This window comes from Pseudomonas sp. P7758, assembly GCF_013386485.1.
Classification (GTDB): domain Bacteria; phylum Pseudomonadota; class Gammaproteobacteria; order Pseudomonadales; family Pseudomonadaceae; genus Aquipseudomonas.
This window is the reverse complement of record NZ_JACARS010000008.1, coordinates 1-47,749: the sequence shown is the minus strand read 5'-3', so window position 1 is coordinate 47,749 and position 47,749 is coordinate 1. Positions and strand designations below refer to the sequence as shown.

The window sequence follows — 47,749 nt, the reverse complement described above, 5'->3', positions numbered from 1 at the left end:
GAACAGCAACAGGCTGACGGCAATCAACCGGCGCTCACCCAGCAGCGCCGCCAGCCAAACGCTCAGGGGAATCACCACGGTCAGGCCGAGCATGTAGGCGTTGCCGATCCATGCCAGTTGCGTGACCGAGGCGTGCAACTCGCGGGCGATGTCCGGGTAAGCGATGGTGGCGACAAACATGTTCACCAGGTCGAGGGCGAAGCCCAGTAGAAAGATCCAGGTGACTTTCGAGCGGTAGGTCATTGCGCGGTTCCTGCTGTGGATGGCGGCAGGGTAGGCGGGTGCGGGCACTTGGGAAACAGCGGTTTGACTGTTAGTTTGTCAAAAATATTTTGACAAAGGAGGGCGTGGCATATGGTCAGCCTGGATCGTTTCGACACCTTCAAGGCCGTGGTCGAGGCCGGTTCGTTGACGGCAGCCGCTGATGTCCTCGGGCAGACGCGAGCAGTGGTGAGCTTCAACCTCAAGCGCCTGGAAGCCGAGCTGGGCGTGACCCTGCTGACCCGCAGTACTCGGCAACTGGCACTGACCGATGCGGGCGAACGCTTTTACCTGCGCTGCACGCGCATGCTGGAAGAAGCGCGCCTGGCGGTGGAAGAGGCCCGTTCGGAGCACAGCCAGCTCAAGGGCACATTGCGGATCACCACCACCGTCGAATACGGATTGGCGGTGGTGGTGCCGGCAGTGGAAACCTTTCGCGGCCTGCACCCGGAATTGAACATCCAGTTATCCACCTCCTCCAGCCACGCCGACCTGATCTCCGAGCGCTTCGATGTGGCTATTCGATTGGGGCGGATGCTCGACTCCAATCATCGGGCGGTGCAGCTGTCGAGCTACGAAATCCTCGCCGTGGCTGCACCGGGGTTTGCCGGGGTCGCCACGCTGGAAGAGCTGGAGCAACTGCCCAAGCTGGGGCACGGGCGGCTGACGGAGTTGACGGTGCTCGACCCGGCCGGCCATGAGCACCTGTACCGTCCAGGCCCCGGCAAGGCTTCACTGGTTGCCGACAGTGCCGCCATTCTCCAGGCGTTTGCCGTGCGCGGGCATGGCGTGGCGATCCTGCCCCTGTGGCTGGTGCAGGAAGACCTGGATGCGGGGCGTTTGGTGCGGTTGCTGCCGGGGTATCGATTTGCGCCGCAGGGGGTGTACGCGTTGTACCCGGATACCCGGCATTTGCCCCTGAAAGTGCGGGCCTTCATTGATTTCATGAAAGGCTGATCAGCCGAGAAACCGTGTGGCGAGGGAGNNCAAGCTCCCTCGCCACGGGGAGGCGGGGGCTCTTAGAGCTGGCCGCTCAGGCCAAAGCGTTTTTTCAAGACGGTCTCCAGCAAACCCTTGGGCAGCAACGCCGCCATCAATGGCAGTGCCCGGCAACCATTACCCGAGCGCAACAGGCGCGGCGGCGTGGTCTGTTGCACGGCCTTGAGCACGTCTGCCGCAAACTGGCTGGCGGGCGTAGGCCGATCCTGGGAGGCCTTGGCCCGGGCGCGGATGCTTTCGCGCAGTGGCCACCAGGGCGACTTTTCATTGATCAACAGTTCGGCCTGGGTGCCGGCGTTTTTTGCAAAACTTGTATCGATGGCGCCTGGCTGCACTTCCATCACCCGCACGCCGAACGGTGCGAGCTCCATGCGCAACGCATCACTCAAGGCATGCACTGCGGCTTTCGAGGCGCAATACGCACCGGCGAACGGTGTGACCAACACGCCGGACACGCTGCCGATATTCACCACCAACCCTATACGGCGACGCAGGGCCGGGAACAGCGCCTGAGTCACGCCGACCACTGAGAATACGTTGGTCTCGAATTGCTGCTGCATCGCCTGGGTGCCGCCGTCGAGCAACGGGCCCATGGCGCCGTAGCCGGCGTTGTTGATCAGCACATCCAGCTCGCCGACCTGCCCGGCCAACTGCGCCAGTGCAGCGCTGTCGTTGACGTCCAGTTGCACCGCGTTAAAGCCGGCGCTGGCGAGTGCCGCCACATCCTCGCTGCGCCGGGCGCTGGCCCACACGTCAAAGCCGGCTTGCTTGAAGGCGTCCGCCAGGGCACGGCCAATGCCACTGGAGCACCCGGTGATCAGTACGTTGGGCATGGATCAGTCCTTTGTCGTTATCAGTCAGAGAAGCTGCCTTGCAAATGCTCGGCACGAAATTCCAGGGTTTGCGGGCGGTAGCCGGGGCGCAGCGGCGGCACTGGCAGGCAGTCTTCCCAGGTTGCGCCGGCCTGCAGTTCGCCGGGGCCGCGATAGCGCGGGGCAGCGTACACGTTGTCTGCCAGGTTGACCGTATCGCCCGGCGCATACGCGGCGATGCGCCAACGCAGTTCGGTCAGCGGTACGTTGTTGCCGTTGTTCAAGGTGAGCTTGAGCGGGCGGTCTGCCGGGCATTCTTTCGGCGCGTAGACGGTACGCAGTTCCAGGCGTGCCAATTGCTGGGCCTCGCGGTTGTCCAGCCACACCACCCATACCGCCACCAGGCCCAGGCCGACGGCGGCCGCGAGGGAAACCGGCAACGCCCTGGCGGGGTAGCGCAGCAAGAGGATCAGCCAGGTGATAATCAGCAAGACACCAAAGAACATGGCAACAACCTCGAAAACGGAACGGGCATCCTAACCAAGCGTAGGTGGAGTTGACCATCTTCGGGTTCCCCGGCCCCAAAGAAAAAGCCCCCGGCCCACCGGCTGCGGATAGGGGACGCAGTCGGTGGGGCGGGGGCTTGTTGTGCTGCTCTGTTTACTGCGCGATGGTTTTTACCGACACGCCACGCTCGATTGGCGTGGATCGACCGTAGATATCTTCAAAGCGTTCGATATCGTCTTCACCCAGGTAGCTGCCGGACTGCACCTCGATAATCTCCAATGGAATCTTGCCCGGGTTACGCAAACGGTGCACCGAGGCAATCGGGATGTAGGTGGACTGGTTTTCGGTGAGCAGGAACACGTTCTCGTCACAGGTGACTTCGGCGGTGCCGCTGACCACGATCCAGTGTTCGGCGCGGTGGTGGTGCATCTGCAACGACAGGCACGCGCCCGGTTTCACCGAGATGTGCTTGACCTGGAAGCGCCCGCCCATATCCACCGAGTCGTACGAGCCCCATGGACGGTACACCTCGCAGTGGTTCTGGGTTTCGCTGCGGCCCTGCTCGTTGAGGGTGTTGACCATCTGCTTGACGCCCTGGACCTTGTCCTTGTGGGCAATCATCATCGCGTCCTTGGTTTCCACCACCACGATGTTTTCCAGGCCAATCACCGACACCAGCTTGCCGTTGCCGTGGATCATGCAGTTCTTGCTGTCCTGGATCACCACGTCGCCCTTGCTGACGTTACCGTTGGCGTCTTTTTCATTCACGTCCCACAGCGATGCCCAGCAACCCACGTCGCTCCAGCCGGCAGTCAACGGCACCACGCAGGCCAGTTGGGTTTTTTCCATCACGGCGTAGTCGATGGAATTGTCCGGGCAGCAGGCGAAGGTGGATTCGTCGATGTCGATGGTGTCGGCGGTTTGGTTGCTGCGTTCCAGGGTCAGCAGGCAGGTGTCGTAGATGTCCGGGTCGTGTTTTTTCAGCTCTTCGAGGAAGCGGCTGGCACGGAACAGGAACATGCCGCTGTTCCAGAAATAACCACCGCTCTTGACGAATTCGGCGGCGCGTTTTTCATCGGGTTTTTCCACGAACTGTTGCACGCGGCTGACGCCTTCGGGCAGCAGCGAATCGTTGGTCGACTTGATATAGCCGTAGCCGGTCTCCGGACGGGTGGCCGGCACACCGAACAGCACCATTTCGCCACGCTCAGCCGCCACAGTGGCCAGGGCCAGGGCGCGTTGCAGGGCTTTCTGGTCATCCAGCACATGGTCGGCGGGCAGCACCAGCATCAGCTCGTCGCGGCCTTCGTTGACCAGCATCATCGCCGTCAGGGCCACGGCCGGCGCGGTATTGCGGCCGAACGGCTCCATCAGGATGCGCTGGGTTTCCAGTTTGCGGGCAGCCAGTTGCTCGTTGACGATAAAGCGGTGGTCCTTGTTGCAAACCACGATGGGCGCGTCCATGCCGTCGAACACCAGGCGCTCCAGGGTTTGCTGGAACAAGGTGTGCTCGCCGGTCAGGGCCAGGAACTGCTTGGGAAACTGTTTACGCGAAAGCGGCCAAAGACGTGAGCCGCTACCACCGGAAAGGATTACTGGGATCATGGTGTTTCTCCTTGAATCAAATTTGGTTAGAGCCTGTGGGAGCCGGGCTTGCCCGCGATGGCATCACCTCGGTGTACCTGATACACCGAGTTGTCCGCATCGCAGGCAAGCCAGCTCCCACAGGGGGCAGCGTCAATCTGAAAATCTAATCAGCGGGTCGACACAGGGCGTTTCACCCACACTGGCGACAGGTTGGCGCCGGTGCCGGTGACGTACAGCACTGCGGCCTCACCGCGTTCCAGAGCTACCGGCTTCACGTCGCCGACTTTTTTATCGCCTTCATACAGCGCCAGGCTGACCTTCACCGGGTTGATCTCGCGCTCGCCACGGCCCTTGGCGGCCACGGCCTGGACCACGTCGGTCTTGCCATCGGCGGTTTTCAGGGTCAGCGACTTGTCACTGAGGTTCTGCACGCGCACCAGGGATTTCTGCTTGTTCTTGAACGGCGGTTCTTCGATCAGTTGCGGTTGGCCGCTGCCGCTGCTGACCAGGGTGTAGTAGTGGTCGGCGGCGAGCTTGACCGGCAGGGTCTGGCTGCCGACCTTGGCGCTGTAGTCACCGCCCGGCATGAAGCTGAAGTCACTGCTGGCCAGCGGTGCAACCTCGTTGAGGTTGGTGCTGCCGACGGTGGCGCTGACTTCCTGGTTGCTGGCGTTGTACACCCGCACAAAGCTCGAGCCTTTTGGCGCGACGGGACCGTAGAGGGCGGCGTCGCCACCGGCGAAGGCGGACATCGAAACAACGCTCATGCCGGCGACGAGGGCAAAAGTTTTTGCGAGGTTAGTAGTGAAAGTCATGTGAGTTACCTCTCTTTCAGTTTTGCGCCCGGTCGGGCGTCTCGGAGTTCATGTTTTTAACGGTGGGGGTGTTGATAGCCATGTTCTGTTGGCGCATACCGGCTTGTTTGAGCTGCGCAACCCACTGCGGGTCGGCATCGCCGATTTCGTTGTTCACAGGCAGATAACGTTCGGGAAACTCCCAGATCAGCACCTGTGGCGGGCTGTTCTTGAAGTCGTCGCTTTTCAGGTAGCTGAGCATCGGCAGGATCGGGCCGTGGCCGTCTTCGGAGTAGTTGATGACGTCGCTGCCCAGGGCTTGCTTCAGCGCGCCGACAAAGTTCCAGTTCGGGTTGGCGCTGTAACTGGTGCCCACCAGGGCCACCGGGGTTTCACTGTCGGTGAACAGCGCATCGTCGCCTTTGGTTTCAGCCAGGTGCGTCACGCGTTTTTGCAGTGGCTCCTTGGGCGGCATCAGGTTTTCGAACAGCGGGTCCAGCGGCAGGAACAGGCGCAGGTCGCCCTTGTGTGGCTCGGTCTTCTCGGCTTCGGTGACAAAGCGTTGAGGCTCGCCGCTCAGGGGCGTTTTGTTGGCAATTGTCTTGGCCAATTCTTTGGCCGCCACTTCAGCGCCGTCCGGGGTCCAGTGGGTGTCGGTGCGCAGGAACACTTGTTGGCCGTGCAGCTTGGCCTGTTGCAGCGGACCCATCAGGTCAGGGGCGACGATCTTGTCGGCGGCCATGCGGGCATGGAAGTCCTGGTACAGACCGGCGTGGATGCTCGCCGGCTGCACTTCACCCAGGTGTTCCGGGTACAGCCGCACCTTGGCCGGCACGATCGCCATCACCAGTTGGATACCCTGGGCCTTGAGCTTCTGGCGCACGCCTTCCACCAAGGCATAGTTGCCTTGCAGGTTCTGGTCTTCGTTGACGATGGGGTTGAATTCCTCGTCGCTGTACAACCAGTGGTCGCGGCCAATCACCACGCCAGGGCGGCCTTCGTTGAACAGCTTGTAGTCCAGCGCTGCCCAGAGGTTGGTGCCCAGGCGCTTGATCGGGAACTGGTCGTCGTAGTGGGTCTCGACGGCCTTGGTCCAGCGGCCGTTGAGCACGGTGGCGTCGGCGTTGGTGCTGAAGCCGAAGAAACTGCGCATCGACCAGGCGCCCAACGCCAGCAGCACGGCGAGGAACAAGGCGATGTAGAGGACGCGTAATGAACGGGTCATGGTCGGCTCCCTCAGAACTGGAAGTAAAGGAACGGCGAGAAGCTCTGCGCCGAAAGTTTGAGAATCGACGCCACGAACAGCAGCAGTACTGCGGCGCGCATGGCGTAGCGTGGCCAGGTGGCGCTCCAGTAGGCCGGTTGCACGGTGGCCTCGGTGCCCACGGTGTAGCCGGGCTCATGGATGCTGCCCGGGTTGTCGCCCGGTACGGCCTTGATCAAGCCCGGTTGCGCAGTCGCCGGGCCATCGGCCTGGGTGTTCACCGCAGGCTTGGTTTTTTCCGGTGGGCGGTTGCTGTAGAAGTCCCGCAGGCCGAAGAACGCCAGGGTTGCGTACGCCACCACCAGGGTTGCCACTTGCAGGCCGGTGAGGCTGGCGCGGTTGAGTTCCGACAGCGACCACTCGCCGAAGCTGAACATCGCGCCGTACATACGGCCGGCTACGTGCAGGTTTTCCGAGCGGAAGATCACCCAGCCCATCACCACCAGCAGGAAGGTGAAGGCCCAGCGCACAACGTTGAAACTGCGCGGTGCGGTGTTGAGGCCGATGGCTTTTTCAATCGCCAGCCACATGCCGTGCCAGGCGCCCCACACGATGTAGGTGATGTTCGCACCGTGCCACAGGCCACCGAGGAGCATGGTCAGGAACAGGTTGCGGTAGGTGGTCAGCGTGCCTTTACGGTTGCCGCCCAGGGTGATGTACAGGTAGTCACGCAGCCAGGTGGACAGGCTGATGTGCCAGCGCCGCCAGAACTCGGTGATCGACTGGCTGATGTACGGCTGCTTGAAGTTTTCCATGAAGCGGAAACCCATCATCAAGCCCAGGCCGATGGCCATGTCGCTGTAGCCGGAGAAGTCGAAGTACAGCTGCGCGGTGTACGCCAGTGCGCCGAGCCAGGCGTCACCCGTCGTAGGGTTTTGCAGGGCGAAGCAATGATCGGCGACCACCGCCAGGGTGTCGGCGATAAACACCTTCTTGATGAAACCCTGCATGAACCGCGTGCAGCCCTCGGAGAATTTATCGAGGGTGTGGGTGCGGTTGTTGAACTGGTCGGCCAGGTCGCGAAAGCGCAACACCGGGCCGGCAATCAGATGCGGGAAGATCGCCACGAACGCCGCAAAGTCGATCAGGTTGCGGGTGGCCGGGGTGTCGCCGCGGTACACGTCGATGATGTAGCTGATGGACTCGAAGATGTAGAACGAGATCCCGATCGGCAACAGCACGTGGGTGAGGATGAAGGGTTCCAGGCCCGCCGACTTCATCATCAGGTTGATGCTGTCGACACCGAAGTTGGCGTACTTGAAGTAGCCGAGGATGCACAGATCGACCGCCACGCCCAGCAGCAGCCAGCGCTGGGCGGGCTTGGTGCGCACGCCTGCCGCACCGACCTTGAGGCCGATCCAGTAGTTCCACAGCGTCACGGCGGCGAACAGCGCCAGGAAGTCCACTCGCCACCAGGCGTAGAACACATAACTGGCAACCAGCAGCAGCAGATTGCGATAGCGTTGCCCGCTCAGGTAGTACAAGCCGAGGAAGATCGGCAAGAACAGGAACAGGAACACATTGGACGAGAAAACCATCCCGATCTCTCCATGTTTAACCAACAGTCAAGGGCCAACGGCCCCCCCAAACCCCCCACCGAAATGAGAGGGCTATGTGATCGTTCCCACGCTCTGCGTGGGAATGCCTCACTGGACGCTCTGCGTCCGCTTTTGGGACGCGGAGCGTCCCTGGCTGCATTCCCACGCGGAGCGTGGGAACGATCAGCGACTAGCTGCCTTTGTTGCCTTTCTCATGCGCCGGGTCGAAGACCTTGGTCAGGTCACCCCCCAGGCGGAACGTCTTGAACGGCTGCATCCCGTGCTTGCGCTCGATCACATCCGGGGCGCAGGTGTAGAGGGTGCAGAAGGGCTCAAGCCAGGCAAATTTCATGTCTTCCTTGAGGTCCTTCATGTCCTGTTCCTTGCCGTTCTTCTGCTCGAAGATCTCCGGGTCTTTCACCCCGGCCAGCACCTTGTCACCCAAACGTTTCAACGCGCCGTTGTTTTCCTGGCGCAGGTCCACACCGTTCACCAAGGCAAAACTGGCGATCATCGCCAGCGGCGGCAGGGCGTAGTTGTGGTACGACAGGGCTCGTTGCTGACGCTTCAATTCGTTGGGCAGGAAGCCTTGGGCATCCACCTGGTTGGCGCCGACCTTGTATTCCTTCACGGCCCAGTCAAACAGGTCGCGGCGGTTCACGGCGACGGAGGTCGCCATCACCGACCAGGCAGCCCAGTAGGAGTGGTTGTTGGTTTTATCCAGCGGCAGGTTGTCCCAGTCGCTCACCACCTGGTCGGCCATTTTGCTGAACCAGGCTTCGATCAACTGCGACTCCTGCTGGTGGTTGGCCAGCGGATGAGAGTCGGAGAACTTCAGGCGCACATAGGCCGACGCCATGCTGCCCAGTGCCCATTTGCGCATGGACTTGCCGGTGTGGTTGAAGTCCTTGGACATCAATGCATCGGCCTTGGCCCAGCTCGTGAGCCAGTTCAGCGTGCATTCCAACTGCTCCGGCCTGCCGTCACGCATGAATTGCATCACGCGCTTGCTGGTGTCTTTTTCCAGCTTGGTGATGTCGGCGGTGCTGTCGCGAAAGGCTTTTTCGGACTGCACATTCAGGGTGGAACGAGCCTTGTCCGAACCTTCGTACTTGCTGCGAAATTGCAGCGAGCCGGTGTACGGCGCCGGCATGGCGTCGCAGTCATTCTTGAAGTCGCCGGTCTTGAATGCTTCCACCGGGGCGAAATAACCCTGGGGCGGACGCAGTGGTGCGGCGGCGTTGACTTGGCCGGCAAACATCGCCAGGCCCAGCAGCGTTGGAATCAATAACTTCTGCATAAGTAACCTCATTGCCCCGTTGAAGCAGTCTGTTGACCAGCGGCGGGGAATACGTTGCGTGTGCAAATTTTCGCTTCGACTTTCTGCGCGGCCTGGCCCGCTTCAGGGCCCTGCACTTCCACGGCCAGCAGGTTTTGCGTGGCCCAGTCTTCATCGGTGCGCAGTTCAAAGGCGAAACGCCCGTCTGTATCGGATGTTTCGGGTTTCTCGATCTTGATGTCCTCGTGGCGCCCGTTCATGTACCAGAGGGTGGCTTGCAGGGTTTTCACCGATGGGTCGGCGAAGCGGATGTCGACCTGGTGACTGCTGTTGCGCAGGTCTTTGTTCGAACTGTTCACCAGCAATTCGTTCTTGCCGGGTTTCAGCGTGGTGCTGGCGCTCATCTGGGCGGTCTTGCCTTCACAGCCGTTGTCCAGCAGCGACATCATCTGGCGGTAGATGGTCTCCTGGTCCAGGCGATACAGCGGCGAGAATTCCCAGATCAGGATCTTCGGCGGGGTCTTCTGGAATTCTTCGCTGCCCAGGTACTGGATCATCGAGCCTTCCAGGCCACCACCGGGGAAGGCGACGTTGAGGATGTCGGCACCGATTTCCTGTTCCAGGAAGCCGGCGAAATTGTAGTTCTTGCCACTGTGGCTGGTACCCACGAGGGTGATCTGCGGGTTGCCGGAATCACCGAACAGGTCGCCGTCCGCCGCTTCGCCCTTGGGCTCGGTGGTGAACTGGTCCATGTACTGGATCGCGTAGCTGGTGCCGCACAGTTGCCCGGCCATGTTGTGCAGGGTGCCGGTCTTGCCCATGCGTCCGGAGCGTTTGGTCTCGAATTCGCGCTGCGGGATACCGGCAAATTCAGGCATCGCCCGCACTTTCGCGCCGACGATTTTGGCGGTGCGCTGGGCGCCGTATGGCGTCCAGTGTTGGTCGCCGCGGAAGTAGAAATCGTGGGCCGGCAATTCATCCGGCAGTTGCTCGTTGGTCAGTGGCGACAGGTCCGGTACTACGTAGCCCATCTTGGCGAAGCGCCCGAGCATGGTCTTGTAATTGCCCAGGGCCTTGTCGAAATCGAACCTGGCTTTTTCTTCAGGGTTGAGCTTGTTGCGGTTCACCAAGCCACGGGTTGGCTGGTAGACCACCACCAGTTCCACGCCCTTGCTCTTGAACGCATCGTGCAGCTGCTGCATGCGTTTGTAGCCGGCGGGGCTGGTGTCGAATTCGGTGCGCAGGTCTTCCTGGGTCCGGAACAGCCAGTCGCCCTGGGCTTGCACCAGGGTGGTGAAGTTCTGCTGGTAGCGGGTGGTGTAGTTCTTCGCGTCGTGGGCGGCCGGGCACAGGCTGCAGCACGGTTCGGCGGTGAAGGTTGGCGCCTTGATTTCGTCGGCGCGCACGCCCTGGCTGGCCGCGAGCAGGCCGAGGGTCAAACCCGAAAGGCTGAGCAGTTTGATCATGTGTGGGTGCATAAAGGTCATCCTCAGTCCTGCATTTCGGTCTGGCGTTCGACAGGGTCGATCAGCACGGCTTTCTTCTGGCGTACCAGCAAGTCGAGGATCTCTTCCTGGCGATCGCCAAGAACGCCCGAGAAGCTGATGCCACTGGATTTGGTCGGCGCAAGCATCGATACGCGGTACAGCTCGACACTCAACGGCGAGTCGATAGACAGCGGCCCGCTGCCGTTGGCGGCCAGTTCACCGCCGACCACGATCAGCGAGACCTTGGTGTCGAACGGGTCGAGGGCGATGTCGCGGTCGGTGTCGGTCAAATCCTTGATGTGGCCGTACACGCCGGTCAGCCCGTTGGCCATGGCAATGTTCTCGTACAGGCGAATGTTCACGCTGTTACGCACGCGGATGCCGTGGCGACGGTTGCTGATCACCTTGTTGCCCCACAGCAGGTTATCGCCGCTCTCATAGAGGGTGATGCCGTCGGTGTGGTTGCGGTAGATCTCGTTGTCGGCGATCAGGTTGTTGACGCTGTTACGGTCGATCACCAGGCCCGAGAGCTTGTTGTCGAAGCTGCGGTTGTTGAAGATGAAGCTGTCGTTCACTTCCCGGGAAATGATGATGCCGTGCTTCTTCTTCGTGCCGTAGACGGTGTTGTCGGTGATGATCAGGCCGTGTGAACGGTCGTGGGGGTCAATGCCGTAGACGATGTTGTCTTTGTAGGTATTGCCCTTGAGCACAAAGCCGGTGGTTTCGTAGCAGTAGAAGCCGTACCACATGTCCGAGAACTCGGAGTCGACGATCCAGCCCGTCGGCTCGGGGCGCTTGAGCACCTTGGCCATGTTCGGCGTGTATTGGGAAATACTCACGCCATACGACTTACTGTTGGCGTAGCCGAAACTGGCCATCTTGCTGTTGGCTATGTAGGTCTCGGTGCCGCCCCAGGCCAGCAGGAACGGGCGGAATTCCTTGGGCGACTGGAAGGTCGCCGGGCCGTTGGTCTTCTCGCGCCAGCCGGTGATTCTGGTGTCACGTACGAACAACTGGCCGTCGTTGATCAGGAACGAACCGGCTTCCTGGGACAGGCGCAGCTCTTGAGTCTGCTTGTCGATTTCGAGGATGCCTTTACGGCCCACCACGATCGGCAACTTGGCCAGGAACACCCCCGGCGAGGTTTCGCTGAAGTACTGCTTGGGCACTTTCTTCAGCAGGTCCTTGAGGTTCATGTAGCCGTCGTCGACAAAGATCGCCTGGGGAATGCCGTGCTGGCGCACTACCCATTCGGCCATCTTGTTGTCGCCGCCGATGAAGTCCTTCAGGGCGTCTTCCTGCATCATCCGGCGGATGCTGATTTTGCCTGGCTTGGTACGCACGATCTTTTTCGCGATATTGGCCGCGGTGTAGCCGGACACGTCCGGCAGCGCAGGCTTGGCCATCTCCAGCGGCTCGGTCGGCGGGCTGGAGATGGTGTAGGTCTTGGCCTGTTGCAGCTCTTTGGCGATGGTCGGCGCTTTGTCGGCGAAGGCCGAGGCGCTGGCCAACAGCATGGCCGCGACGAGCAGGCTTTGAGACTTCATTGCGCAGGCTCCCATCAGAACTTCCAGATCACGTCGACAAAGGCGCGATGCATGTACGAGTCGACCTGGCTGCCATAGGCGTCGCCCGGCTTGAACACGCCTGCACGGAAGCGCACCAGGGCCGACGGCTCGTCGATCGACTGGCTGAGCCCGGCCGGCAGCAGGCCTTTCTTGAAGTACTTGGTGACCACCAGGTCCATCTCCTGGCCCAGGTCTTTCTTGCCGTCTTCAAGCGGCAGGGACGTGCTGGACAGGATCGCGCCGGTCACGTCATCGGTGTTGTTCTGCACGGCATCGATGCCGTTGCTGCCCACCGGCTTGTTGCCGTCTACGCGCCAGAACTTGTGGTACACAAGGCTTGCGTCATAGTCCTCGCGCAGCTGCCAGGACCCGAACAGGCTCATGGACTGCATGTTGTTCATCTCGCCGCGAAACGCTTCACCGAAGCGGTGGACGCGGGACTGGGTACCGGTCCAGTTCGAACGGTTGCTTTGCAGGCCGTTCTGCTCGTATTCGGCACTGGCGCGGGAGTAGGCGGCGCCCACTTGCCACTGCGGGTCGAGGCGCAGGCGTACACCCAAATCGGTGGCCCAGCCATTCACGTCATCGCTGCGCTTGGCGTTGGCCGGGCGGGTGCCGTCGGCGTTCAAGGCGTTGACCGTGTCGCGGTCGCCCTGCATGCCGGTGACGCTCGCCCAGTAGTTGACGGTGTTGGTGTTGCGCCAGTTGTAGGCGTCGCTGTTGGCTTCGATGCCGAGCCAGGTCAGGTCGCCGTTCTCGCGCTTGTCCAGCGAGTCGGTGGCCACGCCCGGTTCCGGGTAGTCGAGCTTGCCGTCATCATGGGTGTGGTGCGCGCGCAGGCCGATCCACTGGCCTGGCGTCCACTGGTAGGCGGCGTCGGCGTACAGGTGCTGACGGTCCTTGTCCTTGGGCGACAGTTCCTTGAGGTCGGTGCGGTATTCGCTGAAGCGCTCGGCGACGCCGACATTGGCCTTGAGCAAGGTGGTGTCGAAGGTCCAGTTCAGCGCTTCGATATTGGTGTCGCGCCATTGGCCGTCGTCATTGCGCAGGCGTTGGCGACCAAGCTTGAGGATCTCGCCGGGGTAGGGCGTGAAGCCGCCATAGGCGACCCAGAACTCGCGCATCGCCAGGTAGTTCTTCTTGCTCTTGCGGTCGTCATTGCTGGTCTGTTGAGTGGCGTCATCCGAGGACTGTTGCAGGGTGTCGGTCTCGATGATGTCGCTGGAGGTCACGGCCTGGCCCATGGCGTAGGCGCTCCAGTTGCCGCTTTCACCGTAGATCCACGGGCGCAGGTCAAGGCCGATGCCGTTGACGTCGCCGCCTTTCTGGGTGCCCAGGTCGCGGTCATCTTCGGACTGGCCGGTGACTTTGACTTCCAGGCCGAAGTTCTTGGCTTCGGTCAGCGCCGCCAGGGTCGGGCACGACCACAGCAGGGCGAAGGTCAGGCCGATGCCGGCCTTGACGAATGGGTTGAGCTTCATAGGGATTCCTCGCCGTCTTCTTCTTGCAGGGCGTGCAATTGCAGCGTGCTTTGGGCCAGGGTGCCGCGCACGGCCAGCTCCTGTTGCACCAGGCGTTGGCCTTCGGCGCGTTGTTCCGGGGTCAGCGGCGCTTCGAGCTGGGTCGCCAGGTCGTTGGCTTCCGGCGTGTCCTGGGCCTTGGCCAACTGGCTGAAGACATAGGCGTTAAGCGGGTCGGGCTTGGTGCCCTTGCCTTGGGAAAACAGCTGGGCAATCGCGAAGTCGGCGCTGTTCTGGCCGTTGCGCGCAGCGGTCAACAGATGGTCCAGGGCCTTTTGCGAATAGACCTTGCCCAGGTAGCCACGGCGGTAGATCTGGCCGAGGTAGTAGTCGGCGGCGACTTCGCGGCCGACGGCTTTCTGGAAGTGTTCTTCGGCGGCCTTGGCGTCAGCCGGGACCCACTTGCCTTCGTAGTAGAGCTTGCCCAGCAACAGTTCGGCGCGGGGCTGGTCGGCGGCGCGGCCGTTGTCGAGGTACTTCATCATCTGGTCGACGTCACCCAGTTCCGGGAAGTCGTAGAGCAGTTGTGCCAGGCTGACCCAGGAGGCCGGGTAGCCGGGGGCGATTTTTTCCAGCAGGGCCTGGGCGGTTTTTTCGTCGGTCTTGCCCAGGCTTGCATCACCCAGTACACGAGCCACGCTGTCGACCCGTTGGGCGGTGACGGTGCCGCGGCTGTAGCCGGCTTCCATCTGCTTGAGCAGGTCGGCCTGTTTTTCCGGCTCGGCTTTTTTCTGGTAGACCGTGGCCAACTCGACGTAGCAGATATCGGTGGTGTTCAGTGCGGCCTTGCAGATGCTTTCCACTTCATCCAGGTGCTGGTCGTAGGTGTCCTGGGTGCGATACAGCAGCACCTGGGCGAGACCGGCTTCCGGGTAACCCGAGGCGCGCCATTTGCTGATCTGCTGCTGGGCGTTGATGTTCGGGAAACTGTGCGGGTATTGCAGGTAGAGCATTGCCAGCGGGATCAGGGTGTTGCCTTCGCCATTGGCAAAGGCTTTTTTCAGCAGGCCTTCGGCTTCATGGTGTTCGGCTTCGGTCGCGCCGGGCTTGGCCACCAGCAGGCGGCCCAGGCGTGCCTGGGCACGGGGCGAGGTATCGGCAGCCGCGCGGTACGTCGCTTCGGCCTGCTTGATTTGCTCGGGGTCGCGGGTGCCGACCTGGATATCCGCCAGGCCTACTTGGGCCTCGCTGTAGCCCAAATCCGCGAGCTGCTGGTAGTTCTGCTGGGCAGTGACGGTGTCGCCACGTTTCAGCGCTTCATTGGCCAGGCGTTGGTCGGGCAGGCCGGCGCAACCGGCGAGGCTGACCGCAACAGCCAGCAACGCCGCAGTTCCCATGTGGGAGCGGGCTTGCTCGCGAAGGGGCCCTGTCAGTTGATGCATGTGTTGGCTGACACACTGCTTTCGCGAGCAAGCCCGCTCCCACAGGGATTGCGGTGTTTTTGAGAGAGTCATCACAGGCATGTCCTCTGCTTACAGACCGTTGGCCATGGCTTTGTCGATCAGCCAGTTCAGGGACGGGCCGCGATCGCTGGTCACTTCAACTGGGCGACCGGCGTAGGTGCTGTCCAGCGGGGCGTCGGGTTTGATCTGCACGCGGATGTCGGAGGACATTTCGCTGCTGTTCAGGCTGGTGCTGCTGACGATGGTGCCGGTGCGTACCTGCTCTTCATCCGCTACCTGGAAGTTCACGCGGGTGCCCGGGCGAACGTCGGCAAACTGGCGATAGGAGAAACGTGCATCAACGTTGGCCTGGCTGCCGCGTGGCACCAGTTGGAAGATCACGTCGCCCTTGCTGGCGTACTGACCGTCGGCGACCAGTTGCTGGGCCACGACGCAGTCGCACGGGGAGGTGAGGGTGCCGGTCATTTGCTTGCCGAACAGCTCTTCGACCTTGGCCGGTTGCAGCTGGTCTTCGTCCAGATGGCCCTTGAGTACGTCGAGCATGCTGGTGCTGAAGGTTGCCAATGGCGCGCCTTTGGCGGCGACCGCATCGCCTTTGATCAGGCTTTGCACGGTGCCATCGCGGGGCATGGTCACGTTCATCCCGGGCACGCTCACCAGGCCGGAGGTGGCGTGGCTGACGAAGTACATGCCGTACACCGATTTGACCACGAAGCCGAATGCCGCCAGGCCCACCACGAAGATCCCGAGGCTGAAAGTCACCGCCCGCAGGCGGCCACCGACGCTCATGTTGCTGCCGCCGTCCTTGACCTTGCGCGCCTTGGTGAAGTTGTCGCGTTGCAGGGTCGCCAGCACGTCACCCATGGTCACGATGTCACCGGCCAGGTGCGAGGTGATCAGGTGGCGCAGGGTGGAGATGTCTTGTGCATCGAGGTTCTGGAACTGGCAACCGGTGCGGCCGGTCTGGCGGTCGTAGGAGCGAATCTGCAGCTCGACGTCCATCGCCAGGCCCAGGTTGTCGATCACGAACTGCAAGCGACCCTTGTGCACATCGCCGACTTTCAGCGGCTGCTGCGGGGCGTTGAAGGCCAGGCCGCCGGCGGACAGGTCGATCACCCGCACTTCCATCGGTGTTTGATCGGCGCCGAAGAAGCGCAGCTTGGCCGGGATTTTGACCCGGGCGTGTTGGCGCTGGGCTTCGGATTCGTGGACAACGTTGGCGTTTACTGGGCTATTCATGGTGTTTAGTTCCTAGTTAATTCAGGCTTGGCAGGGTCAAACCATCATCAGCAACACGGCGACGAAAATGCTGCCGGCGGAGAAGGTCATGGTCCGAGACGACCAGGTGTTGAACCAACGTTGAAAGCTGGCCAAATCGCGGGTCAGTTTGGTGTCCTGGCGGGTCCAGGACTGTTGATCAAGGCGGAAGAACACGTAGATCTTCACCAGCGCGCCCATGATCTGGTTGTAATAGAGAATCACCGGGTAAGCCGGGCCGATCTTGTGGCCGGAGCACGACAGCAGCAGGGTCAGAATCAGGCGGGTGATGCCGATCCACAGCAGGTAGGCGAGGATGAACGCGCCGCCGTATTTGAAGGTGGCGATGATCGCCACGGTCAGCCCCAGCAGAGAGGTCCACATCGACACGCGTTGATCAAACAGCACGATGCTGGTGAACAGGCCCAGGCGACGCATACCCAGGCCCAGGGCACGTGAGTTCTGGCGCAGGTTGTTGCCGTACCAGCGGAACATCAGTTTGCGGCTGGCCTTGATAAAGCTCTTTTCCGGCGGGTGTTCCACGGTGTGGATCGCGGCGTCCGGTACGTAGAAAGTGTCGTAGCCCAGGCGCATCAGGCTGAACCAGCTGGACTTGTCGTCACCGGTCAAAAACTTGAAGCGGCCCAGGCGCCAGTGTTGCAGCGAGTCGCTTTCCACATCGGCAATGAAGCCCGGGTCGGTGACCACGTTGGCGCGGAATACCGACATGCGGCCGGTCATGGTCAGCACGCGTTTGGACAGGGCCATGGAGCACATGTTGATGTGGCGCTGGGCGAAGCGCAGCTTGTGCCACTCGCTCATGATGTAGCCGCCGCGCACTTCGCAGAACTCGTTGGTGGTCAGGCCGCCGACATTGCCGAACAGCTGGAACCACGGCACGGTCTTGCGCACTACGCCCTCGGCGAGCACGGTGTCGCCATCGATCACGGCCACTACGGCGCGGTTGTCCGGCAGGTGGCGGGAGATGGCGCGAAAACCGAAGGCCAGGCCGTCACGCTTGCCGGTACCGGCGATGCGCACGAAGTCCAGCTTGACGTGGTCGGGCGGGTTCATCCTGGCCCACAGGCTCTTGACCAGCAGCTCATCGGACATTTCCACCAGGGAGCAGACCACGGTGGTAGGGAAGCCACATTCGATGGCCTCGCGGATCACCGAGCTGTAGACCTGGGCCGTGGTCAGCGCGTCGATCCGAAAGCTGGTAACCATCAGGAATACGTGGGACGGGTCTGCTGCCTTGCCCAGCTTGCGCACTTTGCGCCGCAGGTGCGGGTAGACCACGTACAGGAACAGCATGCCGCGAAAGAAATGCGTAGCACCCATCGAGTAGCGCCAGATACCGACGGCGCCAATCAGGAAAATAAAATTCTTCGACTCTGAGTCGAACGTACTCGCCGGCAACAGCAGGGCGAGTCCCATCAGCAGGCTCAGGAAAAACAGCCAGCCGGCAGATTGGAGGAGTACGTGTTTTAACTTGGACATAGGCGTCATTCCGCAGGTGAAGGAGGCTTCAAGCAGCAAGCGCCGGGGATCAGGACGCTTGCCGCTTGAAACTTGCCGTTGCTGTTACCAGCAAATGCCTTCGGTACGGCCGCTCACGCTGGTGGCCTTGGACATGAAGCCCACCAGGTCGACCACTTGCTTGCCGTGGGGGGCGTTGTGCGCCAGGGCACGGAACTTCTCGTCGCGGTTGCCCAGGATGATCACGTCGGAGTTGTTGATCACTTCGTCGAAGTCCGAGTTGAGCAGGGACGACACGTGAGGGATCTTGCCTTCGATGTAGTCCTTGTTGGCGCCGTGCACGCGAGCGTATTCGACGTTGCTGTCGTAGATGCTCAGGTCGAAACCCTTGCCGATCAGCATCTCTGCCAGTTCCACCAGCGGGCTTTCGCGCAGGTCATCGGTGCCGGCCTTGAAGCTCAGGCCCAGCAGGGCGACTTTGCGTTTGTCGTGGCTGGAAACGATGTCGAAAGCGTTTTGCACCTGGGACTCGTTGCTGCGCATCAGCGAGTTGAGCAGCGGCGCATCCACGTCCAGAGAGCCTGCGCGGTATGTCAGGGCGCGCACGTCCTTGGGCAGGCAGGAACCGCCGAAGGCAAAGCCCGGGCGCATGTAGTACTGGGACAGGTTGAGGGTCTTGTCCTGGCAGACCACTTCCATCACTTCGCGACCGTCGACACCTACCGCCTTGGCGATGTTGCCGATCTCGTTGGCGAAGGTCACTTTGGTCGCATGCCAGACGTTGCAGGTGTACTTGATCATCTCGGCGACGGCGATGTCCTTGCGGATGATCGGCGCGTCGAGTTCTTCGTACAGCGACTGCAGAACATCGCCGGAAGCGGTGTCGAATTCACCGATGACGGTCATCGGCGGCAGGTCGTAGTCGGCGATGGCGGTGCTTTCACGCAGGAACTCAGGGTTTACGGCGACGCCGAAGTCGACGCCGGCTTTCTTGCCCGAGCAGTCTTCGAGAATCGGAATCACCACATTGGCCACGGTACCTGGCAGCACGGTGCTGCGGACCACGATGGTGTGACGGGAGGTCTTGTCACGCAGGACAAAACCGATCTCGCGGCACACCGATTCGATGTAGTTGAGTTCCAGGTCGCCGTTCTTCTTGCTCGGCGTGCCGACGCAAATCATCGACAGGTCGGTATCACGGATTGCCTCGGCGAAATTGGTGGTGCCGCGCAGTCGGCCGGTTTGAACGCCCTGGCTTAACAGCTCGCCCAGACCCGGTTCAACGATGGGGGATTTACCCGCGTTGATCAGGTCGATCTTTTCCTTGGAGATGTCTACGCCAACGACCTCATGGCCCCGTGCAGACAGGCAACCGGCACATACCGCGCCGACGTAACCCAAACCAAATATGCTGATGCGCATCGCATTTACCTCATTGTTAATCGTGCCACTAGATGGCCGGAGTTCATGTTTTGAAGCGTCACCCAGGCACTGGGAAGTGCGACGAATAAACGTCGGTATATCCAGTGCAGGCATACTAAAAGTCGAGTGACTAACTAATGCACTCAAGTTGTGCGCAACTTGGCCTTATTGTTGGGGCTTGCCCTGAAATGCAGCCAGCCTTCCTGGGGAAGGGCCTGGCGCCAGTGCCGCAAGGCGTTGACAGGGGCTTTGAGCCCTTATATATCAACGGCTTGGGTTGTCTCACTGACCCATACAGGTGAGCTCAGCCTTGGCCTTGTCGGAGAAAGTAGTGAAACCTTTGCGTCCGCCTTCAACTAATCAGTTGATGATTTGACCATTGAGTCAAAGTTATATGACAACTTTGCTACTTCCCTTGGTCGCCACGTAAGTCATCTCTTACATCTTCAGAGATAATCGTTACCGGTGGTATGAGCGGTGCTTTAGGACATAGTTCCTGTCCACTCATCCTGTTTCCGGAAATTTCTTGAAATATTAGGAAAGATGGCACTAGTACTATTCTGATAGCACTTGCTATTTAGGCCAGTAGTTGCGGGGAGTTTCGAGGGGTAAATAGTTTTGTGCCACTACTGTTTTAAAAAAGTGGTGCCACTACGAAAAAAATTGACGAATGTCGAGTGAAATAAATGTTAGGGAATCTGAAGAATTATTTTTGACGCCAAATAAATGGCGAATTCGGAATTGGAATGCAAACAAAATGTGGGAGCGGGCTTGCTCGCGAAAGCGGCGTGTCAGGCAATAAAGGCATCGACTGAACCACCGCTTTCGCGAGCAAGCCCGCTCCCACATTTGGATCTTCGTTGTCAGGTTATTCCGGTGCGTGATCCCGCAGGAACACCAGGTTATCCGGCTTCGACTGCTCCGCATTGAAGCGATAACCCTGCACGTCAAACTCCTTGAGCCGGGCCGGGTCGTTGATGCGTTCTTCAATCACAAAGCGGCTCATCATGCCCCGGGCCTTCTTGGCGTAGAAGCTGATGATCTTGTACTGGCCGTTTTTCAGGTCCTTGAACTCGGTGTTGATGATTCGCGCATTCAATGCCGGGCGTTTGACTGCCGAGAAGTACTCGTTGGACGCGAGGTTGAGCAGCACGTCATCGCCTTGTTCGGCCAGGGCTTCGTTGAGCCACTCGCTGATGCGGGTGCCCCAGAAAGCGTACAGGTCCTTGCCACGGGCGTTGGGCAGTTTGGTGCCCATTTCGAGGCGGTACGGCATCATCAGGTCCAGCGGCCGCAGCAGGCCGTACAGGCCGGAGAGCATGCGCAGGTGGTCCTGGGCGTAGGTGAAGTCGGCGTCCTTGAGGGTTTCGGCGTTGAGGCCGGTGTAGACGTCGCCCTTGAATGCCAGCAGGGCTTGTTTGGCGTTGGCGGGGGTGAAGGCGGGGGTCCAGCTGCCGAAGCGTGCGGCGTTGAGGCCGCCGATTTTGTCGGAGACGTGCATCAGTTCGCTGATTTGCGCCGGGCTGAGTTCGCGCAGTTGTTCGATCAGCTCCTGGGAGTGGTCGAGGTATTGCGGCTGGGTGAAGCGCGGGGTGACCGGCTTTGACTCGAAATCGAGGGTTTTGGCGGGGGAAATCACCGTCAGCATGAAGTCGTCTCCTTTAATCGTGGGGGGATTCTAGGGGGTAGGGCGGTTTGACTCCACCTATGATGGTGATAGATAGCTGTGCGGTCGTTGGGGGGCATATCCGTTTCTGCGGTCACGGCGGCTTATGGTTTCGCTCTTACAGCGAGTCACTTTGCAAAAGCGTTCAAAAGTGAGCCGCTGTAAGAGCGGAACCAATACAAGCCATCACTCAAATAACGCATATACACACCAACCCAATAGCGCCCCCACACGATCGGCTATAGTGCCCGACGACTCTGGAAAGGGAGACCCTTCGTGCGAATTGCGCTTTTACTGTCAGCCTGGCTCATCTGCCTGGGCGCCCAAGCCGCCCCCGTGGATGTCGCGACCCTGGACCGCGGCACCTGGCCCGAACGCCTCAGCAGCCCCGCCCTGTTCGACGTCGCCTCACGCGCAGAAATCCTGATGTTCGCCCACACCCTGCTCGCCAGCGAATCCCTCGACGAACCCGCCCTCAAGCAGCGCCTGGGCCTGAAGATCATCAACCAGGCCTCGATCGACGACCTGCGCCGCCAACTCTGGCAACGGCTACTGGAAAACTACACCTTCGCCCAACAGAGCTGCGAACAGGACGCCTCCTTCTGCTACCTGGTGGAAAACATGGACGACCTGCGCGAACAAGCCGCCAAATTCGAAGTCAGCGACAACTCCTTCTATATAGGCTGGGCCGGCCCCAGCCGCGCATTCCACGAGCGCTACCTGGATGAACAGTTGCGCAAGGCCGCCCTGTTCCCCCAGATCAGCAGCGAAATCGCGCGCTTCGGCGACCACGAGCGCAACGGCGACGAACTCAACGACCGGATGTTCCTGCTGACCTTCGACAGCGGACCGTCCCCGGTCAGCGGCAATACCGACTGGCTCGCCGACTACCTGCGCAAACAGAAAATGCACAGCCTCTTCTTCGTGCTGGGCAACAGCCTGCAAACCCGCGTCGAGAAAAGCTCGGCCACCGATGTGCAGGCGCTGTACCAGGGCCAGTGCGTTGGCATCCAGGGCTGGCAGTACCGCTCCCATAGCCACTGGGTCGACTGGCAGTCGTCCATCACCCGCAGCGCCTCCCTGGCGCAAAACCTGATGCCGGAAAACTACCTGCCGCTGTTCCGCCCGCCGTACGGTCAGCGCCGGTCCGACAGCCAGGGATTTTTCCAGTCACAAGGGCTGCAAGTGGCCTTGTGGGACATCGACTCGGAAGACGAACCCGGCAAGCTCAAGGCTGATGAGTCGGCGAACCGCGTGCTCACACTGATGCTGTTGTGGCGGCGCGGGGTGATCGTCTTCCACGACACCCAGGACAAGGCGCGCATCGCTTTACCCTGGCTTTTACACGCCACGGCAGAAAGTGGACTCGGCTGGCAGGATTGCCGCGAAGCGTTTCGCTGAAAAAGCACGAAAAGCCCGGCCCTGTTGGGGCTGAGGTTTTTCAGGGGGGAATTTGAGAGGTATTTCGATACAGGCGGACTTCCGACTTTAACGGTGCAATGCCGGCGCGCCTAGTGCTATTCGTCATCCTGAAAAATAAACTTCAAAAAAGCGTCAAAGTGCTTTTTCCTGTCATGTGTTTTGCGGTATTACGAAGACAGACAGCCGAAACCTGCAACACAGGTGGCGTCTTCCAAGACACCTCTTGTGTGCACCGCACTTGACGCCCCTCAAGTGCGTTCGACGGTCGAATCGAGGCGCAGCACTGTCGCGGTATTGCGTCGACTGGCTCCCACAAAGGTGACCGAGTATGGATGATCATGGACGTAACCCTTCTTCCGACCAGCCAATCCTTTATGTGCTTGATACCAATGTACTGATTCACGATCCAAACGCACTGCTCAACTTCGAAGAACACCACGTCGCCATCCCGATGATCGTGCTTGAGGAGCTCGACAAACTCAAAAGCGGGCACCACAGCGTTGCCGCCGAATGCCGCCAGGCCATCCGCCTGATCGACAAGACCCTCGGCGAAGCCTCCCCCGACGATGTCGAGGTGGGCGTACCGATCCAGCGTGGCAAAGGCGGGCCCAAGGGCTTGCTGTCGATTCTGATGAACAAGCGCAGCGAGCCCAACAGCTTGCTGCCGGAGAATCTGAACGACAACAAAATCATCAACCAATTGATCGACCTGCACGCACGCGACAAGGACCTGCGCCTGGTGCTGGTGACCAAAGACATCAATATGCGCCTCAAGGCACGAGCGTGTGGGATCGCTGCCGAGGACTACAGTACCGACCAACTGGTCGACGACGTGTCGATGCTGTCTCGTGGTTATCACACCATGACCGGCTCGTTCTGGGATCGCGTCAGCAAGGTCGAAACCCGTCAGGACCATGGCCGCACCTGGCACCAGGTACAGCTGATCGACAACCTGCCGGCTGTGCACATCAACGAATTCATCATCGACGAACAGGGTTTTGTGGGCTGGATCAAAGAGATCCAGGTCGACAAGCTGCTGATCCTCGACCTGCATCAGGAACCCCTGTTGCACCAGGAAGCCTGGGGCCTGAAACCGCGTGATATCTACCAGAGCCTGGCGCTGTATGCCTTGCTTGATCCGGACATCCACCTGGTCAACCTGACCGGCGCCGCAGGTTCGGGGAAAACCATCCTCGCCCTGGCTGCCGCCATCGAACAGACCATGGTTACCAAACGCTATCGCCGCATCATCGCCACCCGCAGCGTGCAGGGCCTGGACCAGGAAATCGGTTTCCTGCCCGGCACCGAAGCGGAAAAAATGGAGCCGTGGCTGGGGGCGATCACCGACAACCTCGAAGCCTTGCACATGGATGACGAAAACACCCATGGCAGCGTCGATTACATCCTCAGCAAAGTGCCGTTGCAGTTCAAATCCCTCAACTACATTCGAGGTCGCAGCTTCCAGCAGAGCCTGATTTTGATCGATGAATGCCAGAACCTCACGCCGCACCAGATGAAAACTATCATCACCCGTGCCGGCGCCGGTTCCAAAGTGGTGTGCCTGGGCAACCTGGCACAGATCGACACCCCTTACCTGTCCGCGACCAGCTCCGGGCTGACTTACCTGACGGAACGCTTCAAGGACTTCCCGAACGGCGTGCACATCGCCTTGCAAGGTGTCCCTCGTTCGATTCTGGCCGAATACGCCGAATCTCACCTGTAACCCACCAACCCATGTGGGAGCGGGCTTGCTCGCGAAAGCGGTGGTTCAGTCGATGCATTTATAGGCTGACACACCGCCTTCGCGAGCAAGCCAGCTCCCACATTTGATCGGCGTTGGGTTTACAATCGGAGCTCCTGATCAGGAGTATCCCTGTGCTGACTCATCTCGATTCCCAAGGTCGCGCCCACATGGTCGACGTCACTGAAAAAGCCGTGACGTTCCGTGAAGCCGTGGCCGAAGCGCGGGTGCGCATGTTGCCCGAGACCCTGAAAATGATTGTCGACGGCGCCCACCCCAAGGGCGACGTGTTTGCCGTGGCCCGTATCGCCGGGATCCAGGCCGCAAAAAAAACCAGTGATCTGATTCCCCTGTGCCACCCGTTGATGCTCACCGGGGTCAAGGTCGAGCTCAGTGCCGATGGCCTGGACGCGGTGCGCATCGTCGCCCGCTGCAAACTCTCCGGGCAGACCGGCGTGGAGATGGAAGCGTTGACCGCGGCCAGTGTTGCCGCCCTGACGATCTACGACATGTGCAAGGCCGTGGACCGTGGCATGACCATCGAAACCATTCGGCTGCTGGAGAAACTCGGCGGCAAGAGCGGGCATTTCAAGGCGGACCAGGCATGAGCATCAACGTACTGTTTTTTGCGCGCTACAGCGAAGCGATTGGCCTGGACTCTCTGGAGATGGAAGGCGATTTCGCGACGGTCGACGCTGTACGCCAGGCATTGGCCGGTGACCCGGAATTCGCAGTGCTCAATGAGGCCAGCCTGATGTGCGCTCGCAACCAGGAACTGTGCGACCTTGAAGAGCCGCTGCAAGCTGGCGACGAAGTGGCATTCTTCCCGCCCGTGACCGGAGGCTGACCATGGCGATTCGGGTGCAGGCCGAGGCGTTTGATCCCGGCGCCGAGGTCAATGCGATGCATGCGGCCAATGTGGGCGTAGGCGCGGTGGTGAGTTTTGTCGGCTATGTGCGCGACTTCAATGATGGCCTGGATGTGGCGGGGATGTTCCTTGAACACTACCCGGGCATGACTGAAAAGGCCCTCGGCAAAATCGCCGTGGAGGCCGAGCAACGCTGGCCGCTGCTCAAGCTGGAAGTGTTGCATCGCATTGGCGCCCTGGAGCCGGGTGAGCCGATCGTGTTTGTTGCGGCGGCCAGTGCCCATCGTCAGGCCGCGTTCGATGCCTGCGCCTTTGTGATGGACTACCTGAAGACGCGCGCTCCGTTCTGGAAGAAGGAAAACACCAGCGAAGGGCCACGCTGGGTGGAAGGGCGCGACAGCGATCACGCAGCCGCTGACCGCTGGAAATAACGTGTGGCGAGGGAGCTCCCTCCCCACAGCAAGCTCCCCCGCCACACAGGTCAGGTCGAGGTGTGCAGCCGGTGGGGCGACAGCATCGCTTCGGTCAACCCGAACGCCGCCAATGCATCCGGCAACGGCTTGCCGCGCACCAGCGCCGCACTGGCCTGGCCCATCGCTGGTGAGGTCTGAATCCCATAGCCGCCCTGAGCCGCAATCCAGAACAATCCCTCCACCTGTGGATCGAACCCGCAGACCAGATCACCATCGCTGACGAAACTGCGCAGCCCGGCCCAGGTCCGCGCAGGCCGGCGGATGCTCAGGGTGGTGGCTTCCTCGATGTGATAGATGCCGGTGGCGATGTCCAGCTCTTCCGGTTGCACGTCGTGGGGCTCCACCGGGTCGGCATTGGCCGGTGAGCCGAGGAACATGCCCGCGTCGGGTTTCATATAGAACGAACCATCGAGGGCCGCCAGCTCCGGCCATGCGTGGATGTTCAGCTCGGCGGGTGGAGAGAAGACGAACGCGCTGCGACGTTTGGGTTGCAGGCCGATTTTCTGTGCACCGGCCAACTCGCCGATATGGTCGGCCCAGGCGCCGGCGGCGTTGATGATCACCGGGGCGCTGAAGTGTTGTTGGGCCGTGCGCACTTGCCACAGTCCCTGACCGTCACGGGTCAGTTTCTGCACCTCACTGTCGGTGTGGATTTCTCCGCCATTGCGCCGAATGCCGCGCAGGTAACCTTGATAGAGCGCATCGGTATCGATGTCACACACGGTCGGGTCGTAGATACCGCCATGGACTTTTTCCCGGCGCAGGATCGGCATCATGGACATCGACTCCTCGACGTCGAGCAGTCGCGTTTCTGGCACAAGGGCTTTGGCACTCAGGTACTGGCGCTGCAACTCACCGGGGTCGCCAATCAAGTCCACCAGCAATTCGCCCCGTGGGGTGAGCAAGGGGTGTTCGGCAAAGCCTGCGGGCGGCTGATCGAAGAAGGCGCGGCTGCCCAGCGTCAGCGCGCGGACCTGGGGCGTACCATAGGCGGCGATGTACAGGGCGGCGGAACGGCCGGTGGAGTGGTAACCCGGCATCGACTCGCGTTCCAGCACGATGACGCGGGCATGGTGTGACAGCCAGTAGCCGGCGGATGCGCCGGCGATGCCACCGCCGATGATGAGGTAGTCGGCCTGGTTCATGTGTTCCTCCTGGATTTGAAAATGCTGAAACCAAATGTGCAGGCTTGCTTGCTCCTCCACAAGCCCGCTTTCACATTTATATTCAGCCTGGCGATAAAGCAGGAAATCGCTATTTCCTTTTGACCTGAAAATTCCGGAAAAACTGTTATTTCTAACAGTAGGCGGTCCCTTCTATAAAGCGCTTACTTGCATCAGGCCGGTACAAGATGTGGCGTTGATGATAACTGTTCTCTATGTTGGATAAGGAGAAGGAAATGAAAGCGGAAGATCCCAATGTTCGTTTAAAAACGTTTGATATTGAATTTCCTCGCGATGGTGGCAATGTAGTTAATAATGAGGTGTATCTGGGTGGCAAACAGCAATGTCAAGTCAATATAATTGTCCAAAAGGAGAGGAGAAACGCTGAAGGTATATGGGAGCTGGCAGCCTTTGAGGCGACGGAGCTTGAAAGTGCCACGGTGGTTGAGTATTCCACAAACCCAGAAGCGACAATTCCGGCCGGATGGTATTGTGATACAAAAAGGAACGAATTTAACATGGGTCGGTGGTCGGGGGTGCTTGAGGAACCCAGCATGGCTACAGCCCCTTCTAACCCTATTATTCAGCCGATGCCCGGTATTGGTCCGCTCGAAAATGAGAAGCGATACCTGAGGTGTGATCTGAGATCAAGTGGTAATCAGCAGTTTATGGCAAAAATTACGGTGGGACGTAAAACATATACAACTAATATGGAGAGAGATAATGTTAATTATCAATCATCTGTCACTGTTAAGTGTCAAGAGCCCTATACATTGTCTGCTGAGCGGCTCGATCATTGGGCTGATACCGACGCCTTTTCAGTGCAGGGTGTGGATGTGGATATTTATTATTGGACGCCCCCCCTTGGGTTGAGATTTGTCGAGAATATACCTCCGACTGATCCCGTAAAATTAAAAGATTCATCTGTTCAGGGGGATCACTTTGATATTTACTACACTCGGGACATTGGGCACGGTATTAGACAGATCGGCGGTGTCATACGGGGTAATACTGTTGGAAACATCACAATGAATAGCCTGCTGAAAAAATCTTCAGGGGGAAATGACCCAATTCCTGCGAACAAGCGCAATACCATCATGCGTGCTGCGCGAGTCAAGGCCTGGTTGGATAACCCCAACACCGATCAACAAGGGGCCAGTATTTGGACAATGGTCGATAGTTATGGCTGCTCGCATCACTATTACCTGACCGAGACCGACAATTACAATGTGATGGTGCTGCGCGCCACTTCAAAACCCTGACGTTCCAGGCATTTCATCCCCTCTCCAAGTGCGAAGCGGTGGACCTATGGACATCTATTCGAACGCGTTTAATTTCAGTGCCCACCTCGGCGGTTCGGTTGACCTGCGTACCGGGCAGTATGGGTGTCTGATTCGTTTGGCAGTCTTGAGCCCAAAAGGGCCGTTAGAGGTCAGTCGAGAGATTGCCTTGGCGTTCTCGATGATGGATACCCGCAACAGTGGCTACGGTAAAGGCTGGAGCTTGTCGAATACCGAATTTGACCCGAACAGCTTCAAGCTTACGCTACTCAACGGTGAACAATATCTAACCCAAGGGCTGCCCTCCGTAGGGGACAATGCTGTTATTACCGACCATAAGTTGAAGGACCTCACCATAAAACGGGTTGCGCAAAATACGCTGCACGTAATTTACAAGGATGGCACTGTCGAAATCCTGCGTCCCCTCAGCATTCCCGGTCCCTATAAGATCAGTGCTATCCAGTTCGAAAATGGCGAGCGGCTGAGCTTCCGGTATGGCGGTAATAACTTATTGCAGAGCATTGTTGACGATAAAGAAACCGACCTGTTGATGCTGAAGTATTCCGCCGGATCGCTGGTAACCGCCGATACACTAATTGATGGTAATCTTTATGCCCGTACGCGATTTGAATATAGTCATATCGACAACCAACTGACCAAGGTCACGGTTCCTTATGACCTGGCCGGGCCAGTCGCAAGTGAGGCCTATTCGTTTCAGTACCTCAGGTTGCCTGACGCAATGGTGGCTATTTCGCAGGTTATGACACCCATGGGGGGGCAGGAGATAATTCGGTATAACCCCAATGGGCTTCAATACGATGCCCGTTTGTATATTCCGGTCGTCACCCACTGGGAGCAAAACCCTGGGCGCGGGCAGCCCTCTGTCGTCCGCTCCTATAACTACAGTCTCAACCGTAACTTCACGGGATATCCTCTGAATGGCGGATTCCGCCAGGGCCAGGATAATTTGTATCGGGTGGATAGCGAGTACGCTTATTGGGCGGAAGAAACTTACGTTGATAATAATGGCAAGCCCCTGCGGTCTACCCGCGCCACTTATAATCGTTTTCACCTGATGACTGAGGAATTAATGCTAGCCAATGGCAGCCAGGTCAAAACCGAGACTGTCTACAATGAAGTTCGGGGCGTCCAGTTTCCAAATCAGCCCGCCAATCTCCAACTTTCGAGCCGCATCACCAAGACCTTTGAGCTGTATCCCCAGGGTGGCAAACCCCCAAGGGCGGAAGTGGTCAGTATCACCACCGATGACTTCGGCAACGAACTAAGCCGCACCGAGGCCTCCGGCGTACGCACCGAATACACTTATTACCCGGTGACCGGCGAGCCCCGAAGATGCCCTGCCGACCCCCATGGACTCTTTCAACGTTACCTGAAGCTGGAAAAGCTTTTCCCGGCCAGATCGACCACTGCGGCTCGGACCACTGAACATTCCCACACCGACGTCTCGATAACGGGGGGCGGCTACTTCGTCATGCCGCTTGCCATCAACCTTGAAGGGGGCACCCATACGTCTTATACCTATCATTCTGTGGCCGCCAACCCCGCCCTGCATGGTCGCTTGAAAAGCTCCACGACGACGATCGACAAACTCTCTCTGGTCTCCGATTTCACCTGCACCTTCAATGGCGACTCGATCACCGAAGTCCGGAGCTTGAAGGGGCGTGAGCCTGGTCAATGGCTCGAGTCCGCGCGCACGTGGTCACTGACCAATCAGCGTCTGCTCGACATGACACGTGATGCCGTCGGCAGCCTGGCGATGACGTACGATGTCAGTGGGCGGCTGACATCGGAAACCGCCGCGCCAGCCACGCTCCAGATGGCCCGACGTCGTTATGCCTATCACTTTTCGGCCGGGGCCAAGATGGCCCATTTGGTCACCACGGATGCACAAGGCACCGTGCTCTTCACGTATTTCGATGGCATGGGACGCCAGCTCTCTGCTGCGCAATCGCTTGATGGCATCGCGGACAATGACAGGCTTCTGGGTTCCTGGGCGTACGACGCACTCGGGCGGCTCGTGAAGCAAACCCGTCTGGATTATCTGGGTGATGGGCCGCGTACATTGAAAACCAGCCACGCCTATAACATCTGGGGCAACCCGTGGACGGTAACTCAACCCGATGGTCGGGTATTGATCGATGAATATGACCCGCTCCTCAACCGCCGGGTGACGGGGGTGCAAGGTGACGCGCAACTGGAAACCTGGTTCAACGAACACAATCAACCGGCACGGGTTGAGCGGGTGAGCATTGGCGGTGCGCGCATTGTGGTGGAAACCCGTACTTATGACGGGCTGGGCCGCTGCACGGAGCGCATCGATGCCAGGAAGACCAAGACTGAATACGCCTATGACATTTTTGATCGTGTGGTGCGCAGCCTGGAAACCCCATCCGACGGAACGCCGCCCCGTGAGCGGTTGACGACGTATGCGCTTGGCACCAGCGAGCCAACGGTGCGCACCCTCACCGTAGACAGCAAGCTGCTTGGCACGCGTGAATACGACAGCCTGGGCCGCGTCATTTCCCAAGCGCGTGGCAACGCAACAGCCACGACCTGGGAGTACAAGCCCAACCAGGTTGCGCCAGTGGCGGTGACTTCGCCGCGCGGTGATCGTCAAGAGTACGGTCATGATCCTGAGCTGGAGACATTAACGAGCGTCAAGATGGCAGGGCATGCACCGATAGACCTTGAGTACGACCCCATCAGTGGAGCGATGCGACAATCACTCACCGCCGGGCTCAAGCATGAGATGAGTTACGACGAGAACGGCTATCTCGCCAAGGAAGTCCAGACGCTGGGCAGCCAGCCCTTGACTAGCCTGACGAGTTATTCGCCGGGTGGGCGGCTGTTGCGGCACTCCGCGGCGGATGGGCAGCACAGTGACCTCGTATATGACCAGTTCGGACGCCTCCAACAGACCACCACCGGTTTCGTCCGCATGATCCGGACTTACGATAGTCTGGGCCGCCTTTCGGCGCGAACCCTCAATTATCAAATGCGTCTTACCGACTCGGTGACCTTTGACGCATGGGGGCGTGAGTCGGAACGCAAGCTGGAACAGGACGGTGCGCTACTGCAGAACATTGTCAGCACCTATTACGACGATGGCCTGCTGGCCACTCGCACGTTGAAAGACGCGAATGACGCCGTGGTCACGGGCGAGACGTTCACTTACGATGGTTATTCGCGACTCAAATCCTATGTGTGCGAGGGCACGCAATACCCGATGGATAAATTGGATCGGGCGATCAAGGAACAGCGTTTCAGTTATGACGGTCTCGATAATATGACTGAAGTGCGGACAACGTTTATCGATGGCAGTAGCGACCGCAGCGAGCGGTTTTTCCAGGGTAAGGACCCTGCCTGCCTGACGCACCTGACCCATACAAACCCGGTACGAAACCTGACCCTGAGCTATGACGCCGCCGGTAATTTGCAACAGGGCACCTTCGGTCGCGGTTTCACGTACAACGGTTTTGACCAGCTCACTGCTGTACAGACCGCCACAGACAAGTACAGCTACCAGTACGACGGCGAAGCACGCCAGGTGCTTGCTGCGCGAGGCAACGAAGCTCCCGTGATGCTGGCCTATGCCGGGGATCGGCTCGACACGCTGGCGCAGGTCAGCATGCGGGCACGTTACGTGCGCGACGGTGACCAGGTGGTGGCCTACCGAGATAGTGGTAATTACCAGAAACTACTGGTTCTTGACGGCGCTGGCAGCGTCCGCGGTGTGGTGGCACCGATCACGGACCAGGTGCGCCGGCATTACGCACCCTACGGTGACGCCAGGATCGAGTTGCGGGATGACGTGTCGCCCACGATGATGGAAATGCAATTGCCCGCCTACAACGGCGAGCGGCTGGACGTACCGGTCAACCTCTATCACCTGGGTAATGGGCGCCGTGCCTATGATCCCGAACTCATGGTGTTTCTCTCTCCTGATCCCCTCAGTCCTTTTGACGAGGGCGGGATCAACAGCTACGCCTATTGTGGCGGTGACCCGGTGAATTGGTCGGACCCCAGCGGCCTCTTCAGTTTTCCAACATGGGCCCGGTGGGCACTGACCGGTGTTGCACTGGGCATGTCGGTGGTCACCGCTGGGCTTGCAACTGCGGGCTTGCTCGCTGCCATCGGCGCTCAAGCCGCTGCACTGACCATTGCCGGCAAGAGCGCGCTGTTGGTAGCCTCAGGCGCGGCCTCGGTAGGTGGGACGTTGGGGATTGCCGCACTGAGCGTTGAGGCGGTCGACAATCAGATGGGCTGGGATCGCTCCAGTCAAATCAACGTCCTGAACTGGGCATCGCTGACCTTTGCAGCGGTGGGTGTCGCGGCCAGTTTAGGGGGCGCAGGCATAGCGGCGACGGGCGCTTCCCGGGCGGTTGAAGTCGCCGCAAGCCCGGCGGTCCGAAGCTTCAGTCTATTGAGTTCCCAAACAAGGGCCGGATTGCAGGCCGCTGGCAAGTTGCTGACCGGTGCTTCTTACAAGTTCTTCAATGACATTACGCTGCCAAGCCAAGCCTGGGGGGTGACGCGTTTTGGCTTGCGCGTGGTCAATCTGTACCGCTCGGTCGACGGTCGGATCAGAAAGCGCCAGCCGGCAGCGCCTATCGGGGGCGATGCCGAGAACTTGCAGCAGCCACTGGGGCAGCCGCAACCCCAGCCTCAGGCCCATCGCCTTGTCGATATGTCGGGCAGCAGCTTCACTTTCCATGAGGCCTTTTCGCAGGAGGCCTCGCGTGTTCGCCAACCCATCCTGGCCGAATGGAATTCGGCCTGAGGTCTTCCAGCTTAAGGGCGTTTGCGCTCCACCGGACGCAACAAATGCGTCGGCGGCGTTTCGCAGCTGATCTTGCGGCCCAGCAAGGTTTCGATCGACGGCAACTGATACGAGTCGTCTTCACCGGCAAAGCTGATGGACACGCCCGCCGCGCCCGCGCGGCCGGTACGGCCAATCCGGTGCACGTAGTCGTCCGGCACTTCCGGCAGGGTGAAGTTGATCACGTGGCTGATGCCATCGATGTGAATCCCGCGCCCGGCCACGTCGGTGGCCACCAGCACGCGAATCTTGCCTTCGCGGAAACCTTCCAGGGTCTTGATGCGCTTGTGCTGCGGCACGTCGCCGGACAGTTGCGCGGCATTCACGCCATCACGCACCAGGCGTTCTTCGATGCGGCGCACTTCGTCCTTGCGGTTGGCAAACACCATGACCCGCTCCCAACCGTTGTCGTTGACCAGGTTGTAGAGCAGCTTGTATTTGTCGGCACCGGCCACGGCATAGATATGCTGTTCGACGTTCTCGCTGGCGACGTTGAGTGCCTCGATCTCGACGATGGACGGGTCGGTGGTCCACTGCTTGGCGAGGTTCATCACGTCTTCGGTGAAGGTCGCGGAGAACAGCAGGGTCTGGCGCTCGTTCTTCGGCGGGGTCTGGCGAATGATCTGACGCACTTGTGGGATGAAACCCATGTCGAGCATGCGGTCGGCTTCGTCCAGCACCATCACTTCGACCATGTCCAGGTGCACGTCGCCGCGCTGGTTGAAGTCCAGCAAGCGCCCCGGGGTGGCCACCAGGATGTCGCAGTGGCGCGCTTCCAGATGCTTGAGCTGCTTGTCGAAGTCCATCCCGCCAACAAACGTCATCACGTTGAGGCCGGTGTACTTGGTCAGGTCGGCGGCGTCCTTGGCGATCTGTACCACCAGCTCCCGGGTCGGGGCGATGATCAGTGCGCGGGGTTCACCCATGTAGCGCTCTTTTGGCGGTGGGGTCTGCAACAACTGCGTAATGATCGAGATCAGGAAGGCGGCGGTCTTGCCGGTACCGGTCTGGGCGCGACCGATGGCGTCTTTGCCGGCGAGGGTGAAGCCCAATACCTGCGCCTGGATCGGCGTGCAGTACGGGAAACCCAGGTCCTGGATGGCGTGCATCAGTTCCGGGGCGAGTTTGAAATCATGAAAGCGGGTTTTGCCTTCCTGGGGTTCGACGGCGAAGTCTTCCAGTTTCCAGGGAATAACCACAGGTTTGGGCGCGCGTTCACGGCGCGGCTTTTCCTGGCGTGGTTGGTCGGCGGCTGGCTCTTCAGCGACGTTAACCGTGGCGGGTGTGGTCACCGGCTCTTTTTTTGGCGAGGCTACAGGTGCGGTCCGGCCAGGCTGCTGGCCGTCATTGCGGCTGCCTTGAACGTGGGCGGGGGCACTGGAACCTGGCGCGAGCTGCTCAGCCTCGCTTTTACCGAACATCTTCTTGAGTGCTTTGAGCACGGTCATCTCATCAATTGGTTAAGGAATGTACGCCGGCCAGTGTAATGCAAGAATCGGGCGCGGCGTAGTGCGTTGGTCATGCGGCTACACAATGGGTGGTTTTCAGCCCAGGCGGGCGGCCAACCAGTCACCGATATCGTGTATCTCCTGGGGTAACACTTCGTGGCCCATTGGGTATTCCTGCCATGCGACGGTGACACCGCGCGACTTCAAATGCTCATAGGCGCTGCGACCCATGGCGTTCTGCACCACGTCGTCGTATTGGCCGTGCAGGCACAGCGCCGGAATCCGTTGCTGGCTCGCCGACAATTCGAGTTCGTCACCGAAAGTGGGAGCGTAGGTGGAAAGGGCGATCACGCCACCCAAGGCGCCCTGCCATTTCAGGAACGCGGTGTGGAACACCACGGCGCCACCCTGGGAAAAACCGGCGAGGAAAATCCGCGAGGCGTCTATCCCGCTGCTTTTTTGTTCCTTGATCAGGTCGGTAACCATTTTTGCCGAGGCTTCCAGCTCTTCAACACTGATGGAACGCGCCGGGCTCATGGCCTTGATGTCGTACCAGCTCGGCATCTCGTAGCCGCCATTGATGGTCACCGGGCGTGTCGGCGCCTGGGGCAGGACAAAGCGCGTCGACAGGAGTTTTTCCTGCAGGGCTTCGGCCACGGGCAGGAAGTCGTAGCGATCGGCACCCAGGCCATGCAACCAGATTACGCAGGCGTCTGCGGGCTTGGCGGGCTGAAGAATCAAGGGTTCGGTCATGTCTGCTCCATAAATGTGCGTGCGCTCCGATTGAGTGCGTCGGAACGGTGCGCGACGGGTTGATCTGTTAAGAGAATGTCGCAAGGTTGAATCTTTTGCTCTTGACCATGGGCTGAAACGACTCAGCCATCAGTCTGGTACGGGGCTTGCTATGTGAAACCCGATGTCAAGGCTCACCCCAGGCGGTAACACTATCAGTGACTGGCGCCTGTGGGATAGCAACTGGACTTAAAGCAAAAACCTCATGCTGTTTGACCCCAAAAAAAGCCAACACGGGTCGATGTCGCCTCATAAGGGTGCGGTGGGGTTCGAGCTCCGACACAACAAGAGCAAAACTGGAGGTTTGAATGAAGGTATTGAAATCCACCCTGGCCATCGTGACCGCGGCTACCGTACTGGGTGTCAGTGGTTTCGCCCAGGCTGGCGCCACTCTGGATGCCGTACAGAAGAAAGGCTTTGTGCAGTGTGGCGTGAGCGACGGTCTGCCGGGCTTCTCGGTGCCGGACGCCAGCGGCAAGATCCTCGGGATCGACGCTGACGTGTGCCGTGCTGTTGCCGCTGCCGTATTCGGCGACGCAACCAAGGTCAAATTCAGCCAGTTGAATGCCAAGGAGCGTTTCACCGCGCTTCAGTCTGGCGAAGTCGACATCCTGTCGCGCAACACCACCATGACCAGCTCCCGCGATGCCGGCATGGGCCTGAAATTCCCGGGTTTCATCACCTACTACGACGGTGTTGGTTTCCTGGTGAACAACAAGCTGGGCGTTAAAAGCGCCAAGGAACTGGACGGTGCAACCATCTGCATCCAGGCCGGTACCACCACTGAGCTGAACGTTTCCGACTACTTCCGCGCCAACAACCTGAAGTACACCCCGATCACGTTCGACACCTCCGATGAAAGCGCCAAGTCGCTGGAATCCGGTCGTTGCGACGTACTGACCTCCGACAAGTCCCAGCTCTACGCACAGCGCAGCAAGCTGGCTTCGCCGAAAGACTACGTGGTACTGCCGGAAACCATTTCCAAAGAACCACTGGGCCCTGTCGTGCGTAACGGCGACGACGAGTGGCTGGCCATCGTGCGCTGGGTTGGCTACGCCATGCTCAACGCCGAAGAAGCCGGTATCACCTCCAAAAACGTCGAAGCTGAAGCCAAGTCCACCAAGAACCCGGACGTTGCCCGTCTGCTGGGTGCTGACGGCGAATACGGCAAAGACCTGAAAGTGAAGAAGGACTGGGTCGTACAGATCGTCAAGCAGGTCGGTAACTACGGCGAAGTGTTCGAGAAAAACCTCGGCAAGAGCACGCCTCTGGAAATCGATCGTGGCCTGAACGCTCTGTGGACCAACGGTGGCATTCAATACGCACCACCTGTGCGCTGATCGCTGATGGTTCTATCACCCGGTGGGCCAACCGCCGGGTGATGTTCTGTTCCATTATTTCTGGGGCACTTAATGCAAAATCAAATCGGCGCACCAAAACAGAAGCTCAGCTTCAGTGATCCAAAAGTGCGTGCGTGGCTATTCCAGATCATCACGATTGTGGCGGTGGTCTCGTTGGGCTGGTACCTGTTCAACAACACGCAAACCAACCTTCAACACCGGGGCATTACCTCGGGTTTCGACTTTCTTGAGCGCAGTGCCGGCTTCGGCATCGCTCAGCACCTGATCGACTACACCGAATCGGACAGCTATGCCCGGGTCTTTGTGATCGGTCTGCTCAACACCCTGCTGGTGACGGTGATCGGTGTGGTCCTGGCGACCATCCTCGGGTTCATCATCGGTGTGGCGCGCTTGTCGCCCAACTGGATGATCAACAAGCTGGCCACGGTGTATGTGGAAGTGTTCCGCAACATTCCGCCGCTGCTGCAAATCCTGTTCTGGTACTTCGCGGTATTCCTGACGATGCCGGGGCCGCGCAACAGCCACAACTTCGGCGACACGTTCTTTGTCAGCAGCCGTGGCCTGAACATGCCCGCCGCGTTGATGGCGGAGGGTTTCTGGCCGTTTGTGATCAGCGTCGTGGTGGCAATCATCGCCATTGTGCTGATGGCCCGTTGGGCAAATAAACGCTTTGAAGCCACCGGTGTTCCGTTCCACAAGTTCTGGGCCGGCCTGGCGCTGTTGGTGGTGATCCCTGCGCTGTGCGCTTTGGTGTTCGGCGCGCCGCTGCACTGGGAAATGCCCAAGCTGCAAGGCTTCAACTTCGTCGGCGGCTGGGTACTGATTCCCGAGTTGCTGGCGCTGACCCTGGCCCTGACCGTGTATACCGCGGCGTTTATCGCCGAGATCGTGCGTTCAGGCATCAAGTCCGTCAGCCACGGCCAGACCGAAGCGGCGCGTTCCCTCGGGCTGCGCAACGGTCCGACCCTGCGCAAGGTGATCATCCCGCAAGCCCTACGCGTGATCATTCCGCCGCTGACCAGCCAATACCTGAACCTGGCGAAAAACTCGTCACTGGCCGCCGGTATCGGTTACCCGGAAATGGTTTCGCTGTTTGCCGGCACGGTGCTCAACCAGACCGGCCAGGCCATCGAGGTTATTGCCATCACCATGAGCGTGTACCTGGCGATCAGCATCAGCATTTCCCTGCTGATGAACTGGTACAACAAGCGCATTGCGCTGATCGAGCGGTGAGGAAACCTGCATGAGTACGCATACTTTCAAACCTGATATGCCGCCACCGAACAAAGTGTTCGGGCCGATGGCATGGATGCGCGCCAACCTGTTTTCCAGCTGGCTCAACACCCTGCTGACATTGCTGGCGTTCTACCTGATCTACCTGGTCGTGCCGCCGATCCTGCACTGGGCGATCCTCGATGCAAACTGGGTCGGTACCACCCGCGCCGACTGCACCAAGGAGGGCGCCTGCTGGGTGTTTATCCAACAGCGCTTCGGGCAGTTCATGTACGGCTACTACCCCGGCGACCTGCGCTGGCGCGTCGACCTGACCGTGTGGCTGGCCATCGTGGGTGTGGCGCCGTTGTTCATCTCGCGCTTCACGCGCAAGGCGGTCTACGGCCTGAGCTTTTTGGTGGTGTACCCGATCGTTGCCTACTTCCTGCTGCACGGCGGGATCTTCGGCATGACCAACGTGGCCACCAGCCAGTGGGGCGGCTTGATGCTGACCCTGGTGATCGCCACCGTCGGCATTGCCGGGGCCTTGCCGCTGGGCATTGTGCTGGCGTTGGGTCGGCGTTCGAACATGCCGGCGATTCGTGTGGTCTGCGTGACCTTCATCGAGTTCTGGCGCGGCGTACCGTTGATCACGGTGCTGTTCATGTCGTCGGTAATGTTGCCGCTGTTCCTGCCGGAAGGCATGGGCATCGACAAATTGCTGCGGGCCTTGATCGGCGTGATCCTGTTCCAGTCGGCCTATGTAGCCGAAGTGGTGCGCGGTGGCTTGCAGGCGATTCCCAAGGGCCAATACGAGGCTGCGGCCGCGATGGGCCTGGGTTACTGGCGCAGCATGGGCCTGGTGATTTTGCCCCAGGCACTGAAGATGGTGATCCCGGGGATCGTCAACACGTTTATCGCGTTGTTCAAGGACACTAGCCTGGTGATCATCATCGGCCTGTTCGACCTGCTCAACAGCGTCAAGCAAGCCGCCGCCGACCCGAAATGGTTGGGCATGGCCACTGAAGGCTACGTGTTCGCCGCCCTGGTGTTCTGGATTTTCTGTTTTGGTATGTCCCGCTATTCCATTCATTTGGAACACAAGCTGGACACAGGCCACAAGCGTTAGGAGTGTTGTGATGAGTGAAGCGATCAAACAGCCTGTGAGCCCTGAAGGCATTATTCAGATGCAGGGCGTCAACAAGTGGTACGGCCAGTTCCATGTGTTGAAAGACATCAACCTGAACGTCAAGCAGGGCGAACGTATCGTGCTGTGCGGGCCGTCGGGTTCCGGCAAGTCCACCACCATCCGCTGCCTCAACCGCCTGGAAGAGCACCAGCAGGGCCGCATCGTGGTCGATGGCGTGGAACTGACCAACGACCTCAAGCAGATCGAAGCGATCCGCCGCGAAGTCGGCATGGTGTTCCAGCACTTCAACCTGTTCCCGCACCTGACCATCCTGCAGAACTGCACGCTGGCCCCGATGTGGGTACGCAAGATGCCCAAGCGCAAGGCTGAAGAAATTGCCATGCACTACCTTGAGCGCGTGCGTATTCCGGAGCAGGCCCACAAGTTTCCGGGGCAGTTGTCCGGCGGCCAGCAACAGCGCGTGGCGATTGCCCGTGCGCTGTGCATGAAGCCGAAAATCATGCTGTTCGATGAGCCGACCTCGGCGCTCGATCCGGAAATGGTGAAAGAGGTACTGGACACCATGATCGGCCTGGCGGAAGACGGCATGACCATGCTCTGCGTGACCCACGAAATGGGCTTTGCGCGCACCGTGGCCAACCGCGTGATCTTCATGGACAAGGGCGAGATCGTTGAACAGGCGGCGCCGAATGACTTCTTCGACAACCCGCAGAATGATCGGACCAAGTTGTTCTTGAGCCAGATTTTGCATTGATCCATGGGTAATGCTTGAAACAATAAACCCGGCCTGGTGCCGGGTTTATTTTTGCCATCAATCAAGTTGTCGTCAGGGTCTCGTGCTCTTTATGTACCGTATGCACGGAATTGCGAAGATCTGCGCCTTCACTCAGGATTTTTGCTTCGACCAGCAAGTGGGGGTGACGCTCAAGCAAACGCATCAGGACTACCAGGGATTTGGGGGGCAATACCTCACCGCGCTCGTAACGAGATAAGGCGTTGTGGCCGCCACCCGATAGCAGTTGTACCGTTTCTTTTTGTGAAAGGTGCAGTTTGCGGCGTATGCGCTTCATCTCGGTGCCGACCATCTGCCTGAAACTGTGAACGATTTCATCGCAGTGGTCTGAATAGCGTTCCGCGTCTTCGGGGTCCAGGATCACCTCTCCACATGCCTGGCACTCCCATCCAGACAGATCGTCTATACGGCGATGCAAACCTTTGACTTCCGATGTTTCGCTACGTCCTGAGAAGTGATGCATTCCGTCATGCCTGCCGCAGCTGAAGCATTGCTCTGTTTTCATGGGTTTTTCTCCTTGAAGGAGATCACCGGAGGTTTACCATCCGTGCGGTAGGTCACCTTGATGTAGATCTCCAGATCATGTGAGTGAATGTGATACACATCTTGCCAAACTCGATGGTCGTCATGAGTGGTCATCGACTTGTATAACATCGTGTTTTTCAACTCGAAAATGACCGCCTGCATTTGTTCGATGCTTAAATCAAGATCCTCGCCGCAACGGCGTGCGCTTTGAGTAAATGCTTGCTTTCCAAGCCGCCTGACATCCGCCTTTATCACCGCCAGATCGTAATGAGGTGTGTACTTTTCCATAAGACACCTGAGTCCAATAATTACCCTCTGAGGGTAATTTTACCAATCGAAAATACTGCTCCTTTGCCTGCCCAAGAACCCTAGTGCGTTGCCTTTGTAGGCAACTCCGAATAGGCTGTGGGAAAATTCATCCTATGATTGGATGAAAGGACGAAACCCATGACAGACATCGCCCCCCTGATCAAACGCTCCCTCGTCGATCAAGCCCTCGAACAGTTGCGCCAGCGCATCACCCAAGGCGTATGGGCCATCGGCGAACGCCTGCCCACCGAGCCCGAGTTGTCTGCCGAGTTGGGGATCAGCCGCAACACCGTGCGTGAAGCCATGCGCGTATTGGCATTCTCCGGGTTGATCGAGATCCGCCAGGGCGACGGCAGCTATTTGCGCTCCATGACCGACCCGCTGGGAGCGATGAAAGCCTTGTCCCACTGCACCCTGGCTCAGGCGCAGGAGACGCGGCAGATTCTTGAAGTCGAGGCAGTCGGCTTGGCCGCGTTGCGCCGCACCGATGAAGACCTGGTCGCTTTGCGCGCGGCCCTCAACGCCAGCGGCGACCATTACCATGGTGATCTTGAGCACTACATCAGCTGCGACCTGGTGTTCCACAAACGCCTGGTGGACGCGGCCCACAACCCGGCCTTGAGCGAGCTGTATCAGTACTTCTCGAGCATTGTCGGCGCGCAACTGCGCCAGACCCTGAACATCCAGCCGCGCCGGCAAGCGGTGTTCGACCTGCACGGCGCCTTGCTCGATGCCGTGGAACAACAGGACCCGGAACGCGCCAAGGCCCTGTCCCGGCAGTTGATCAATGAACCTTGAACCCGAGACCACCATGCCCCGTTCAGAAAATGCCCTTGATGAACTGCTGATCGACGCCGAAGCCGATGACGATGAGGTCCAGCACAGCCCGCCGGTGGTAAGCCGTCCGTGGTTGTTGCTGTTGGGCCTGATCCTGGTGGCGCTGAACCTGCGCCCGGCGTTGTCGAGCATGGCGCCGCTGCTCGCTGAGGTCTCCCACAGCCTGGGTCTCTCGGCGGCCAAGGCCGGGTTGCTGACGACGCTGCCCGTCTTGTGCCTGGGCCTGTTCGCGCCACTGGCTCCGATCCTGGCCCGACGTTTTGGCGCCGAGCGGGTGGTGCTGGGCATTCTGCTGACCCTGGCCGGCGGCATCATCCTGCGCAGTTCATTCGGTGAGGCCGGGCTGTTCGCCGGCAGCCTGCTGGCGGGTGCGAGTATCGGCATCATCGGGGTGCTGTTGCCCGGTATCGTCAAGCGCGATTTCGCCAAACAGGCCGGCACCATGACCGGCGTGTACACCATGGCCCTGTGCCTGGGTGCAGCGCTGGCGGCGGGATCCACGGTGCCGCTGAGTCATTACTTCGGCGACAGCTGGAACATCGGCCTGGGGTTCTGGATTCTCCCGGCGTTGGTCGCGGCGTTGTTCTGGTTGCCGCAAGTTGGCCAGAAACACGGCGCGCACCAGGTGGCCTATCGCGTGAAGGGCTTGTTGCGTGATCCGCTGGCCTGGCAGGTGACCCTGTACATGGGCCTGCAATCCTCCCTGGCGTACATTGTGTTTGGCTGGCTGCCGTCGATCCTGATCGGCCGTGGCCTGAGCGCCACCCAGGCGGGCCTGGTGCTTTCCGGTTCGGTGATTGTGCAACTGGCCAGTTCCCTGGCTGCGCCCTGGCTGGCCACCCGCGGCAAGGACCAGCGCCTGGCCATCGTGGTGGTGATGGTGCTGACCCTGGGCGGCCTGTTCGGTTGCCTGTATGCACCGTTGGACGGCTTGTGGGGCTGGGCGATTCTGCTGGGCCTGGGCCAGGGTGGCACTTTCAGCCTGGCGCTGACCTTGATCGTGCTGCGTTCACGGGACTCCCATGTAGCCGCCAACCTGTCGAGCATGGCCCAGGGCATCGGCTACACCCTGGCGTCCATGGGGCCGTTCGCGGTCGGGCTGGTGCATGACTGGACCGGTGGCTGGAACGCCACCGGCTGGATTTTCGCGGTGATCGGCCTGGGCGCGATCATCGCGGGGTTGGGCGCCGGGCGTGCGCGGTATGTCGGCGTGACCAGCGAAAAGGTCTAGAGGTACAGCACTTCCATAGTGCTGGAACCATCGATATGCACGTCGCTGCTGAGGTCGAGATTGTTCTTGGCAGCGATCACCGTATCGACCCTGACCAGGCTGCTCAGCGTCTGGAAGGCCGTCGGCCCGCTGGTGCTGCCGACGGTGTCGGTAAAGCCGAGAAAGCTGCGCGAACCGATGTCGATCGGGTTGCTGTTGGCGGTGCGCCAGGCGATCCCGCCGCTGGTGGACTCGGTGCCGTAAACCTCCGGCAGGCTGTCGATCACCGTCTGCTTGGGGTCGAAGGTCAGGGAGTACAGCCCGATCTTGTTGCCACTCGGGTCCAGGCCCAGCCCGTAGTAAATTTCGCTGTTGACGTTGGCGGTGCCGTCGCGGTTGTCGCTCATGCGCAGGGCGTAGCGAGTCGCTGCCTCGCAGTTGATGGTCACGCTCAGGTAGCGCACCGGCAGGCGTTTGCCGCGATCAATGTTCAACTCCTGTTGGGAAATCTTGCCGTAGTCGATCAGCCCGTTGCTCGACAGCGCCGGTGTACAGGCACTGGGAGTGAGCAAGCCGGTGACGCCGAGTTCGACACTGGAGGCTGCCGTGGCACCGCTGCTGAGGGTCAGCAGGGCAAGTGTTGCGAGAGAAAGCTGGCGTAGGTGCATGACCATACTCCTTGATCAGAGGTAGATGATTTCAATCGTGCCCGAACCGTCGAGCAGTACTTCCGTACGCAGGTCCAGGCTGTTCATGGGGGACAGGACGGCGCGCACGCTGATCTGCCCACTCAGGTTCTGGATCGCGGTGGGGCCGGCATTGCTGCCGGGTAGAGCGGTAAAGCCGAGCAAACTGCTGCTGCCGATGGGAATGGGGTAGGCGCTGGAGCTGCTCCAGGCCACGCCACCGGTGGTGGAGTCGGTGCGATATACCTGGGGCAGGGCATCGGCGCGCAGGTCGAAGGGGTCGAAATAGAGGAAGTACCGGCCGATTTTATTACGGCTGTCGTCCACTCCCAGGCCGTAGGCGGTTTCGTCGATGCCGCCGGTGGCCGAGCCTTTGCGGTTGTCATGCATGCGCAAGGCGAAATGAGTCGGGCCGTCGCAGCCGATACTCAGCAGCAGGCTGCGGGAGACCAGCCCGGTTTCCTTGTCGGTGTTAAGGCTCCTGGACCACATACGGCCAAAGTCGATGATGCCGCCGTTGGACAGCGTGGTCTCGCAGGCCGCCGGAGCGAAGCCGGCTTGCAGCGACAACTCCCGTGCGCGGCCGCTGGCGACGGCGTCGATCAAGCCGCTGGCTTCCCAGGTCACCGCGTCGCGCACTTGCAGGGCGTCGGCCTGCGCCCAGGCATTGACCAGCAATTGCGCCGAGAAGCTGCTGCCGGTGGTCGGCGCACCGTCGCGCAACGGTACGATGGCCTGGTCGGGCCGCCAGTCGAGTGTCCTGCCCCTGGCACTGGGCGCCTGGCCTTGCCCGCTGGTCAACCCCAGTTCAACAGCCTGGCCGTCGAGTACCGCATCGCTGATGTGCACGCGGTAACTGCCACGCTCGGTAAAGCGGTAGCGCTCGGCGGTCGCGGCCAGGGCCCGGTAGAACACGTGCATATCGGTGGGCGTCGGGCAGTTCAGGTTGAGGCTCAGGCGGCGTTCTCCCAGCAGGATTTCTGCGCCGGGGTTGCGCTGCACGGCGCGGTTCATCACGCCGAAATCCAGGCGCGACTGGCTTAGGGTCAGTTGGCATTCGTCGGCGTGCGCCCGGCCCTGGGCGATGGTGCCCAGGGCCAATCCCAGCAGTAACAATCGCTTCATCACAGTCTTCCTCATGGCATTACACAGCGGGCCGGGGCGGTTTCGAAATACACCTGCGGGTCGGCTTTTTCCGCGAGTTCAACCTGCAGTTCACAGCGGCTCATGCCCGGTGCCTTGACCCACAGGGGGCGTGGGTCCAGCACGTTCGGCAGGAACACCTGGCTGCCTTCCTGCACCAGGGTCACGAACTCGCCATCGACGGTACTCACCGTGGCGCCACGGGGCAGCGGCGTGCCGTGGTCGGTGGTCACTGTGAGCAAGGCACGACGGGTCAGGGCCACGCCGAATTCCACGCGATCCACCGCGCCGCGCCCGGCGCTGATGACGGCCAGGCCGTTGCTGATATCGGCGTTGCGCGGCAGCGACTGGGTTTGCACTTCCACGGGGCTGCGCCCGTAGGCGGACACCTGCGGTACCACGGCCTGGCCCTGGAAGTCGGTCCACACCGGGCCGCTGGGCGTGGTGAGCTTGACCCCGGCCATATCGCCGACAGACACCAGCGCAAAGGTCTCGCGCACCGGATAAGGCGAGAAGGTCACGCCACCGCTGTGGGCCACCACCGCACCGCGTGCGCCGCCCTGGTAGCTGGAACGTTCGGCGTCCGAGCGGCTGTAGTTCATGTCCAGTTGTGCATAGCGCGGCAGATAGGAGACGCCGAGGGTGGATTCCACTTGTTGGTCGCGGCTGTCGTGCTCGGCACTGACCCGGTAACTGAGTTGATCGTTGACCTGCTCGTTCACCCCCAGGCCGATGCGATGCTCGCCACCGGAGTTGCGCACCCAGGAGCGCCCACGCCGGTTCTCACCCAGTGGCACGCTCAGGTTCAGGTACACCGCGTTCTCGTTATTCTGCCGGCCGCTGACCTGCCACTCGGCACTGGCCGACAGCGACACGCCGCGCACGCTGGTGCCCCATGAGGCCAGGGCACGGCTGCTGTTTTCGCCGTTGAACGTGGTGGTGCGCGACAGGCCGGCATTGAAGGCACCCAGCCATGGATGGGCCCAGCCCAGGGCCAGGCTCTGCTGGTCGCGATAGCGGGTGAGGCGACCTTCGTCGTCCCGTGAGTCGTAGTAGGCGGCGTCTTCCAGCTCCCGGTAGCCCATGGTGCGGTGGGAGGCGCCGGCGGTGATCGACCATTGCCGGCCCAGGCGCTGGGACAGGCTCAGGTCGGTCTGTACGCCGCGTTCACCCAGGCGTTGGGCATCGGCAATCTGGGTCGACAGTTGTACGTGGCCGTCTGGCCACGGCAACAGGCCGAGGCTGGCACCTGTGGCGCGGTAGTCTTCGGCAGCCAGTGCGCCGGCCCCCAGGCTCAGGCGCGGGTTCAACGCACCGCTCCAGCCGCCGCTGATTACCCATGGATCGTCGCCCCGTGTATCGCCGATATTGCGCACCCGGCCTGCTCCCAACGAGTAACCCGGCGCTGGCAAGCCGATGCCGAGCATCGCCGCCGGCACGGTGAAGCGCCGCTCTTCGCCGGTGCTTTCCTTGACTGTCACTTCAACGTCGGAGCGTGTGTTCAGGCGCCTCACGTCGGTCAGCGAGAACGGCCCGGCCGGCACCACCGTGGAGTGAATCAGCGCGCCGTTCTGGCGTACCTCGACCTGGGCCGGGCTGTTGGCGATGCCGCTGATGGTCGAGCCCTGTTCCTGGTCCTGCAGGGCCTGTTCGGTAAACAGCTGCATGCCGGTGATCTGCGCGGACGACAGCACCGGGTTGTAGAGGTTGATCTGCCCGGCCTGCAACACCGCCTGCTGCTCGGCGAAGGTGCGCTGGGCATAGGCTTCCAGGTGGGTACTGCGGGACCGGGAGTCTTGCCAGGTCTGTACCTGGCGGCTGCGCACGATCCAGTCGCCGGCGTTGAAGCCCAGCTCGGTATTGGCCGAGCCGAAGCGGCTGGCGTCGTCGCCATAACGGTTGTACAAACCGGTGAGGTCGTAGTTGAGCAAGCCGGCGAACCCTCCGGTTTCATAACCGGACAGCTCACGTTGGCGCGGGCGCAGGGCATCGGTGGGCACCATCAGGCTCACGCTCAGGCTGGCGGGGTCTTGCTCCACCACGGTTTGCGGGTATTCGCCGAGGAAGTCATGGCAGCGGCTGTCGGCCAGCGGGGCCGGTATCACCAGGTCGGCCGCGTCCAGCAGCGGGCGGTCGAAGCACAGCGCGCCCTGGCTGTCGAACTGCACATCAAGGCGGCCACGGCGCTGGCCGTTCACCGTCAGGCTCACGGCGTGGCGGCCGCTGGTGTAGCGCGGTGCGTCCAGCAACAGGTAGGCCAGTTCCGGGTCGATACCGCGCTGGTGCAGGGTTTGCGCGTCGAAGGCGTCGCCCCAGGCATCGGCCGACAGCAACGCCATGGTCAGTGGCAGCGCGGCCCGCATCCGGGCGGGGCGTAAAGGACAGTCGGGCACGGCTTCGCCAGCCGGGTCAGTGGTTACTGTGTTCACGTAAAGGCACTCAGGTTATGGAAGCCGGCAACGGTTGGCGGGCTTCCCGGTGACAGTCACAGGGCTGTCACTTCGTTATTCAGCGTTTGCGGCGGTTATCGGTGCTTCATAGGCGGCGACGGCAAAGCCGTACACGGTGGCCGGTTGCAGGCGTACGGCCGTGGCGGTGTGGGGCGTGCTGAGCCGCAGGGTTTCGCCGGGCAACACATAAGTGCGCGGCAGCACCAGGCTCTGCTTGCCGGGCAGCAATTGCAGCTCCTGGGCCAGGCGCACCACGTAAGGCGTGGGGTTGGCGACGTTCAGGTGACCGGCGTTCAACGACCAGGTCAGCCCGGTCCAGGGTGTGCGGTTCGGCGCCAGGCCCTTGGGATGAATGATCACCGGCAGGTTCTGGCGCACGGTCACGCCCACCCGCGCATGGCCAGCCTGGGCGGCGTCACGGTCCTTGGGCATGCCTTCGAAGATCACCCGCTTCAGGCGTTGGGTTTTCAGGGGCGTGGGGTTGCGCAGGATAAAGCGCACCAGCTGGCTTTTATCGGCCTCGACCCGGGACAGGGGCGGGGTGACGAACAGCAGCGATTCGGTGTCTTCCGGAATGTCTTCCAGGGTGACGTGCAGCAGGGCCAGTTTGCCGTCGGTGTTGGTCACCGACACCGAAGCTTCGCCGTCGGCCTCGTTGACGATCACCACCGAGGTGTCGGGCACCATGCCGTCGGCAAACGCCTGGGTGCTCAGCAGCCAGCCCAGGGCCAGCAAGGTTGGATAGGTCTTCATGACGCAGTTCCTAAAATGATCACAGGGCTTAGAGGTAACGCAAATCCAGGACCAGTGAGCCATCGAGGGGAACGTCTTGCCTGAGGGTCAGACGGTTCGCCGGGTGGATGGTGGTCTGTGCGCGGATCCGGGTGGTCAGGGTGACGATGGGTTCCGGAAACGGTCGGCCGGGACGGGCAAAGCCCATGAGTGTCTTGGGGTGGATGGCCGGTTGGGGAGCCCAGAGGCCGCCTTCGGGGTTTGACACAAGTGACTGCATGGCCTGGCCGTCTCCTTGCGCCGCTTCGAACGCCAGGTCGACGTAACCCAACTGCTCCGCGGGCGCGTTGGGGTTTCTCCCCAGGCCGTAGGTAGTGTCCGGTGCGGCGGACGAATCTTCGCGGCTGTCCAGGCCAATCAGGCCAAACAACAAGGGGCCGCTGCAGTGGATCTCTACCTCCAGCCATTGGG

40 protein-coding genes are annotated in these 47,749 nt (G+C 60.4%); 14 read left to right on the top strand and 26 right to left on the bottom strand.

The genetic code is table 11. From position 1 onward, the window contains the following. Window positions 1-243: MFS transporter (locus tag HX873_RS01790; protein WP_177122286.1), on the bottom strand; the 243-nt coding region annotated here is incomplete at its 3' end. Window positions 244-354: 111 nt separating this feature from the next. Between HX873_RS01790 and HX873_RS01785 the strand changes: the two genes are divergently transcribed. Beyond that, window positions 355-1,218, top strand: a complete 864-nt coding sequence (locus HX873_RS01785) for a LysR family transcriptional regulator (protein WP_177122285.1) — start codon at window positions 355-357, stop codon at window positions 1,216-1,218. A gap of 62 nt (window positions 1,219-1,280) precedes the next feature. On the opposite strand, the gene HX873_RS01780 is transcribed toward HX873_RS01785, so the two are convergent. The 15 genes from HX873_RS01780 to yaaA form a co-directional block, all read right to left on the bottom strand. Further along, window positions 1,281-2,093 carry an SDR family oxidoreductase gene (locus tag HX873_RS01780; RefSeq protein WP_177122284.1) on the bottom strand — a complete coding sequence of 271 codons (813 nt, stop codon included), beginning with the start codon at window positions 2,091-2,093 and terminating at the stop codon, window positions 1,281-1,283. 20 nt (window positions 2,094-2,113) lie between these two features. Next, window positions 2,114-2,578, bottom strand: coding sequence for a hypothetical protein (locus HX873_RS01775; protein ID WP_003216273.1), 465 nt, complete (start codon window positions 2,576-2,578; stop codon window positions 2,114-2,116). Between the two features lie 154 nt (window positions 2,579-2,732). Further along, window positions 2,733-4,184: a mannose-1-phosphate guanylyltransferase/mannose-6-phosphate isomerase gene (locus HX873_RS01770; RefSeq protein WP_003216275.1), complete on the bottom strand. Its 1,452-nt coding sequence runs from the start codon at window positions 4,182-4,184 to the stop codon at window positions 2,733-2,735. A gap of 149 nt (window positions 4,185-4,333) precedes the next feature. Beyond that, the gene (locus HX873_RS01765) at window positions 4,334-4,981 is read right to left on the bottom strand and encodes an alginate O-acetyltransferase AlgF (RefSeq protein ID WP_008434181.1); all 648 of its coding nucleotides are present in this window, start codon (window positions 4,979-4,981) and stop codon (window positions 4,334-4,336) included. A 16-nt stretch (window positions 4,982-4,997) separates the two neighbouring features. After that, on the bottom strand, window positions 4,998-6,185 hold the full coding sequence (locus HX873_RS01760) for an alginate O-acetyltransferase (RefSeq protein ID WP_177122283.1): 1,188 nt from the start codon (window positions 6,183-6,185) through the stop codon (window positions 4,998-5,000). Window positions 6,186-6,196: 11 nt separating this feature from the next. Beyond that, a complete protein-coding gene (locus HX873_RS01755) occupies window positions 6,197-7,762 on the bottom strand; it encodes an MBOAT family protein (protein ID WP_008434176.1) in 1,566 nt (521 codons plus the stop codon). A gap of 190 nt (window positions 7,763-7,952) precedes the next feature. Then, complete coding sequence (locus HX873_RS01750) at window positions 7,953-9,062, bottom strand: mannuronate-specific alginate lyase (protein ID WP_177036206.1); 1,110 nt, start codon at window positions 9,060-9,062, stop codon at window positions 7,953-7,955. A gap of 8 nt (window positions 9,063-9,070) precedes the next feature. Continuing rightward, on the bottom strand, window positions 9,071-10,519 hold the full coding sequence (locus HX873_RS01745) for an alginate O-acetyltransferase (RefSeq protein WP_177122282.1): 1,449 nt from the start codon (window positions 10,517-10,519) through the stop codon (window positions 9,071-9,073). A gap of 11 nt (window positions 10,520-10,530) precedes the next feature. Then, on the bottom strand, window positions 10,531-12,090 hold the full coding sequence (gene algG, locus HX873_RS01740; RefSeq protein ID WP_043225844.1) for a mannuronan 5-epimerase AlgG: 1,560 nt from the start codon (window positions 12,088-12,090) through the stop codon (window positions 10,531-10,533). Next, complete coding sequence (locus HX873_RS01735; RefSeq protein ID WP_003216288.1) at window positions 12,090-13,577, bottom strand: alginate export family protein; 1,488 nt, start codon at window positions 13,575-13,577, stop codon at window positions 12,090-12,092. Before HX873_RS01735 ends, algG begins: the two co-directional genes overlap by 1 nt. Continuing rightward, the gene (algK, locus tag HX873_RS01730) at window positions 13,574-14,998 is read right to left on the bottom strand and encodes an alginate biosynthesis TPR repeat lipoprotein AlgK (protein WP_371318388.1); all 1,425 of its coding nucleotides are present in this window, start codon (window positions 14,996-14,998) and stop codon (window positions 13,574-13,576) included. Before algK ends, HX873_RS01735 begins: the two co-directional genes overlap by 4 nt. Window positions 14,999-15,088: 90 nt before the next feature. Further along, window positions 15,089-16,258: an alginate biosynthesis protein Alg44 gene (locus HX873_RS01725; RefSeq protein ID WP_003216292.1), complete on the bottom strand. Its 1,170-nt coding sequence runs from the start codon at window positions 16,256-16,258 to the stop codon at window positions 15,089-15,091. Window positions 16,259-16,294: 36 nt separating this feature from the next. After that, window positions 16,295-17,776 (bottom strand): mannuronan synthase, encoded by a 1,482-nt coding sequence (gene alg8 / locus HX873_RS01720; protein WP_003216294.1) that lies wholly within the window; start codon window positions 17,774-17,776, stop codon window positions 16,295-16,297. A gap of 84 nt (window positions 17,777-17,860) precedes the next feature. Further along, window positions 17,861-19,177 carry a nucleotide sugar dehydrogenase gene (locus HX873_RS01715; RefSeq protein ID WP_003216295.1) on the bottom strand — a complete coding sequence of 439 codons (1,317 nt, stop codon included), beginning with the start codon at window positions 19,175-19,177 and terminating at the stop codon, window positions 17,861-17,863. Window positions 19,178-20,045: 868 nt separating this feature from the next. Then, entirely contained in the window at window positions 20,046-20,825 is a 780-nt protein-coding gene (yaaA, locus tag HX873_RS01710) for a peroxide stress protein YaaA (protein WP_008435666.1), read from the bottom strand. A gap of 294 nt (window positions 20,826-21,119) precedes the next feature. Between yaaA and HX873_RS01705 the strand changes: the two genes are divergently transcribed. From HX873_RS01705 to moaE, 5 genes are all read left to right on the top strand, one after another. After that, window positions 21,120-22,244, top strand: coding sequence for a polysaccharide deacetylase family protein (locus HX873_RS01705; protein WP_003216300.1), 1,125 nt, complete (start codon window positions 21,120-21,122; stop codon window positions 22,242-22,244). Window positions 22,245-22,593: 349 nt separating this feature from the next. Next, window positions 22,594-23,988: a PhoH family protein gene (locus tag HX873_RS01700; RefSeq protein ID WP_008435664.1), complete on the top strand. Its 1,395-nt coding sequence runs from the start codon at window positions 22,594-22,596 to the stop codon at window positions 23,986-23,988. Between the two features lie 152 nt (window positions 23,989-24,140). Further along, on the top strand, window positions 24,141-24,614 hold the full coding sequence (gene moaC / locus HX873_RS01695; RefSeq protein WP_008435663.1) for a cyclic pyranopterin monophosphate synthase MoaC: 474 nt from the start codon (window positions 24,141-24,143) through the stop codon (window positions 24,612-24,614). Next, window positions 24,611-24,853: a molybdopterin converting factor subunit 1 gene (gene moaD / locus HX873_RS01690; RefSeq protein WP_003216306.1), complete on the top strand. Its 243-nt coding sequence runs from the start codon at window positions 24,611-24,613 to the stop codon at window positions 24,851-24,853. The genes moaC and moaD overlap by 4 nt, the downstream gene beginning before the upstream one ends. Window positions 24,854-24,855: 2 nt before the next feature. Then, window positions 24,856-25,305 (top strand): molybdopterin synthase catalytic subunit MoaE, encoded by a 450-nt coding sequence (gene moaE, locus HX873_RS01685; protein ID WP_087692831.1) that lies wholly within the window; start codon window positions 24,856-24,858, stop codon window positions 25,303-25,305. A gap of 50 nt (window positions 25,306-25,355) precedes the next feature. Here moaE and HX873_RS01680 read toward each other — a convergent pair whose 3' ends face one another. Next, window positions 25,356-26,492, bottom strand: a complete 1,137-nt coding sequence (locus tag HX873_RS01680) for an FAD-binding oxidoreductase (protein ID WP_177122281.1) — start codon at window positions 26,490-26,492, stop codon at window positions 25,356-25,358. A 254-nt stretch (window positions 26,493-26,746) separates the two neighbouring features. Between HX873_RS01680 and HX873_RS01675 the strand changes: the two genes are divergently transcribed. Both HX873_RS01675 and HX873_RS01670 read left to right on the top strand, forming a co-directional pair. After that, window positions 26,747-27,772, top strand: coding sequence for a hypothetical protein (locus tag HX873_RS01675; protein ID WP_087692829.1), 1,026 nt, complete (start codon window positions 26,747-26,749; stop codon window positions 27,770-27,772). A gap of 46 nt (window positions 27,773-27,818) precedes the next feature. Further along, window positions 27,819-32,591: an RHS repeat domain-containing protein gene (locus tag HX873_RS01670; RefSeq protein WP_177122280.1), complete on the top strand. Its 4,773-nt coding sequence runs from the start codon at window positions 27,819-27,821 to the stop codon at window positions 32,589-32,591. An 11-nt stretch (window positions 32,592-32,602) separates the two neighbouring features. Here the strand turns inward: HX873_RS01670 and rhlB are convergent, their stop codons facing one another. Then, window positions 32,603-34,078 (bottom strand): ATP-dependent RNA helicase RhlB, encoded by a 1,476-nt coding sequence (gene rhlB / locus HX873_RS01665; protein WP_177122279.1) that lies wholly within the window; start codon window positions 34,076-34,078, stop codon window positions 32,603-32,605. Window positions 34,079-34,174: 96 nt separating this feature from the next. Next, window positions 34,175-34,831 (bottom strand): alpha/beta hydrolase, encoded by a 657-nt coding sequence (locus HX873_RS01660; RefSeq protein WP_003216319.1) that lies wholly within the window; start codon window positions 34,829-34,831, stop codon window positions 34,175-34,177. Between the two features lie 347 nt (window positions 34,832-35,178). Between HX873_RS01660 and HX873_RS01655 the strand changes: the two genes are divergently transcribed. The 4 genes from HX873_RS01655 (at window position 35,179) to HX873_RS01640 (ending at window position 39,347) form a co-directional block, all read left to right on the top strand. Beyond that, entirely contained in the window at window positions 35,179-36,210 is a 1,032-nt protein-coding gene (locus tag HX873_RS01655; RefSeq protein ID WP_003216321.1) for an amino acid ABC transporter substrate-binding protein, read from the top strand. A gap of 72 nt (window positions 36,211-36,282) precedes the next feature. Further along, window positions 36,283-37,464, top strand: a complete 1,182-nt coding sequence (locus tag HX873_RS01650; RefSeq protein WP_003216323.1) for an amino acid ABC transporter permease — start codon at window positions 36,283-36,285, stop codon at window positions 37,462-37,464. Between the two features lie 10 nt (window positions 37,465-37,474). Then, the gene (locus HX873_RS01645; RefSeq protein WP_003216325.1) at window positions 37,475-38,572 is read left to right on the top strand and encodes an amino acid ABC transporter permease; all 1,098 of its coding nucleotides are present in this window, start codon (window positions 37,475-37,477) and stop codon (window positions 38,570-38,572) included. A gap of 10 nt (window positions 38,573-38,582) precedes the next feature. Further along, complete coding sequence (locus HX873_RS01640) at window positions 38,583-39,347, top strand: amino acid ABC transporter ATP-binding protein (protein ID WP_003171943.1); 765 nt, start codon at window positions 38,583-38,585, stop codon at window positions 39,345-39,347. Window positions 39,348-39,408: 61 nt separating this feature from the next. On the opposite strand, the gene HX873_RS01635 is transcribed toward HX873_RS01640, so the two are convergent. Then, complete coding sequence (locus tag HX873_RS01635; protein ID WP_003216327.1) at window positions 39,409-39,891, bottom strand: type II toxin-antitoxin system MqsA family antitoxin; 483 nt, start codon at window positions 39,889-39,891, stop codon at window positions 39,409-39,411. Continuing rightward, window positions 39,888-40,199, bottom strand: a complete 312-nt coding sequence (locus HX873_RS01630) for a type II toxin-antitoxin system MqsR family toxin (protein WP_003216329.1) — start codon at window positions 40,197-40,199, stop codon at window positions 39,888-39,890. Before HX873_RS01630 ends, HX873_RS01635 begins: the two co-directional genes overlap by 4 nt. A gap of 159 nt (window positions 40,200-40,358) precedes the next feature. Here HX873_RS01630 and HX873_RS01625 point away from each other — a divergent pair, with 159 nt between their 5' ends. Then, a complete protein-coding gene (locus tag HX873_RS01625; RefSeq protein ID WP_003216331.1) occupies window positions 40,359-41,018 on the top strand; it encodes a FadR/GntR family transcriptional regulator in 660 nt (219 codons plus the stop codon). Next, window positions 41,008-42,288: a CynX/NimT family MFS transporter gene (locus HX873_RS01620; protein WP_177021817.1), complete on the top strand. Its 1,281-nt coding sequence runs from the start codon at window positions 41,008-41,010 to the stop codon at window positions 42,286-42,288. The genes HX873_RS01625 and HX873_RS01620 overlap by 11 nt, the downstream gene beginning before the upstream one ends. Here the strand turns inward: HX873_RS01620 and HX873_RS01615 are convergent. The 5 genes from HX873_RS01615 to HX873_RS01595 form a co-directional block, all read right to left on the bottom strand. Continuing rightward, window positions 42,285-42,935, bottom strand: a complete 651-nt coding sequence (locus HX873_RS01615) for a DUF1120 domain-containing protein (RefSeq protein ID WP_102369868.1) — start codon at window positions 42,933-42,935, stop codon at window positions 42,285-42,287. The genes HX873_RS01620 and HX873_RS01615 overlap by 4 nt on opposite strands. A gap of 15 nt (window positions 42,936-42,950) precedes the next feature. Further along, a complete protein-coding gene (locus tag HX873_RS01610; protein ID WP_177122278.1) occupies window positions 42,951-44,078 on the bottom strand; it encodes a DUF1120 domain-containing protein in 1,128 nt (375 codons plus the stop codon). Window positions 44,079-44,089: 11 nt separating this feature from the next. Further along, window positions 44,090-46,459 carry a fimbria/pilus outer membrane usher protein gene (locus tag HX873_RS01605; RefSeq protein WP_177122287.1) on the bottom strand — a complete coding sequence of 790 codons (2,370 nt, stop codon included), beginning with the start codon at window positions 46,457-46,459 and terminating at the stop codon, window positions 44,090-44,092. 141 nt (window positions 46,460-46,600) lie between these two features. Further along, a complete protein-coding gene (locus tag HX873_RS01600; RefSeq protein ID WP_008435638.1) occupies window positions 46,601-47,299 on the bottom strand; it encodes a fimbria/pilus chaperone family protein in 699 nt (232 codons plus the stop codon). Between the two features lie 28 nt (window positions 47,300-47,327). Then, the coding region (locus HX873_RS01595; protein WP_102642723.1) for a hypothetical protein at window positions 47,328-47,749 on the bottom strand (422 nt) is incomplete at its 5' end.

Coding starts and splice junctions, on each gene's coding strand:
- HX873_RS01785 (WP_177122285.1), top strand. CDS start 355: ATGGTCAGCCTGGATCGTTTCGACACCTTCAAGGCCGTGGTCGAGGCC.
- HX873_RS01780 (WP_177122284.1), bottom strand. CDS start 2,093: ATGCCCAACGTACTGATCACCGGGTGCTCCAGTGGCATTGGCCGTGCC.
- HX873_RS01775 (WP_003216273.1), bottom strand. CDS start 2,578: ATGTTCTTTGGTGTCTTGCTGATTATCACCTGGCTGATCCTCTTGCTG.
- HX873_RS01770 (WP_003216275.1), bottom strand. CDS start 4,184: ATGATCCCAGTAATCCTTTCCGGTGGTAGCGGCTCACGTCTTTGGCCG.
- HX873_RS01765 (WP_008434181.1), bottom strand. CDS start 4,981: ATGACTTTCACTACTAACCTCGCAAAAACTTTTGCCCTCGTCGCCGGC.
- HX873_RS01760 (WP_177122283.1), bottom strand. CDS start 6,185: ATGACCCGTTCATTACGCGTCCTCTACATCGCCTTGTTCCTCGCCGTG.
- HX873_RS01755 (WP_008434176.1), bottom strand. CDS start 7,762: ATGGTTTTCTCGTCCAATGTGTTCCTGTTCCTGTTCTTGCCGATCTTC.
- HX873_RS01750 (WP_177036206.1), bottom strand. CDS start 9,062: ATGCAGAAGTTATTGATTCCAACGCTGCTGGGCCTGGCGATGTTTGCC.
- HX873_RS01745 (WP_177122282.1), bottom strand. CDS start 10,519: ATGCACCCACACATGATCAAACTGCTCAGCCTTTCGGGTTTGACCCTC.
- algG (WP_043225844.1), bottom strand. CDS start 12,090: ATGGGAGCCTGCGCAATGAAGTCTCAAAGCCTGCTCGTCGCGGCCATG.
- HX873_RS01735 (WP_003216288.1), bottom strand. CDS start 13,577: ATGAAGCTCAACCCATTCGTCAAGGCCGGCATCGGCCTGACCTTCGCC.
- algK (WP_371318388.1), bottom strand. CDS start 14,998: ATGCATCAACTGACAGGGCCCCTTCGCGAGCAAGCCCGCTCCCACATG.
- HX873_RS01725 (WP_003216292.1), bottom strand. CDS start 16,258: ATGAATAGCCCAGTAAACGCCAACGTTGTCCACGAATCCGAAGCCCAG.
- alg8 (WP_003216294.1), bottom strand. CDS start 17,776: ATGTCCAAGTTAAAACACGTACTCCTCCAATCTGCCGGCTGGCTGTTT.
- HX873_RS01715 (WP_003216295.1), bottom strand. CDS start 19,177: ATGCGCATCAGCATATTTGGTTTGGGTTACGTCGGCGCGGTATGTGCC.
- yaaA (WP_008435666.1), bottom strand. CDS start 20,825: ATGCTGACGGTGATTTCCCCCGCCAAAACCCTCGATTTCGAGTCAAAG.
- HX873_RS01700 (WP_008435664.1), top strand. CDS start 22,594: ATGGATGATCATGGACGTAACCCTTCTTCCGACCAGCCAATCCTTTAT.
- moaD (WP_003216306.1), top strand. CDS start 24,611: ATGAGCATCAACGTACTGTTTTTTGCGCGCTACAGCGAAGCGATTGGC.
- moaE (WP_087692831.1), top strand. CDS start 24,856: ATGGCGATTCGGGTGCAGGCCGAGGCGTTTGATCCCGGCGCCGAGGTC.
- HX873_RS01680 (WP_177122281.1), bottom strand. CDS start 26,492: ATGAACCAGGCCGACTACCTCATCATCGGCGGTGGCATCGCCGGCGCA.
- HX873_RS01675 (WP_087692829.1), top strand. CDS start 26,747: ATGAAAGCGGAAGATCCCAATGTTCGTTTAAAAACGTTTGATATTGAA.
- HX873_RS01670 (WP_177122280.1), top strand. CDS start 27,819: ATGGACATCTATTCGAACGCGTTTAATTTCAGTGCCCACCTCGGCGGT.
- rhlB (WP_177122279.1), bottom strand. CDS start 34,078: ATGACCGTGCTCAAAGCACTCAAGAAGATGTTCGGTAAAAGCGAGGCT.
- HX873_RS01660 (WP_003216319.1), bottom strand. CDS start 34,831: ATGACCGAACCCTTGATTCTTCAGCCCGCCAAGCCCGCAGACGCCTGC.
- HX873_RS01655 (WP_003216321.1), top strand. CDS start 35,179: ATGAAGGTATTGAAATCCACCCTGGCCATCGTGACCGCGGCTACCGTA.
- HX873_RS01650 (WP_003216323.1), top strand. CDS start 36,283: ATGCAAAATCAAATCGGCGCACCAAAACAGAAGCTCAGCTTCAGTGAT.
- HX873_RS01645 (WP_003216325.1), top strand. CDS start 37,475: ATGAGTACGCATACTTTCAAACCTGATATGCCGCCACCGAACAAAGTG.
- HX873_RS01640 (WP_003171943.1), top strand. CDS start 38,583: ATGAGTGAAGCGATCAAACAGCCTGTGAGCCCTGAAGGCATTATTCAG.
- HX873_RS01635 (WP_003216327.1), bottom strand. CDS start 39,891: ATGAAAACAGAGCAATGCTTCAGCTGCGGCAGGCATGACGGAATGCAT.
- HX873_RS01630 (WP_003216329.1), bottom strand. CDS start 40,199: ATGGAAAAGTACACACCTCATTACGATCTGGCGGTGATAAAGGCGGAT.
- HX873_RS01625 (WP_003216331.1), top strand. CDS start 40,359: ATGACAGACATCGCCCCCCTGATCAAACGCTCCCTCGTCGATCAAGCC.
- HX873_RS01620 (WP_177021817.1), top strand. CDS start 41,008: ATGAACCTTGAACCCGAGACCACCATGCCCCGTTCAGAAAATGCCCTT.
- HX873_RS01615 (WP_102369868.1), bottom strand. CDS start 42,935: ATGCACCTACGCCAGCTTTCTCTCGCAACACTTGCCCTGCTGACCCTC.
- HX873_RS01610 (WP_177122278.1), bottom strand. CDS start 44,078: ATGAAGCGATTGTTACTGCTGGGATTGGCCCTGGGCACCATCGCCCAG.
- HX873_RS01605 (WP_177122287.1), bottom strand. CDS start 46,459: ATGCGGGCCGCGCTGCCACTGACCATGGCGTTGCTGTCGGCCGATGCC.
- HX873_RS01600 (WP_008435638.1), bottom strand. CDS start 47,299: ATGAAGACCTATCCAACCTTGCTGGCCCTGGGCTGGCTGCTGAGCACC.